A 56098-nucleotide genomic window follows, 5' to 3' on the forward strand; every position below is an offset into this window, starting at 1 on the left:
GGGCCCCTGCCGTACTGCTTCGCTTGACGTACGACAGGGGCCCCACCCGAGCCCTCACGGCGTGGGAAGTCGGACGTCGTGCCGGGGTGCCCCGTCAGTGCCGGTCTGTATCGCTCCGCCTTTCCTTCAACCCCTAGGTCTGGGACACCGTCATGTCTGTTGAAGCGCACGCCAACTGGATCGGTGGGCGGCATGTGTCGGCGCCGTCGCACTATTCCGTCGTCAACCCCGCCACCGAGGAGGCCGTCGGGTACGCGCCCGAGTCCCGTGACGGGGATGTGAGTGCTGCCGTGGGCGCCGCGCGGGAGGCGTACGGGAGCTGGGCGCGGGTCGAGCCGCGGCGGCGGGCCGCCGTGCTGGAGCGCATCGCCGATCTCATCGACGCGCACGCCAAGGACCTCGTGCCGCTCGTGCAGGCCGAGACCGGCGCGACGATGCGTGTCGCGTCGACGATGCAGGTGCCGACGGCCGCGGACCGGTTCCGCCGGTACGCGCGCGGGGCGTTGGAGCCGACGGTCGTGCCGCTCGGACCGCATCCCGTGGGGGCCAGTGCACTGGCCCCCGCCGGGCTCATCGGCGCTGCCGCCGTGCGCCGTCCTGCGGGTGTGGTCGCATGTATCACCTCCTACAACTTCCCGATCGTCAATCTCGCAGGCAAAGTCGCCCCCGCCCTCGCCATGGGCAACACCGTCGTCGCGAAGCCCGCCCCGCAGGACCCGCTCGGCTGCCTGGAGCTGGGACCCCTGTTCCAGGAGGCAGGCCTCCCCGACGGGGTCTACAACGTGATCACCGGCTCCGGAGCGGCGGCGGGCGAGGCACTCGTCGCGCATCCGGACGTCGACATGATCAGCTTCACCGGATCGACCGCGGTGGGAAAGCGCATAGCCGAGTCCGCCGGCAGGCGTATGGCGCGCACCCTGATGGAACTGGGCGGCAAGGGCGCGGCCGTCGTCCTGCCCGACGCCGACGACCGGGCCCTGAAGTCGGCGGTCATGGCGGTGGGCTCGACCTGGTCCTTCCACAGCGGCCAGATCTGCACGGCGCCGACCCGCGTACTCGTACACCGATCGCAGTACGAGCAGGTCGTCGCCGGTCTCAAACACTACGCCTCGGCGCTGACAATCGGTGATCCTGTGGATAACTCCACCGTGGTCGGCCCGCTGATCTCCGCGGCCCAGCGCGACCGCGTCGAGGCGTACGTCGCCGGAGCGGTGGAGCAGGGCGCCAGGCTCGTCGCCGGAGGCGAACGGCCTGCCATCAAGCCGGGGTTCTACGTCGCGCCCACGCTGCTCGCCGACGTCCGGCCCGACATGACCGTCGCGCAGGAGGAGATCTTCGGCCCGGTGGTCGTGGCCCTCGCGTACGACACCGAGGACGAGGCCGTCGCGATCGCCAACGGCACCCCGTACGGCCTCTACGACTACGTCTTCTCCGCCGACTCCGCCCGCGCCTGGTCGCTGGCCTCCCGGCTGCGCAGCGGCAACGTCGGCATCAACACCGCGCAGCGCCACCCCGAGACGCCCTTCGGCGGTTTCAAGGAATCCGGCGTCGGCCGGGACGGCGGCTCGTTCGGCCTGCACGCCTACAGCGAACTCCAGTCGGTCGTCTGGCCGTCGTAACCCTCCGGACGCCGCCGTAAACCAGCCGCCGCAAAACCAGCGGTCCCAGACAAGGAGCCCCCCATGCGAGGCGTCATCTTCGACGGCAAGTCCCCCCAGGTCGTGGACGATCTCGAGGTCCGACCACCGGAGCCCGGCGAGGTCCTGGTCGCCGTCCGGGCCGCCGGGATCTGCCACAGCGACCTCTCCGTCATCGACGGCACCATCCCCTTCCCGCCCCCCGTCGTCCTCGGCCACGAGGGCGCCGGTGTGGTCGAGGCCGTTGGTGCCGGTGTGAGCCATGTGGCGCCCGGTGACCATGTGGCGCTCTCCACCATCGCCAACTGCGGTGCCTGCCCCGAGTGCCACGGCGGCCGTCCCACCATGTGCCGGCGCTCCTTCGGCAACCTCACCCAGCCCTTCAGCCGCGCCGGCGAGCCGCTGTGGAACTTCGCCGCGCTCTCCGCCTTCGCCGAGCGGACCGTGGTCAAGGCCGCGCAGGTGGTGCGGATCGACCCGGGGATCCCGTTCGAGTCCGCGGCCCTGATCGGCTGCGCGGTGCTCACCGGCGCCGGCGCCGTGCTCAACCGGGCGAAGGTCCGCGCCGGCGACACCGTCGTGGTGATCGGCGCCGGCGGCATCGGGCTCAACGTCCTTCAGGGAGCCCGGATCGCGGCGGCGTCCACGGTCGTCGCGGTAGATGCGAATCCAGCCAAAGAAGCGGTCGCCCGGCGCTTCGGCGCGACCCATTTCGTCGACGCGTCCGCCGCCGAGGACACCGCGGCCGCCGTACGGGAGGTGCTGCCGGCGGGGGCCGACCACGTCTTCGAGTGCGTGGGCCGGCCCGGACTCTTCCGGCTCGCGGTCGAGCTGCTCGACTGGCACGGCCAGGCGGTACTGCTCGGCGTACCGCCGGCCGGGTCCGAGGCCGCCTTCCCTGCCGCTTCGCTCTTCCTCGACAAGGCGATCCTGGGCTGCCGTTACGGCTCGTCGCGACCGCAGCGCGACATCCCGTTGTACGCCGGGCTGTACCGGAGCGGGCTGTTGCTGCTGGACGAGCTGGTGAGCGAGAGGTACCCGGTGGAGGAGTTCGGCAAGGCGGCGGAGGTGGCCGAAAGTGGCAGAGCGGCTCGAGTTGTGCTCACGTTCTGAACAAGTCTGAAAGTTATTGGTGCAGTTGCCGCTCGACTATTCCAACTCTCCGTGTACTTGTGGCCAGAGCTTGACTACGCCACGATCGCCTCGACCGTCTCCCTGGCAACCGTGGAAGGTGACACATGGAGGAAACCCCGCTCTGGCTGCAAGGCCGCGCCGCAGTGGTGGCGGCGGCCGACCCGGAGGACTGGCGCGAATCGGCGCCCGGGTACGAGAAGTCCCTCGAGCTGATGCCCCACCAGCGCACCCATCAGTTCGAGGCCGGCTCTCTCGAGGCGATCGTCGAGAGCATCGTGCAGGTCTTCGAGATGGAGGTCTCGCACAAGAAGGATCCGGCCACCTGGGTGTCGATGGTCACGGAGCACTTCCGTACCAACGTCAACGGCGGCGGCTGGGCGAGCGCCCAGGACATCGCCGAGACCGGCAGCTACAACATCCTCATCGGCGACAGCGCGTTCTACCGCAAGGACGAGAGCTTCGAGTCGTCCCACGAGGTGTTCCACCAGGCGTTCCCGAAGGGCTTCTTCTGGGAGGTCCTCGAGGTGCTGTCGCCGCCGCCCGTCGTCGCGTTCAAGTGGCGGCACTGGGGCAGTTTCGAGGGTGAGTACAACGGCTACGAGCCGGACGGCAGCACGATCGAGATGTTCGGGATGAGCGTCGCCAAGGTCAGCGACGACCTGCGGCTGCTGGAGGTCGAGCACTATTACGACCCGAACGCCTTCCTCGGCAAGCTCACCGGGGGCTGCCCGATCGCGCACGACAGCTGACTCGACGCGGCCGCCGAGCCGCGGTTCGTCGCTTCCACGGGGGACAGGCCACGGGGGACAGGTACGGGGGACAGGCCATCGGCGACAGCCCATGGGGACAGCCGGCGTACGGCCCGCGCACCCGGATCACCTCCGGGCACGCGGGCCGTACCCGTGCACGCGTCCCGCACTGCGAAACCCCGTCGCCGTCCCGCCCCGGATTGGGCTATACCTTTCGCCCGTGACCGCATCCAGCACCGGCCGCCGGGCGTCCGGCTCCCCGCCCGACGAGATACCCGGCGGGATCTCGACCGGGACACCCCACGAGTTCGCACCCGAGGCGCCCGCCGCCCGCCTGTGGAACCGCGACTTCCGCTGTTTCTTCGCCGCCCGCACCGTCGCCCGCTTCGGCGACGGCATGGTGCCGGTGGCGCTCGCCGCCGGGCTGATCGCCGCCGGATACGGCGCCTCGGCCGTCTCCCTCGCCCTCGGTGCGTGGACCGCCTGCTTCGCCGGGTTCGCGCTCTTCGGCGGCGTCCTCGCCGACCGCTTCTCGCCGCGCCGCGTGATGATCGTCGCGGACCTGATGCGCATGGCCGGCGCCGCCGTCCTCGCCGCAGACTTCGCGACCGGCGATCCGCATCTGTGGCTGGTCTTCACCCTTGCCGCCCTCGGCGGCGTCGGGGCCGCGCTGTTCCAGCCGGGCGTCGCCAGCACCATCCCCGCGGTCGCCCAGGACGTACAGGGGGCCAACGCCGTCATCCGGGTCTCCGAGGCCCTGATGGCGATGGCGGGACCGGCCACCGCCGGTGTGCTGGTCGGCTTCGGCGGGGCGGGCACCCTCTTCTCCGTGAACGCGGGCACCTTCGCGCTGAGCGCGCTCGCCCTCTTCCTGATGCGGATGGAGCGTCCGCGGCGGGAGCACAGCCGGTCGATGGCCGCCGATCTGGTGGAGGGCTGGCAGGAGTTCCGCGCCCACACCTGGCTGTGGAGCGTCATCGCCATCTGGACGGGCTTCGGGCTGCTCGCCATGGGCCCCTCGCTGCCGCTGACGGCCGTCGTGGTGACCGGAGAGCACAGCCCCACGGTGTACGGCGTGATGATGGCCCTGCTCGGCGCGGGCGACGCGCTGGGCGCCGTGCTCGCGATGCGGATCCGGCCGCGCCGGCCGCTGTTCGCGGGGGCGCTCGCCCTGTCGGGCTTCGCGGTCCATCTGCTGGCGCTGGGGCTCGACGCCCCGCTGTGGCTGCTGGGGGCGAGTTTCGTGTCGGCCGGTACGGGGTTCGGCTTCTGGCTGGTGATGTGGTTCACCACCGTGCAGACGCGGGTGTCCGCCGCGTCGCTGAACCGGGTCCACGCGTACGACGTGATGGGCTCGGTGACCATGGTGGCGGTCGGCCAGCTGCTGGCGGGCCAGGCCGCGGAGGTCTTCGGCGCCCGCGAGGTGCTGCTGGCGGGGGCGGTGGTCACGGTCGTGGTGATGGCGGCGCTGCTGTCCGTACGGCCGGTCCGCGAGCTGCGGTCGACGGGCGCGGTGAACCGGCAGGTGTGATGAATACCGGAGGGCCGCCGGGCGAAACCCTCTGGCCCGTCACCGGCCCCCCGATTACCGTCGACGGGTGTCCTACCGCTCCCTCGCCACCCGCCCCGTCCTGATCTGGTCCCTGGTCGCCGTCGCCGCCCGGCTGCCGGTGGCCATGGCGCCCCTCGCCGTGGTCTTCCTGGTGCGCGAGCGGCCGGGGGGCTACGGGCTCGGCGCGGTGCTCGCCGCGCTGTACGTCTTCGGCGAGGTCGTCGGCTCCGCCTTCCTCGGGCCCCGGGTGACGCCCGCCCGCGCGCGGAAAGGGCTGGCGGCGGGGCTCGCCGGAGGGGCGGCGGCGTTCGCGGGGCTCGGCCTGCTGCCCGGTGCGCATCCGGTGCTCCTCGGCGTACTGGCGACCCTCGCGGGCGCCTTGCCGGCCGCGGCGGCGGGCAGTCTGCGGATGCTGCTGCAGACGCAGCTGGACGAGAAGCAGATCGCGCCCGCGCTCAGCTTCGAGACGATGCTCAACTCCGGCGTCTGGGCGCTCGCCCCCGCCCTCACCGCCGTACTGGCCCTGCAGCTCGCCGCCCAGGCGCCGCAGCTGCTGGCCGCCGCGCTGATGCTGGCGGCGGCCGCCGGGATGTGGGCGCTGCCGGCGGGATGGGAGACGGACGAGTCCGACCGTGACGGCGCGTCGATGGTGCGTACCCTGCTGCGCGCCTGGCCGGTGTATCTGACCGGCTGCGCGGCGATGACCCTCCTCGCGCTCGCGGAGCTCGTCCTGCCCGCCCTACTGGAGCAGCGGGACATCGCCGTCGGGTGGAGCGGCCCGGTGCTCGCCGCCTTCGCGGCCGCGTCCGGCGTCGGCGCCTTCGTGTACGGGCTGCGCACCTGGCCCGGACGGCCCCGCACCCAGGGGACGGTCCTGCTGCTGGGTGTCGTGGCCTGTGTGACGGCTGTCGCGCTCGTCCCGGGGCTGGCGGGGATCGCCGTGGCGCTGACCGTCGCGGGCGCCCTGCAGTCCGGCGTGCTGATCACGCGGAACCTGCGGCTGCGCGAAACCATGCCCGCCAGCGCGCTGGGCGCCGGGTACTCCGTGATGTACGCGGCCTCCGGCGTCGGTTACGGCACGAGCGCCGTGCTGTCCGGGGTGATGCTGTCCTTTGCCAGCCCGTCCGTGGCGGTGCTGGTGGGTGTGGTCCTCACGCTGCTGTTCGCGGTGGCCGCCGAGGTGGGCGAGCGACGTCCCTCCGCGGCGACGGACGGCGCCCCTGCGGTACTCCCCCGCCGCGTCGGACGGCGCGCGGTGCCGCGTCAGGCGGCGGCCCCCGTACGGAAGGTGCGGCGGTAGGCGCTGGGCGAGACGCCGAGCGCCGCCTGCAGGTGCTGGCGCAGGGACACCGCCGTACCGAAACCGGCGTCCTCCGCGACCTGGTCCACCGAACGGTCCGTGTCCTCCAGCAGCTGGCGGGCCAGCTCCACCCGCTGCCGGATCAGCCACTGCCCCGGGCTCATCCCGACCTCCTCGCGGAAGCGGCGGGTGAAGGTCCGTACCGACATCGACTCCTGCTCCGCCAGATCGCGCAGCGCGATCGGTTCGTGCAGCCGGGCCAGCGCCCAGGCGCGCGCTTTCATCGTCGTCGCGAGCTGCGGCTCGGGCACCGGACGGCGGATGAACTGGGCCTGTCCGCCGTCCCGGTGCGGCGGGACGACGGTGCGCCGCGCCACGTCGTTGGCCACCGCCGTGCCGTGGTCGCTGCGGACCATGTGCAGGCACAGGTCGATGCCGGAGGCGACGCCGGCGGAGGTGAGGATGTCGCCCTCGTCGACGTAAAGGACGTCGGCGTCGAGCGTGACCTGCGGGAAGAGGCGGGCGAAGCGCTCGCCGGAGACCCAGTGCGTGGTGGCGCGCCGCCCGTCCAGCAGGCCCGCGGCTGCCAGCACGAACGCGCCCGTGCAGATCGACGCGATCCGGGTGCCGGGACGGATGCGGGCCAGCGCGTCGGCGGTGCGCGGGTCGAGGACGCCGCGGGTCTCCAGCTGCTCCTGGTCGTGCGAGGCCGGGATGATCACGGTGTCCGCCTCGGCGAGGGCCTCGGGGCCGTGCTCGACGTTGACGGTGAAATCGGCGTCCGTTCGTACCGTGCCGGGGGCGTACGAGCACGTCACGACCTCGTACAGCGACTCGCCGGCGGCGTTGCGGGACATGCCGAAGATGCGGTGCACGCTGCCGAGTTCGATCGGCAGCAGCTCGTCGCGGACGAAGACGGCCACACGGTGGCGGCCGGGGTGGCGGAAGACGGGGCCTGTCCTGGTGTCCATGGCTCGATTCTTTCACATCGTGTCCTTCGGGCCACTCGTTCGCGTTGATCCCGTACGGGAGGCTCATGGGCATGGCAATGACTGAGGACACCGTCCCCGCCGACTACCAGCCGCCGACTCCGGTCGCCCCTCGCCGGCCCGGCCGCGTGCACCGCGCCTGGCTGGTGGCCGCCGTGGGCTTCGTCACGATCATCGCCGCGGCCGCGTTCAACTCGCTGCCCGGCCTGCTGATCGACCCGCTGCACGAGGAGTTCGACTGGTCGCGCGGCACCATCGGCATCGCCGTCGGCCTCACGGTCGCGCTGTCCGGTCTGGCCGGCCCCTTCGCCGCCGCCCTGCACGACCGCTTCGGCATCCGCAAGGTGTGCGCGGTGGCGCTCTCCGTCATCGCGGCGGGCTCGCTGCTCAGCGTCTGGATGGCGTCCGCCTGGCAGCTCGTCCTCTACTGGGGCGTCCTCGTCGGCCTCGGCACCGGTTCGATGGCGATGGCCTTCTCGGCGACGATCACGAACCGCTGGTTCGTCGCGCGGCGCGGCCTGGTCACCGGTGTCCTGACCGCGGCCGGGGCCTCCGGCCAGCTGGTCTTCCTGCCGCTGTGCTCCTGGATCGTGGAGAACCACGGCTGGCGCCCCGCCTCGGTGACCGTGGCGCTGGCGGCGCTGGTCGCGGTGCCCTTCGTCTGGCTGCTGATGCGCGACCACCCGGCGGACGTGGGGCTGGCCCCGTACGGCTCGGACGTGTACGTCGAGAAGCCCGCCCCGCAGACGGGCGCCGCCCGGCGGACGCTGCGGGTGCTGCGCGACGCGTCGAGGACGGGGCCGTTCTGGCTGCTCGCGGGTACCTTCGCGATCTGCGGCGCCTCGACGAACGGGCTCATCCGCACGCACTTCGTACCCTCCGCGCACGACCACGGCATGCCCGTGACGGCGGCGGCGTCCCTGCTCGCGGTCATCGGGGTCTTCGACATCATCGGCACGATCGCCTCCGGCTGGCTGACGGACCGCTTCGACTCCCGCCGGCTGCTCGCCGTCTACTACGGCCTGCGCGGGCTGTCCCTGATGTTCCTGCCGATGCTGCTGGCCCCCTCCGTCCACCCGCCGATGCTCTTCTTCATCGTCTTCTACGGCCTGGACTGGGTCGCCACCGTCCCGCCCACCCTCGCCCTGTGCCGCGAGCACTACGGCGCCGACAGCGCGATCGTCTTCGGCTGGGTCCTTGCCTCGCACCAGGTCGGCGCGGCCCTGGTCGCCTGGCTCGGCGGCGTGGCGCGCGACGTGACGGGCTCGTACGACATGGTCTGGCTGATGTCGGGCGGCCTGTGCGCCCTGGCGGCGATGATGGCGCTCGTCATCCGCCGGGGGCGGAAGGAGGAGGAGCTGACGGGGGTCGCGGTGGCGTGAGGGCGTGAGGGCGTGAGGGTGTGAGGGTGTGAGAAGCGCCAGGCCCGCGTCAGCAGTCCATCGTGCCGAACCGGCCGCGATGGAAGAGCAGGGGCTGCGGGGAGCCGCCCGCGGAGGTCCCCAGCGCCTCCACGCGGCCGACCACGATCAGATGGTCGCCGCCCGTGTGCACCGAGTGGATGCGGCAGTCGACCCACGCCGGGGCGCCGGCCAGCCGGGGGGAGCCGGTGGCCGGGGCCGGATCGTGGGGGACGCCGGCGAACTTGTCGCCGCCGGAGACGGCGAAGGCGCGGCACAGCGCGTCCTGGTCCGCGCCGAGGATGTTGACGCAGAACGCGCCCGCCGCGGCGATCCGCGGCCAGGTCGTCGACGTACGGCCGACCATGAAGACGACCAGCGGCGGGTCCAGGGACAGCGAGGCGAACGACTGGCAGGCGAAGCCCGCCGGTCCCCCCTCGTCGCGGGCCGTCACGACCGTGACGCCGGTCGCGAAGTGGCCGAGGACGCGGCGGAACTCCGTCGTGTCGGCCGGTGCCCGCTCGTCGTCCCGTACGGCCCGCAGTATCGGCGGCGGAGCGGCCACGGGCGGCGCGGCGGCGGCGCGGGCGGCCGGGCGCAGATAGCGCACGGCCGCGGCCGCCATCCCTGCATGTCCCATCATGGGATCCAGTGAATCTGATGGAGCGTCAGATTGGAAGTCCTGGCCGGGGTCGCTCCTTTTTCGACGTCCCTTACGCCGACGCGAAGGTCGCCGTGTCGATGACGAAGCGGTAGCGGACGTCGCTCGCCAGCACCCGCTCGTACGCCTCGTTGATCCGGTCGGCGGAGATCACCTCGATGTCCGCCCCCAGCCCGTGCACGGCGCAGAAGTCCAGCATCTCCTGCGTCTCCGCGATGCCGCCGATCATCGAACCGGCCAGCGTCTTGCGCCCGCCGATCAGGGAGAACATGTTCAGGCTGCTCGGGTCCGCCGGCGCGCCGACGTTCACCAGCGTGCCGCCCGTCTTCAGCAGCGAGAGGTACGCGTCCAGGTCCAGGTTCGCCGAGACGGTGTTGACGATCAGGTCGAAGCTGCCCGCGAGCTGCTCGAACGTCGCCGGGTCCGACGTCGCGTAGAAGTGGTCCGCGCCGAGGCGCTCGCCGTCCGCCTTCTTGCGCAGCGTCTGCGACAGCACGGTCACGTCCGCGCCCTTCGCGTGCGCGATCTTCACGCCCATGTGGCCGAGGCCGCCGAGTCCCACGATGGCGACCTTCTTGCCGGGGCCGGCGTTCCAGTGCGTGAGCGGCGAGTAGAGGGTGATGCCCGCGCACAGCAGCGGCGCGGCCTCGTCCAGGGCGATGCCCTCCGGGATGCTCAAGGTGTAGTTCTCGTCCACGACGATGTGCGTGGAGTAGCCGCCGTACGTCGGCTCGCCGTCGCGGCCGGTGCTGTTGTACGTACCGACCATCCCCTTCTCGCAGAACTGCTCCAGCCCGGCGCGGCAGTTCTCGCACTCACGGCACGAGTCGACGAAGCAGCCGACGCCCACCCGGTCGCCGACCTGGTGCCGGGTGACACCGGCGCCGACGGCCGTCACGATGCCGGCGATCTCGTGGCCGGGGACCATGGGGAAGGCCGCGCCGCCCCACTCGTCGCGGGCCTGGTGGATGTCGGAGTGGCAGATGCCGGCGTACTTGATCTCGATCAGCACGTCGTGCTCGCCCACCGCCCGGCGCGGGATGCTGGTGCGCTCCAGCGGGGCTCCGGCGGCGGGGGCCGCGTACGCGGTGACGTTCTGTGTCTGTGTGCTCATGGCTCTCATCGTGCGGCACCGCGGCGGGCGCTGCCAGGAGCGCGATGTGCCTGGGCACGGCGTGACCAGCCACCAGAGGGCGGACGTGGCGGATACTCGGGTGTATGGGAGTGAAGCGAAGCACCGCGCTGGGCGAGTTCCTGCGCTCGCGCAGAGCCCGGATCCAGCCCGCTGACGTGGGGCTGGGCGATTTCGGCGGGCTGCGCCGGGTGCCGGGACTGCGGCGCGAGGAGCTGGCCATGCTGGCCGGGGTGAGCGTCGACCACTACATCCGGCTCGAGCAGGGACGCAGCGTCAACTTCTCCGAGGCCGTGCTCGACGCCGTGGCCCGGGTGCTGCAGCTGGACGACACGGAGCGTGAGCATCTGTACAACCTCGCGCGCCCGTCGACGGGCCCGGGATCGGCGTCCGACGAGATCGCCGGCCCGTGCGGCGCCGACGCGTCGTGCGTCGTCGCGTACGACGGGGCGGTCCAGGAGGTGCGGCCAGGGCTGCGCAGGCTGCTGGACGCGGTGGGCGATGTGCCCGCGTATGTCGTGGGCCCGCGCTCCGAGGTACTGGCCTGGAACGCGGCCGCGGCGGCCGTCTTCACCGACTTCGGCGCGCTGCCGGTCGCGGAGCGGAACTGGGCCCGGCTGACCTTCCTCGACGAGGGCATGCGCGATCTCTTCGACGACTGGACCGGCAAGGCCGAGGACATGGTCGCCTTCCTGCGGCTGGAGGCGGGCCGCCGCCCCGGGGACGCGGAGCTGTGCTCGCTGGTGGGCGAGCTGTCGATACGCAGCCCCGAGTTCGTGGAGCTGTGGGCGCGGCACGAGGTGAAGGACAAGACGCACGGGTCGAAGGTGCTGCGGCATCCCTTGGTGGGGGAGTTCGAGCTGTCGTACGAGACGCTGCGGCTGCCCTCCGACCCGGACCAGATGCTGCTGACGTACACGGCGGAGCCGGGGCCCGCCCAGGACGCGCTGCGGCTGGTGCTGGCGGCCAGCAGTCTGCGGGTCTCCTGACGTTCGCGTGGCGGGCCGGGGCGCTCGCGGAGGGATCAGCGGCCCTCGTACCTCGGTGAGCGGCGTTCGACGAACGCCCGCACGCCCTCCTGCGCGTCCTGTGTGGTCATGGCGGCCTCCACCGCCAGCGCCTCCGCGGCGAAGGCCGCCTCACGGGTGCTCTCCAGGGACGCGTTGACGAGCTGCTTCGCCAGGGCCAGGGAGCGGGTGGGACCGGAGGCGAGGCGCTCCGCCCAGTCGCGGGCGGTCTTGGCCAGCTCGGCGTCCGGAACGACCTGGTTGACCAGGCCGATGTGCTCCGCCTCGGCGGCGGACAGGGCGTCGCCGAAGAACATCAGCTCCTTGGCGCGCTGCGGGCCGACCAGCCGGGGCAGCAGGTAGGCGCCGCCGCCGTCGGGGACGAGGCCGCGGCGGACGAAGACCTCGATGAAGCGGGCCGACTCGGCGGCGAGCACCAGGTCGCAGGCCAGGGCGAGATGGGCGCCGAGGCCGGCGGCGGTGCCGTTGACGGCGGCCAGTACGGGCTTCTCGCAGTCCATGACGGCGGCGATGAGGCGCTGGGCGCCGCGGCGGATAGTACGGGCGATGTCGCCGGTGACGGGCTCGGGGTTGTCCCCCCGTCCCTGTTCCGGGCCGCCGCTCCGGAGGTCGGCGCCCGAGCAGAAGCCCTTGCCGGTGCCGGTGACGACCACGGCCCGGACCGCCGGGTCCGCCGAGGCGTCCGCCAGCAGCGCGATGACGCGTTCGCGCTGGTCGGGGGTGAGGGCGTTGAGGGTCTCGGGCCGGTTCAGGGTGATGGTCAGGACGGCGTTGTCAGTGGTGTGGAGTATCAATGAGTCCATGGGAGCCACGGGGAATCACCTGCACACCGCGAGCGCGTCGAGCGCCACGGTCCCCTGCCCGTGCGGCAGCACGACCAGCGGGTTGATATCCAGCTCGGCGAGCGAGTCGCCGAGCTCCAGCGCCATGCGCTGAACGCGCAGCACCACCTCGACGAGTGCCTCCACGTCCGCCGCCGGGGCGCCCCGCACCCCGTCGAGAAGTGCCTTGCCGCGCAGCCGGCCGAGCATGGAGCGCGCGTGCCGTTCGTCGAACGGCGGGATCCCGACGGCCACATCGCGCAGCACCTCGACGAGGACGCCACCGATCCCGACGGTGACCGTCGGCCCGAAGAGGTCGTCGTGGGACAGGCCGACCACCATCTCCACCCCGCGCTCGATCATCTGGCAGACCAGCACGCCGTCCAGCTCGACCGACTCGTACCGGGCGATGTCGGTGAGCTCGCGGTACGCCTCGCGGACCTGACTGGCCGAGGTGAGCCCGACCTTGACCAGGCCCAGCTCGGTCTTGTGGGCGAGCCGGGGCGCGGACGCCTTCATCACGACGGGATAGCCGACGAGGCCGGCGGCCCGTACGGAGGCGGCGGCGCTGGTCACCAGCTGCTCGCGCGGTACGCGGATGCCGTAGGCGCGCAGCAGCTGCTTGGCGGCGTGCTCGCTGAGCTGCTCGCCGGGGCGCATGAGCGCCCGTGCCTTACGGGCCGAGGGGGAGGGGGTGCGCGGTGCGTCGTCGAAGGGGGAGGTGTAGTCGCGGGTGAAGCGGTGGTGGTCCAGCCAGGCCCTGACGGAGGTGATGCAGTTGCCGAAGGTGCGGAAGACCGCGAGCCGGGAGGAGCCGAGCAGCGTGTGCCGGTAGGCGTCCTCGGTGCCGACGGGGGAGCCCCAGATCACGCAGATCAGCTTGTCCGTACGGGCCGCGGCCTCGGCCAGGTCGGCGGCCAGCCGGTCGCTCATCGGCGGGAAGGGGCCGGTGATGGGCACGATCAGCGTGCCGATCGCCGGATCGGCCAGGATCGCGTCGATGATCTTCCGGCCGCGCCAGTCGCCCACGGGGTGGCCGCCGCAGTCGACGGGGTTGGAGACGTCGAGATAGCCGGGGATCCAGGTGTGCAGCTCGGCCTGCTTCGCCTCGTCGAGGGTCGGCAGGGTGAGCCCGGCGGCGCTGGCCAGGTCGGCGAAGTGGGCGCCGGTGCCGCCGGAGATGGAGTACACGGCGACGCCCTCGGCCTGCGGGGGCCGGGCGCGGGCCAGCAGGGCGGCGGTGTCCTGCAGCTCGTCCAGCCCGTCGACGCGGATCACGCCGTACTGGCGCATGGCGGCGTCCACCACGGCGTCGGCGCCGGTGAGTTTGCCGGTGTGGGAGGCGGCGGTGCGGGCGCCCTTCTCGGTGCGGCCGACCTTCACCGCGACGACGGGCACGCCCCGGCGCGCGGCCTGGTCGGCGGCGAGGAGGAAGCTGCGGCCGTCCTTGAACCCCTCGGCGTACAGGGCGATCGCTCCGACCTCGGGCCGGTTGGCGAAGTACGACAGGAAGTCGGCGGTCTCCAGATCGGCCTCGTTGCCGGTGGGCGCCCAGTGGGAGAGCCGGATGCCCAGCTCCTGCAGGGTGAACACGGGCCGTCCCTGGTGCCCGGACTGCGTGATGAGGGCGATGGCGGGTCCGTCGAGGTCGTCGCGGAAGGACTCGAAGGCGTTGAGGTTGGTGTTGGGCCCGAGCAGCCGCAGCCCGCCGGCGTCCCGCACGGCGTCGGCCAGCTTCCGCTGCGCCGCGGCGCCCTCCGCACCGGTCTCGGCGAAGCCCGAGGCGAAGGCGACGGCGAACTTCACCTTCGCCTCGGCGAGTTCGGACACGAGGGGAAGGGGGTCGGCGACGAGCAGCACGGCGAGGTCGATGTCGCGGGCGAGCTCGCCGACCGCGGTCACGCACGGGAGCCCGAAGACGGTCTCCCGGGTGGGGTGTACGGGGTGCACACTGGCGCCCATCCGCTCGGCCCATCGCATCACCTGGCGCGTGATCCCGGTGTTGGGCCGCCCCTCGACGTCGGAGGCGCCGATCACGGCGACGGCCTCGGGCCGGAAGAACCGCTCCAGATCGGGCACGCCGGCGTACAGCGGCCGGCCACTGACGTCGACGGCGCCGTCGTCGACCCCGTCGGCGCGCTCCCGCACGGCACCCGTACGGGGCTCGGCGCAGGCGACGACGCGGGGGCGGGTGGTGAGGGTGCCGTGCGTGGATCCGAGCATCGTGTTCCCCACTCCTGACGGTGGCCGGTCGTCGGTGAGTCGTAATCTGACGCACTGTCAGATTACTGGGGCGGCAAGTTGTGAGGAAGGGGGCGGGCACGGATAGAGGGAGTCGGTGTGGGTGGGTGTGCCGTCGCGGCCGTCCGTTGGTCGCTGCCCGCTGTCGTCGCGGCCGACAACGGGCAGCGACCAACGGGCGGCAGGCGTCGACAACCGGTGACGGGCGAACCGCGGGCGAGCGCCCCTACGCGCGTCGGGAGCGGGTTACCGTGCGGGCGATTCGCTCCGCGTCCAGGGCGATTTCGCGGAGCATGCCGCTGATCGGGTTCGTGTACCCCGTGAAGTGCAGCCCCGGCGCGTCCGGGAGCGTGCGTGCCCCATGTGCGCGCGGTGCGCCGTGGGCGTCGAGGGCGTCGAGGTGGCCGACCAGGGGCTCCAGCCCGCGGCGGTAGCCCGTCGCCGCGATCACCACGTCCGGGGTGATCTCCGTGCCGTCGCCCAGGATCACGCGGTCCTTCGCGAAGGAGTGCACCGACGGCACGGGCAGCACCCGGCGCGACTGGACCGCCCGGATGAAGCCCACGTCCTGCACCGGGATCGCCCCCTCGAGCACCCGGGTGTACAGGCCGCTCGCCGGCCGGGGCAGGCCGTACTCGCCCAGGTCCGGCGTGCTCATCCGGTCCAGCCGCGCCGCGACGCGGTCCACGAACCGCACCGGGAGGCGCCGGACCATGATCCCGTTGCGCTGCGCCGGCCAGCCCAGCGTCGTGCGCCGCACGATGTGCGGCAGCGTGCGGACGGCGATCCGCACCCGCTTCGCGTCGCCCTCCGTCAGGTCCACGGCTATCTCCGTGCCCGTGTTGCCCGTACCGACGACCAGGACGTCCTGGCCCGCGAACGGCGCCGCGTTGCGGTACTCCGAGGCGTGCAGCACCGTGCCGCCGTACGTGTCCAGGCCCGGCCACTGAGGGAGATGCGGCGTGTGGTTGTGGCCCGTGGCGATCACGACCGTGGGTGAGTTGAGGACCCGGCCGCCCGTGGCGCGCAGCACCCAGCCGCCCCCGTCGGGGGCCCGGTCGACGCGGGTGACCTCCACCCCGGTGACGATCTCCAGCTCGTGGTGCTCGGCGTACGCGCGCAGATAGCGCAGCACGTCGTCGCGGGCCACCCAGCGCCCGTACGAGCGCGGGATCGGCAGGCCCGGCAGGCCGGACAGGGCCCGGGTGGTGTGCAGGTGCAGCCGGTCGTAGTGGCCCTGCCACGAGGTGCCGGCCTCCGCGCCCTTCTCCAGGACGACGGACCGGATCCCTCTGGCACGCAGCGCGGCGGCGGTGGCGAGCCCGGCGGGGCCGGCGCCGACGATGTGGACGGGGGTGACGTGCGTGAGGTCACCGGGCATGGACATGGGCCGAGAGTAGAGCACGCGTCAACTTCCGGGCAGGGTCTTCCGGCCCCTGGTCAACTGACGTACCGTCAGTCGTCGTTCGGCCCGGCTGCCCCGGCCAGGGCGGCAGCGGAGGTGCCGGACGGTCATGGTGACGGCTGCTGTTACGGCTGCCTCTACGGCGGAGGGCGAAGACGACTATGCGCACGATATGGCTCAGCGGCGCCGAATGGCTCGCCGTCCTGCGTGTCGGCCTCGGCCTGTGGTGGCTGGAGAGCTGGCGGCACAAGGACAAGAAGGGCTGGTTCGAACGGGGCACCGGGATCGCCTGGGCTGCGGACGTCGCGGCCAAGCACCGCTGGAACGCGGTACGCAGCGGCTTCGACGTCGTCGTCAAGCCCCGGCCGCGGACCATGGCGTACGTCGTCGTCTACGCCGAACTGGCCCTGGGCCTGGGGCTGGTGCTCGGCGCGCTGACCCCCGTCGCCCTGATCGCCGGGCTGCTGCTCAACCTCCTCTACTTCACCCTGATGATCCACGACTGGGCCGAGCAGGGGCAGAACCTGATGATGTCGCTCGCGTCACTCGTCTGCTTCTTCGGGATGAGCTGGCAGACGTGGTCGCTGGACAGTGCGTGGGGACTGTTCTGATGCGGTACGACGTGCCCGAGGCGGACGACTTCAGCAGTACCTACTGGGAGGCGGCGGCGGACGGCCGGCTGCTCCTGCGACGCTGCCTCGGCTGCGGACGCGCGCACCACTACCCGCGCGAGACCTGCCCCCGCTGCTGGAGCGAGGACGTCGTCTGGGAGGAGGCGTCCGGCCACGCCACGCTCTACACCTGGTCGGTCGTGCACCGCAACGACCTGCCCCCGTTCGGGGCCCGCGTCCCGTACACGGCGGCGGTGGTCGAACTCGCCGAGGGCCCACGGATGATGACGGAGCTCGTCGGCTGCACGGAGGGCGAGCTGCGGGTGGGGATGCCGCTGCGGGCGGACTTCCGCTCCGCGGCCGCGGGGGACGGGGTCGCGGTGCCCGTGTTCCGCCCCGGGTAGAGCGGTTCGCGGCTCAGGGCTGCTGCCAGCCCTGGGGCAGGCGGGCCGGGCGGGCGCGGAACCAGCGGTGTTCGGCGTACGCCAGGATGGTCGCGTTCAGCAGCATTGCCAGGAGCAGCGCCGTGTACAGGGCCGGGGTCGACCACCAGGTGGGGCCGTCCGACGGCTCGGGGATCAGTGCGAGGAACAGCAGGCCCGTCGGCAGGGTCGTGAAGATCGGGTAGATGGCCGCGAAGGACGCGTCCGCGTGCTGGGCGAAGAGGTCGTCGTACGCCAGGACGCCCATGGAGGCGAGGGCGAGGGCGAGGTAGGCCAGGGTGAGGGGGTAGGCGCGGAGGGTCTTCAGCTTGGTCATGGCCGTAGCCTCGCAGTGGCGTGGCCCGTGGGCCTGAGTACCGGTACTCAGCCTCTCACCTGCGGGTACTCAAGGCGCGAGTCGTCCCGTAGCATCCGCAGCGGAGGTGTGGATCAATGGCGGAGAACGGCGGCCTCGCGTCGGCCGAACTGCACGCGGAGGGGCTGCTGCTGCGGCCGTGGACGGACGCGGACTACGAGCCGGCCCTGCGCGGTATGAGCGACCCGGACTTCCAGCGGTGGAACCTCGCCGGCGGGCCGGAGCCCACGGAGGAGGGGGCGCGGCAGTTCCTGAAGACCCGGGCGCTGGGCTGGGAGCGGGGCGACACCTTCTCGTTCGCGGTCGTCGACCGCGCCACGGGCGCGGTGCTCGGGAACGTGGGCATCGGCAAGATCAGCCATGTGCACCGCAGCGGGATCATTTCCTACTGGCTGCTCCCCGAGGCCCGTGGCCGCGGCGCCGCGACGCTCGGGCTCGGCGCGGTGACCCAGTGGGGCTTCACGACGCTGGCCCTGCACCGGCTGGAGCTCGGTCACCACGTGGACAACGCCCCGTCGTGCGCGGTCGCGCAGCGCTGCGCGTACGCCGCGGAGGGCGTGCTGCGCGGTTACCTCATGGGCCGCGACGGCTTCGCCACGGATGTCCACCTCCACGCGCGTTTGTCTTCGGATCGGGTCGGCTGAGTTCTCTTGTCCGGGGGCTCCGCCCCCGGCCCCGTTCAGGGGTGGGGTGCCCTCGTCGGACTGACCTCGGGGCTTCGCCCCCGGGGCGGTTGGGGGTGGGTTGCCTGTCGGGATGGCTGGGGCGCATCGCCCCCTGCATACGTCTCGTCAAGGAGGGGTCGGTCGAGCGACGGGCCCAGGGAGACCGTTCCGGGGGTTTGCCCTGGGTGCTTCACGCTGGCTCCACTCAGGGGAGGGGCAGGCGAGTTGGCCGTCGGGATCGCTTCGGCTTCGCGCTGGGCCCGTTGGGGGGCGAGCTGGCCGTCGGAACGCTCAGGGGCCTTGCCCCGGGCCCGGGTGGGCGAGTGGCCGCGTGTCGGGGTGGCCGAGACCCTGAGCCCCGTCCGGGAGGGGCTGGGTGAGCCGCTGGCCCACCGGGATCGCTCAGAGGGTCTAGCACTGGTGGCCCTCGGCTCCGGCCCCCTGGCCCTCGCCCCCAGGCCCCGGCCCTGAGCCCTCGGCCCTGGCCCTTCGGCCCCGGCAGCCCCGGGCCCCGACCTCCAGGCCCCAGCCTTCGGCCTCCAGGTCCCCATTCACCCAGCCCACGGGACCCCGGCTTCCCGGCCCGCGGCCTCAGAGCCCCCGGCCTTGGGCACGCCTTGGTGGTGTGGGTGTGGGTGCTAGGTCCGCCGCATCAATGGGCTGGGTGGAGCCTGGGGGGCGTTGCTGGTTGTGGGTGTCTGCCCAAGTGGCTGTCGCGGCGGCGTGCTGGGTGGAGTCTGGCGGTTGGTGGTGTGGGTGTCTGTCCAGGTCAGCCGCATCAATGCGCCGGGTGGGGCCCGCGGGGCGTTGCTGGGTGTGGGTGTCAGCCCAAGCGGTCGTCGTGGCGGCGTGCTGGGCGGCGCCTAGGGGTTGGTGGTGTGGGTGTCTGTCCAAGGTCCGCCGCATCAATGCGCCGGGTGGGGCCCGCGGGGCGTTGCTGGGTGTGGGTGTCAGCCCAAGCGGTCGTCATGGCGGCGTGCTGGGCGGCGCCTAGGGGTTGGTGGTGTGGGCGTCTGTCCAAGGTCCGCCGCGTCAATGCGCCGGGTGCAGCCCGGGGGGCTGGTGTGGGCGTCAGCCCAAGTGGGGCCGTCGCGGCCGGCGTGCCGGGCGGCGCCACGGTGGCCGTCGCGGCGGCCCGCCCGGCCGCGCCCCGAGGCAGGGCAGTGCTCAGTCGCGGGCCAGGATTACCGTGCCCGAGGAGCAGAACCAGCCGCCCGTTCCTGAGGCCACCGCCAGTTCCGGGAGCGTGCCGTCCGCGCGGCGGACCTGTGCGGTGTCCGCCTCGCCGCGGAGTTGGCGGGTTGCTTCCACCAGCAGGAACAGGCCCCGCATCCCCGGGTGGCAGGCCGACAGGCCGCCGCCGTCCGTGTTGACCGGGAGGGCGCCCGTCAGGGTCAGGCGGTCCTTGCCGACGAAGTCGCCGCCCTCGCCCTTCGCGCAGAAGCCCAGGTCCTCCAGCGTGACCAGCGTCATGTACGTGAAGGCGTCGTAGATCTGCGCGATGTCGACGTCCGCGGGCGTCACCCCCGCGCGCGCGAACGCGTCGCGGCCGGAGGCGGCCGCGGGGGAGACCGTGAAGTCCTCCCACTCCGACATCGTCGTGTGCGAGACCGCCGTACCCGAACCGAGGACCCACACCGGCGGCCGGCGGGTGTCCGTCACGTACTCCTCCGCCGCCAGCAGCACCGCGCAGCCGCCGTCGGACCGGATGCAGCAGTGCAGCTTGGTGAAGGGGTCCGCGATCACCGGCCCGGACTGCACGTCGTCGACCGTGATCGGGGTGCGGTACATCGCCAGGGGGTTCGCGGCGGCGTTCGCCCGCGCCTGGACGGCGACGGACGCGAGCTGCTCCGCCGTCGTGCCGTACTCGTGCATGTGACGGCGCGCCGCCATCGCGTACTTGGCGACGAGGGTGTGCCCGTACGGCACCTCGTACTGCAGCGGACCGCGCGCCCCGAAGGAGAGGTTCGCCGTGCGGCGGCCCGCCTTGAGGTCCGCGCGGGCGGTGGAGCCGTACACGAGCAGGACGGCGTTCGCGTGGCCCGCGGCGATCGCGTCCGCGGCGTGGGCCGCCATCACCTCCCAGGTGGCGCCGCCGACGGCCGTCGAGTCGACCCAGCGGGGCCGCAGCCCCAGGTACTCCGCGACCTCCGCCGGCGCCAGGGTGCCGAGCCCCGCCGACGCCAGGCCGTCGATCACCCCGCGGTCCAGCCCCGAGTCGGCGAGCGCGCGCCGGGCGGCCTGGGCGTGCAGGGCGTACGCCGTGGCCGAGTCGACCCGGCCGCAGCCGGCGAGGGCCACGCCCACGACGGCGACCCGGCGCCCGCCGGAACGCCCGCCCGTCCCCGCCCCCGTGCTGGATATCCGCGACATGAATCTGACGGTATATCAGATTCCCTCGGACCGGGAGCTAGGAAACTGGAGCCCGCGTCCCTACCATGACGGCGCGTCAGCCCAGCACGAACCGGGGACGGATCCGCGGAAGGAGCCCTCCATGGACCCTGCCTTCACCGAGGAGCAGGCGGAGATCCGCCGCACCCTGCGCACCGCCCTCGCCAAGGGCTGCGGCCCCGACGACGTACGCGCCGCGTGCCTGGCCCCCGCCGGCCACGACCGGCGCCTGTGGCACCGCCTGGCCGGCGACCTCGGCCTCGCCGGTCTCGCGGTCGCCGCCGCGGACGGCGGCGCGGGCTGCACGGTGACCGAGCTGGCACTCGCATGCGAGGAGGCCGGGCGGGTGCTGCTGCCCTCGCCGCTGCTGCCGACGGCCGCCCTCGCCGTACCGCTGGTCCAGGCCCTGGCCGCCGACGGGCAGCGGCATGAACTGCTGACCGCTCTGGCCGGCGGGCTGCCCACCGCCGTCGCCGTACCCGGCAGCCGTCTCACCGAGGCGCTCGCCCTCACCGGCCCCAACACCGGCCCCTGGGCGGGCGACGGCCGCGCCGGCGGCGTCCAGGCCCGCCGGCGTGACGGGCGGTGGCTGCTGTACGGGGAGGCGGAGCAGGTCCTCGGGGCGCCCGGCGCGGAGCTGCTGCTGGTCCCGGCGCACCACGGGGGCTTCGCGCGCAGCCACATTCTCGTCTTCGTGGTACGGGCAGGGGCGGCGGGTCTGACGGTGACGCGGACCCGGACCCTGGACGAGACCCGGGCCCAGGGCCGCGTACAACTCCGCGACACGGAAGCGGAGCTGCTGAGGGACGGCGCCAGCGACACCCCCACGCCCGTACCCGCCGCCTTCGCCGAGGCCGGCACCGTCGCCGCGGCGGCGCTCGCGGCCGAGGCGGTGGGCGCCGCGGCCGAGGCGCTGACGGCGACGGTGGAGTACGTGAAGGTGCGCGAGCAGTTCGGGCGGACCATCGGGTCCTTCCAGGCCGTGCAGCACCGGCTTGCGGATCTGTACGTCGAGGTGGAGGCGGCGCGTTCGGCCGCGTACTACGCGGCCTGGGCGGCGGCCACACCCGGCGCGGAGGACCGTACGGCCGCCGGCCCCCTCGCCCTGGCCCAGGCGCTGTCGGCCCAGCGGACCGTGGCGGGCGAGGCGATCCAGCTGCACGGGGGGATCGGCTTCACCTGGGAGCACCGGGTGCAGCTGTACTTCAAGCGGGCGGTGTCCGACGGCCTGCTCTTCGGCGCGCCGCACCGGCTGCGGGCGCACGCGGCGCGGCTGTCCGGCCTGTTCACAGCCGGTGAACCCCACGAGCGGAAGGCGGTGACGGTCTGATGGCAGCACGCAGCGGGCCCGGCGTACGGGTGGTGCAGAAGGTCTCGTCGAGCAGGACGTTCATGCGGGTCGGCCCGCGCGTCGTACCGCCGCTGGACCGCTTCCTGCACCGGATGACGGGCGGGCGGCTGATCCTCAGCGCCCTGATGCTGCCGAGCGTGGTCCTGACGGCGACGGGCGCGAAGTCCGGACTGCCGCGCGTGACGCCGCTGGCGTGCATGCCGGACCGGGAGTCCGGCACCTGGATCCTGATCGGCAGCAACTTCGGCCGCCCCGGCCACCCCGCCTGGACGGCGAACCTCCTGGCCCACCCGGAGGCGTCGATCAGCTGGAAGGCGGAGGACATCCCGGTCCGCGCGCGGCTCCTGCAGGGCCCGGAACGGGAGGAGGTGTGGGCGCGGATCCTGGAGTTCTGGCCCCCGTACGCCACGTACCAGGCCCGGATCGAGCGCCGGATCCGCGTGTTCCGCCTGGAACGCCGGTAGCCGGCCACGGTGCGGGCGCCATCACGGAGGAAGCCCTACTTGGGCGGCTTCCGCCCCGTCATCCCCAGATGTACGAGCAGCGAAAGGTTCGGCCTCAGCTCCGCCTGCTTGACGCCCCAGGTCTGGAACCCCTTCTGGTGCGCGGCGACCGCCGCCAGCATCGCGACCAGGGAGCCCGCCATCGCCGCCGGTGAGACCGACGCGTCGACCTTGCCCTTCGACTGGAGGTCCTCGATCGACTCCGTCAGGGAGTTCGTCACCGAGTTGAGGATCTTCATGCGGATCTTGTAGAAGCGCTTGTCGCCCTCGGCCGCGCCCAGGTCCACCACCCGCAGGATCGCCTCGTTCTGGCGCCAGAACGACAGGAATCCCTCGACGAGTTCGTCCGCGGCCTGCGCCCCCGACCTGCCGACCCAGGAGCGGCCGGAGACCAGCTCCGTCAGCGACGCGCCCTCGCGCGCCATCTGCTCGGCCAGTTCCAGCACCGCGCCCTCGACGTCGGGGAAGTACTGGTAGAACGTCGCCGGCGAGGTGCCCGCCTTCCGTGCGACGTCGATGACCTTGACGTCGCGGTACGGCGACGAGCTGAGCATCTCGCTCAGGCACTCCAGCAGTTTCGTGCGCGTGGCCTGGCCGCGGCGCCCCGCAACCCGGCCGTCGACCGTGCGGACTTGACCTGTCATGCCGTCAGCTTACCGAGCGGTGATCGGGGCGCGATCCGGCGGAGGGCAAAGGGGGAACGGACCGGCATCCCCGAGGAGTGCGGCAGCACCCCGGCAGCCGAGCGGCGGTCGAACAGAATTGACCATATGTTCGATCCGTTTCGCGAGCGAAGTCCTTGATCCACCGATAACTTGGGCACAGGAAATCGAGAAGGAGTCCTGATGGTCTCGTTCGCAGAGGGCGCACCCTGCTGGGCCGACGTGATGGTCGGCGACCTCGAAGCGGGCAAGCGCTTCTACGGCGAGCTCTTCGGCTGGACCTACGGCCCGCCCGCGCCGCCCGAGTTCCACGGCTACACCGAGGCGTATCTCGACGGCGAGAAGGTCGCCGCCCTGGCCGCCAAGCCGGACGGCCGGATGCCGACCGTCTGGAACATCTACTTCGCCGCACCCGACGCCGCGGCGGCGGTGCGGCGGATCACGGAGGCGGGCGGCCGGCTCGTGATGGGCCCCATGCGTATCGGCGAGTTCGGCACGATGGCCATGGCCGCCGACCCCGGCGGCTCCGTCTTCGGTATCTGGCAGCCCGCCGGGGACGTCGGCTTCGGCCGCCAGGACGAGCCCGGCGCGTACTGCTGGGTGGAGAACCACACGCGTGAGCCCGAGTCCGTCGACGCCTTCTACGAGGAGGTGTTCGGCTTCGTCGGTGCGCCGATGCCCGACGATCCGGAGGCCCGGCTGTGGTCGCTGCACGGCGAGGAGCCCGGTGTGAAGACCGCCGTGGCCGCCCGCGTCGTACTCGGTGAGCCCTTCCCCGTGGAGATGCCGCCGCACTTCCTGCTCTACTTCCGGGTGGCCGACGCCGACGCCGCCGCGGGCACCGCCCGCCGGCTCGGCGGCCGGGTGCATCTGGAGCCGCGGGACTCGCCGTACGGGCGGTGGGCCATCCTCGCGGACAACCAGGGCGCGCGCTTCGCCGTGCTCGCCCCACCCCGGAACCCCGAGGCGGCTAGTGGGGTATCCCCTGCTCGAGCGAAGTTCGAGAGCTTGGGGAAGGCCCCTGCCGCCGGTTGAGGGGCGCGCCGGCCGGGCCCCGGGCGGCGGGGCCCGGCCGGGCGTGACCCGCGGAACGCGCGCGTTGCGGACGCCGGACGGAGCGGACGTGACCACCGAACGGAACGGACGCACCCCCTCCGCCCACCCCCGCTTACGCACACAAAGCCCCCTTTCGATCACCTGTCCGAAAGTGCGAGTGAACTGTGACACCCCGAACGGCCCCCGGGTTCGCAACGAGGCCCCTCGCCGGGGAGAATCGGCAGGCGTACCCGGACTGACGGCTGTGCGCTCGCGGTGAGAGGCTGCACGGGGACTGTCGTATCCGACCGGTACGAAGAGGCCCCTACGGGGAGGTGGCAGGGAAGTGGTCGAGCAGCTGACGCAGCACGATCCGAGACGGATCGGCCCGTTCGAGGTGCTCGCCCGGCTGGGTGCCGGCGGCATGGGGCTGGTCTATCTCGCGCGTTCGGCGTCCGGCCGCCGGGTGGCGATCAAGACGGTGCGTACGGAGCTGGCCGAGGACCAGCTCTTCCGGGTGCGCTTCACGCGCGAGGTGGAGGCGGCGCGTTCGGTCAGCGGGTTCTACACGGCGGCCGTCGTGGACGCCGACCCCCGCGCCGCGGTGCCCTGGCTCGCGACCGCCTACGTGCCCGCGCCCTCCCTGGAGGAGATCATCACCGAGTGCGGGCCGCTGCCCCCGCAGGCCGTGCGCTGGCTGGCGGCCGGTATCGCGGAGGCGCTGCAGTCCATCCACGGGGCGGGGCTGGTCCACCGGGACCTCAAGCCCTCCAACGTCCTGGTCGTCGAGGACGGCCCGCGCGTCATCGACTTCGGCATCGCCTCGGGCGTCTCCAACACCCGGCTCACGATGACCAACGTGGCCGTCGGCACCCCGGCGTACATGTCACCGGAGCAGGCCCGCGACTCCCGCAGCGTGACGGGCGCCAGCGACATCTTCTCGCTCGGCTCCACGCTCGTCTTCGCTGGCACGGGCCACGCCCCCTTTCACGGGGCGAACCCGGTCGAGACCGTCTTCATGCTGCTGCGCGAGGGCCCGAACCTCGACGGGCTGCCGGACGAGCTGCGCCCGCTCATCGAGTCCTGCATGCAGATGTCGCCGGAGCACCGGCCGAGCCCCGCGGAGCTGCAGGCGCAGCTCGCCCCGCATCTGTTCAGCTCCGGGAACGACGACGACACCGGTACGGCCTCGGCCTGGCTGCCGGGCGTCGCGGTCGAGCTGATCGAGAAGCGCCGCGGCGTCCGTACGACGCACACCACCGAACCCCGTCCCGCCCCGCCCCGCCCCGTGGGCCCGCCGCCCAGGCCCGACCATCCGCCGGTCGCCGTACAGGTGCAGCAGCAGCCCGCGCCGGTCGCCGTGGAGGAGCCCGGCGGCGTGGTGCGCCTGGCGGGCGCCGCGGTGCCGATCGGGCCCGGTCCCCGGGTGAAGGACGCCACGGCGGCCCGGCTGCGGATGACGCCCGACGCGCATCCCGTGGCCGGCTGGGTCCGCCCGCCGGGAGCCGGCGCGCACAACGGCGTCCCGGCGGCGCGCCCCGCCCCGGCGGCCGTGGAGGAGCCCAGGCCCAAGGGCGGCTGGCGGCCGTGGCGCTTCCGGATGTCCAACGACGTCTGGGGCACCCCGGCGGTCGTGAACGACCTGCTGTACGTCACGTCCTTCGAGGTCCACGCGCTCGACGTGATGAGCGGGCGCCGCCAGTTCAAGACCCGTGAGGTCGCCTGGACGATGGCCGTCGCCGACGGCCGTATCCACGCCTCCGACGGGCCCAGCCTGTACGCCCTGGACGCCTCCGACGGCGGCGAGCGGTGGCGGCGCAGCGTGGACGGCTGGGTGTACGCGCTGCGGGTCGACGGCGGCGTCGTCGTCACCGGCACCCGCGGCGGCGGCGTGCAGGCCCGCGACGCCGTCACGGGCGAGCCCCTGTGGGAGCTGGCCGGGGCGCACACGGAGTTCGAGACGCCGGACGCCGGGCCCGTCATCAAGGGCGACACGGTGTTCGTCTGGGCCGAGGGCCGGCTGCGCGCCCTGCAGGCGCGCACGGGCGCCGAGCGCTGGTCGTACCCCGTCGGGGACGCGGCGGCGTGCGGCGGGGTGCCGGTGCGGCTGCTGTCCGCGCCGGACGGGTCGGTGTACGTCTCCGCGGGCAAGCGGGTGCTGGCGCTGGACGCGGCGTACGGGAGGCTGCGCTGGTCCTTCGAGGCGCCGGCCGTGCTGCTGTGCCCGCCGGCCTTCGCGCCCGGCGCGGCGGTGGGGGGCGGCGGGGTGTACCTCGCCGACTACCTCGGCACGGTGTACGCGCTGGACGCCACCGACGGGCGTGAGCGGTGGCGGATCGCCACGGAGGCGCGCAACTCCATCGAGCCCGTGCTCGTCGCCGACGGGGCGGTGCACGTGGGGTCCGGATCGGCGCTGTACACGCTGGACGCCGTCGCCGGGACGCCGAAGTGGCGCTTCGCGACCCGCGGCGAGCTGATCGGGACGCCGGTCGCGGCGGACGGCCGGGTGCACTTCGGCTCCGCCGACCACTGGCTGTACGCGGTGGACGCGATGGGCGGCCAGTTGCGGTGGAAGCTCGAGACCGGGGGCGAGATCACCGGGTCGCCCGTGGTGGCCCAGGGCGTCGTGTACGCGTGCAGCAAGGACCGCTGCGTGTACGCGCTGGACGCCGCCGAGGGCACGGGACGGTCGGGGCGGTAACCGCCGGGGTTACGCCGCGTCCCGGTGTTCCTGCGGGGGCGGGCTGCCGTCGGCCGTCTGGCGGAGGTCCTGCCCGCCGGTCGCGTCCGGGAAGCGGACCACGTTCTCCGGCTGGGACTCGTGGGCCCGTGCTGCCGGCTCCGCCGCGTAGGCCGGGGGTGCGGCCGGTTCCACCGCGCTGAGCCGCGCGGTCCTGCTCTGCCTGCCCAGCACCCCGGCGCCCAGCAGCATCAGCGCCGCCGCGCCGAAGGCGTACGCCACGCCCGCGCCCAGGCCGTCGCCGGTCGTCGTGATCGACAGACCGTCCGAGATCTGGCCCTGGCGGATCATCCACAGCAGCAGCGTGCCCAGCACGATCAGCCCGGCCACGCCGATCACGAGGCGCGATCTCCGCAGCACGCCGAGCACCGCGACGACCGCGGCGGCCAGCATGATCAGGAAGATCGACCCGATGAGGGAGGAGCGGGCATCGGTGATGCCGTCGAAGAGGTCGTCGACTGCGTAGTGCTGGCCGAGGCGGCCGTCGTACCACGGACGGAAGGGGCTGTAGACGGCGGCCGCCGCTCCTAGGAGCGCCAGGACGGACCCGACGAACAGACGCATGGTGGATACGGTTGCCCGCATGGTCCGCTCGCCTCCGGTCGGACTAGGCACACGGCCCGTGACGGGCCTCTCCCAGGACCGACGCTACGCCGGGTGGGGCGGGGCCGCATCCGCAGGCGCGCGCCCGCCGCACCCCGCGCCCCGTCACCGCACCCGGTACTCGCCCGCCCGCCGCGCGAACAGCTCCGCCTGGTCCCCCGGCGCCGCGCTGCCCAGCGAGATCAGCGCGTCCGCCTGCGCGAACGCCTGCTGCCGTGCCGCCAGCTTCGCCGTCCACAGCGCCCGTACCGTTCCCTGCACGGCCGTCGTCGGGGAGCCCGCGATCACCGTCGCCGCGCGCACGGCGGCCTCGACCGTCCGGCCGGGCGGGACCACCTCGGACACCAGCCCCGTCTCGTACGCCCGGCGCGCCCCGATCCGCTCGGCCGAGCCCATCAGGGCCAGGCGGGCCGCCTCGCCGGGCGGCATCCGCAGGGTGAGCGCGATGGCCTCGTACGCGTTGACCATGCCGTACGTCGTGTGCGGGTCGAAGAAGGTCGCGTTCTCGTCCGCGATCAGGAAGTCGCACTCGGTGAGGAGGTAGAACGCGCCGCCGCAGGCCATCCCGTTGACCGCGCCGACCACCGGCTTCCACAGGTCCTGCGACTTCGGGCCGACGTCCAGCAGCGGATCGTCCACGGAGTACGGCGACGAGGGCTGCGGTACGACCGCGTCGCGGTCCAGGCCCGTGCAGAAGGCGCGGTCGCCGGCGCCGGTGAGCACGATCGCCCGTACCCCGTCGTCCAGGCGCAGGGTGCGCCACAGGGTGCGCAGCGCGTCCGCCGTGGCGAGGTCGAGCGCGTTGTGGCGGTGCGGGCGGTCGAGGGTGACGACCGCGACGCCGTCCTCGGTCCGGGTCGTGACGCTCATGCGCGCTCCACCTGTCTCGTGACGCTCACGGCCGCTCCAGCTGCCACCGGGGCAGGGTGACGCCTTCCCCCGTGTCCCAGAACACCGCCCGTACCGCCGCCCCGATCCGCAGCCGCTCCGCCGGCACCGAGTCGAGCGCGGCGTCCGGCGCCGCGACCACGTTCCCCACCAGCCGGATCCGCGGATCGTCGGCCAGCTCCACCAGGACCACGTTGTACGGGGCGACGTCGGCGTACGACGGCAGCAGCGGCGGGTGCGGCACGACGTACGACCAGATCCGGCCGCGGCCCGACATGAGTCTCCAGTCCGTGTCGAACGAGCCGCAGTGCGGACAGCAAGGACGCGGCGGGAAGCGCGGCTCGCCGCAGCCGGCGCACGCCTGGACCCGCAGCTCGCCGCGGGCGGCGTAGGTCCAGAAGGGGGCGCCGTCGTCGTCCTGGACGGGTAGCAGCACGATGGCTCAGCTCCTCAGCAGCAGGGCGGAGGTGGGGACGCCCTCGCCGGCCGTGACCAGGCAGGTCTGCGCGCCGCGCACCTGGGCGGTGGAGGTGCCGCGCAGCTGGCGGACGCCCTCGGTGATCAGGTTGAAGCCGTGCACGTACGCCTCGGAGAGGCCGCCGCCGGAGGTGTTCAGCGGCAGCCGGCCGCGGGTCTCCAGTGCGCCGCCCTCGGTGAAGGCGGCGCCCTCGCCGCGTCCGCAGAAGCCGTAGCCCTCCAGGGAGAGCGGGATGAGCGCGGTGAACGCGTCGTAGATCTGGGCGACCGCGATGTCGTCCGGGCCGAAGTCGGCGTGCTTCCACAGCTGTCGGGCGGTGGCCCAGGAGGGGCCGGTCAGGGGGTCGTCGTTCCAGTAGTTGACCATGCCGTGGTGCTGGGCGGGCAGGCCCTGGGCGGCGGAGTGGACGTAGACGGGTCTGCGGCGGCAGTCGCGGGCGCGTTCGGCGGGGACGACGACGCAGGCGAGGGCGCCGTCGGTCTCCAGGCAGTTGTCGTAGAGGCAGAGGGGTTCGCTGATCCAGCGGGCGTTCATGTACATCTCGCGGGTCAGCGGGCGGTCGTACATCACCGCGGCGGGGTTCTGGTTGGCGCGGTTGCGGCAGGCCAGGGCGATGTTGAAGAGGTGGTCGCGGGTGGCGCCGTACTCGTGCATGTAGCGGCGGGTGAGCATGGCGATCTCGTCGGCGGGGCGCAGCAGTCCGTACGGGCGGGTCCACTGGGCCGGGGTGGGCAGCTGGGCGGCGGTGTTCGTCCAGGGGCGGGGGCCGCTGCCGCGCTTGCGGGAGCGCCAGGCGACGCCGACGTTCGCCTGGCCGGTGGCGATGGCGGCGGCGAGATGCGCGACGGTGGCGCACGAACCGCCGCCGCCGTAGCCGACCTTGGCGAAGAACGTGACGTCACCGGCGCCGATGGCCTTGGCCACCTCGACCTCGTCGGTCTCCTCCATCGTGTACGAGGCGAAGGCGTCGACCTCGTGCGGTTCGATGCCGGCGTCGTCGAGGGCCGCGAGGATCGCGCGGCAGGCCAGGGTCTTCTCGGACTCGGGGAGGTGCTTGGCGAAGGGCGTCTGCCCGATGCCGGCGATCGCGGTCGCGTCCTTGAGGGTCCCCATCAGCATCAGCCGCCTTCGCCTCGTCGTCGACCCCGGCACGCCGGGCCTTTCCGCGTCCGTGCGGCACGAAGGGTAGCGCGAATCTGACGGGTAGTCAGCTACGCACGCGGGAGATCCCGCGCCGTCGCCTCGGAGTCGTACGGCCCTGCTGACAGTGCGGTCAGGTTGACCTAACCTGACGGGTAGTCAGCTGCCGGGAGGGTGAGATGCGCGGAGACCTGAGGTACGGGAGTGTCCCCGGACTGGTGCGCGCGGCCGCGGAGCGGTACGCGGACCGGGAGGCGGTCGTCGAGGGCCGGACGCGGCTGACGTACGGCGAACTGGGCGCACGCGTCGAGCGCTCCGCTGCCGCGTGCGTCGCCGCCGGGGTGGAGCCGGGCGACCGGGTCGCCATCTGGGCGCCCAACACCCTGGAGTGGATCGTCGCGGCGCTGGGCGCGGTGTCCGCGGGCGCGGTGCTCGTACCGGTGAACACGCGCTTCAAGGGCGGCGAGGCGGCGTACGTGCTGCGGCGCTCGCGGGCGCGGCTGCTGTTCGTCACGGGGACCTTCCTCGGTACGTCGTACGTCGCGTCCCTGCGCCGGGCGGCGGGCACCGGCGCGGGCGGCGGACCGCTGCCCGGGCTGCCGGACCTGCGCGAGGTGGTGGTCCTGTCGGACGACGCGCCCGTCGGCTTCAGCTCCTTCGGCGACTTCCTCCGGCGGGGCGCCGCGGTGGACGCGGACGTCGTACGGGCCCGGGGGGACGCCGTACGGGGCGACGACCCGTCCGACATCATCTTCACCTCCGGCACCACCGGTCACCCCAAGGGCGCCGTCATCACGCACGCGCAGACGCTGCGCGCGTACGACACCTGGGCCGAGCTGGCCGGGCTGGAGGAGGGGGACCGCTATCTGATCGTGAACCCCTTCTTCCACACCTTCGGCTACAAGGCCGGCATCATCGCCTGCCTGACCCGCGGCGCCGTGATGATCCCGCAGCCCGTCTTCGACGTGGACACCGTGCTCGCGAACATCGCCGCCGAGCGCGTCTCCGTCCTGCCCGGCCCGCCCACCCTGCACCAGCAGCTCCTCGACCACCCCGCCCGCGACCGGCACGACCTGTCGGCCCTGCGCCTGGTGGTGACGGGCGCGGCCGTCATCCCGCTGCGGCTGGTGGAACGCCTGCGCGCGGAGCTGAAGATCGCCACGGTCCTCACGGCGTACGGGCTGTCCGAGGCGTCCGGCGTGGTCACCATGTGCCGGCGCGGCGATCCGGCGGAGGTCGTGGCGTACACCTCGGGCCGCGCGATCCCCGGCACGGAGGTGGCGGTGGCCGGTCCGGACGGCTCGCGGCTCGCCCCGGGGGAGCAGGGCGAGGTGCTGGCCCGCGGCTACAACGTGATGCGCGGCTACGACGGCGACCCGGAGGCCACGGCTGCCGCGGTCTCGCCGGACGGCTGGCTGCGCACGGGGGACGTGGGCGTCATGGACGCCGACGGCAACCTCCGGATCACCGACCGGATCAAGGACATGTTCATCGTCGGCGGCTTCAACGCCTACCCGGCGGAGATCGAACAGGCCCTCGGCCTGCACCCCGCGGTCGCGGACGTCGCGGTGATCGGCGTACCGGACGCGCGCCTCGGCGAGGTCGGCAAGGCGTTCGTGGTGCGGCATGCGGGGTCGACGGCGACGGAGGACGACCTGATCGCGTGGTCGCGGCGGGAGATGGCGAACTACAAGGTGCCGCGGGCGGTGGAGTTCGTGGCGGAGCTGCCGCGCAACGCGTCGGGGAAGGTCCTCAAGACGCGGTTGCGGGAGGTGGGCGCCTGAGGCGGCTCCCCGGCGCGCCTGTTCAGCGGGAGGGGCACCCCTGGGAGCCGGTGGAGAGGAAGCCCCGGGAGGTCTCGGTCTCGTCGGGCTGGTACGGACCCGACCTGCCGGTGAGGTCGAAGACCCAGGCGGGCTCCAGCGCCCACGTGCTCGGATAGGCGCACCGGTACGGCTTCAGGCCGAGCCGGACGCCCGTCACCGTGTAGTGGATGTCGGGCGGCTGCGGGCAGCCGGGTGCGCCCTGTCCCGGCTGGTCCAGCGTGCGCAGGGCCTGCCGCGCCGTCGGTCCCTCCACGGACCGGACCTTCTCGGGGAACAGCAGGAACCCCGTCCCCTGGATCAGCCGCCCCGACCCGTCGATGTGCAGCACGGTCCGCTCCAGCGGCCGCACGCCGCCGATCACCGGGGTCACGGTCACGATCCGGACGTCGTCCTGGCCGTGTCCGAGGATCTGCGAGGCGTCCACGTCGGCGTGCTCGATGCCCAGCGTCCGCTGCAGCGGCTGTGCGATGCGCTTGGCTGCGGCCTCGCTCACCGGGGTCGCCCGCTCCGGGACGGTGCCCCGGTCGAACCGCCAGATCCGACGGCCGGTGTCCACGTACAGGCGGCCCTTGACGTAGTCGCTCCGCTCGTAGACGCGGTCACCCGGCTGGTCCCCGGCGCTCTCGTCCACCCCGTCGAGGCCGACGGCGCGGGCCAGTTGCCCGACGGCGCCGCGGGTGACCGGCCTCAGGCGGTACGCCGGGCTGGACACGGTGCCCTCGGGCAGCTTGCCGGCGTAGTGGTAGTGCTCGGCGGACCTCGGCTGCGGAGTGCTGTTCGGGCACGGCAGGGCGGGCGTGCTGCTCCGGGCCGCGCTCGGTGACGGGGTGCCGGACGAGCGGCGCGGTGCCGGTCCAGGTGCGCAGGAGGCCAGCGCCAGCGCCGCGATCAGGGCCAGGGCTCCGGCCCTTCCCGCGCCGGTCACTCGCTGAAGCCCAGCCGCAGGGCGAGGCCGCCGATCACCGTGGCCGTGATCCGGTCCAGGATCCTTCGGGCCCTCGGGCGGCGCAGCCAGCGGCCGAAGGCGGATGCGGAGAGGAGCAGCACCGTCGACCAGAGCAGGCCCTCGGTGATGTGGACGGACGTCAGCAGCAGGCCCATCGGGAAGTGCGGGGCGCCCTCCGGGATGAACTGCGGCAGGACCGCGACGTAGAAGACGCCCACCTTGGGGTTGAGCAGATTGGTCAGCGTGCCCTGGCGCCAGCCGCCGGCCAGGGAGTCCGCGCCGGAGAGCGCCTCGGCCGAGGGCGCGGTCTCGGCGCCGCCGCGGAACGTGTCGTACAGCATGCGGCCGGCCATCCACAGCAGGTAGCAGACGCCGGCCCAGCGGAGCACCTCGTACGCCAGACGCGAGGCGGTCAGCAGGGCGGTGACGCCCGCCGAGGTCAGCGCGCCCCAGACCAGGGTTCCGGTCTGGATGCCGAGGACGACACCCCAGGCGCGGGTGCGGCGGCCGAGGGCGGCGGTACGCAGGATGAGGGCCGTGTCGAGGCCCGGGGTGAGGGTGAGGAGCCCCACGACGAGGGCGAAGGACCAGAGCGCGGTGTCTATTGCCACGGATGGTCATCGTACGGGGCCGCGGCCCGCGCCGGCTCGCGCACGAGGTAGACGTCGATCGGATCCTCGGATACGAAGGTGAAGCCGTGGCGTTCGTAGAGGCGTCTTGCGGGGCTGCCCTGGAGGACGTTGAGGCGGACGCGGACGGAGTCCTCGTCGCATCGCCGCAGCAGTCGGCTGAGGACGGCGGAGCCGATGCCGCGGCCCTGGAGGCGGGGATCGAGGAAGAAGTGCTCGAGCCAGTGCGCGTCCCCGTCCGGACGCAGCGCCACGGAGCCGGCGAAGGCGCCGCCGTCCGCCTCGATGACCCAGGCGTGCTCCGGCACGAACGCGTCCCGGAACCGCTGCCGCACGCGCACCGCGTCGTAGCGCCCCAGCCGCTCGAGGTCCGGCCGCATCACGACGGCCCGCAGCTCGGCGATGGACTCGGTGTCGGCGGCGGAGGCGGGGCGTATGTCCCAGTCGTTCATGATCGCGATCGTAACCGCCACCGCGCTCCGCACACGCCGCGGGCCCGGCGCGGTGGCCGTCGGACGGCCGCCGTTGCCGGGCCCTGCGGGGTGCGTGTGCGGTGCGGTGGGTCAGTTGACGGGGGCGACGGGCGTGTGACTGTCGGCAAGGGTGACGGTGCCGTCGTTGCCGGGGGCGACCGGCATGTGGTGGTCGGCGCGCACGGTGCTGCCGCTGTCCGGGGCGATCGGCATGTGGTGGTCGGCCAGGATCGCCGAGGACGAGCTGCCGCCGAGCAGGGCGGTGGCGAAGAGGGCGGCGACGGTGACGAGGGTCTTCTTCGAGCGGTTCATTGCGGTCTCCCGTCAATTGAGGCTTGTGTGCCTGGAGTTGATGTGGAGACGCTAGCGCCGAAGGAACATCAGTTCTAGGCGGCTGGCTGGAAATAGCCGTCAATAGACTGGAATCAAGTGATTCGACGGACAGTGGGCGCCCTGAAGGGCAGCAAAAAGGGCCGGCCGCGGCGACCCCCCTCTCGTCGTCGCGGCCGGCCCGCCTCCCCCGAGGCTGCCGCCTGTCAGTTCTCCGGCGGCGCCGGCCAGTGGCCGTCCAGCGGCTGCACGGCCTCGGTGGTGCTGGTGCCGTCCGTGGTCTCCGCGTCGGTCGCCGTGCCGTCCTCCGGCGGGGTCGGCCAGTGACCGTCGCCGAGCGGCTCGACCTTCGACTTCTTCTCATCCGCCATGTCGTCAACTCCCCTGAAACGTGGGACTCGTGAAGCGTGAGTGCCCGCCCGGCAACTCCCCCGCGGATTGCCGGACGGGCGACTACTCGGGCCGCTCACCTTAGCGGTGCGTCGTCGCGGCCCGACTGTCGGGCGACGCTCCCCCCCGGTGCGCCCGCCCAGAAATGAGCATGCCGGAAGGCGATAAACGACCGATGAACGGCCACGTCCATCCCGTAGCGGCTGCTGTTCAGAGCGCTGCGGGCGTCGCCAGCAGGGAACGGATGTCGTCCGCGCGGGACGAGCCGAGCTGGTCGTACAGGGCGACGGACTCGGTCCAGCAGGCCCGGGCCCGGCCCGGCTGGCCGACCCCTTCCAGCGCATGGCCGAGGACTGCCATGACCTGCGCCCGGTGCCAGTCGCCGCCGACCCCCTTCAGGCACGCCAGCGCGTTCTCGGCGTGCGCCGCGGCCACGGCGGGCTGCTCCAGGGCGAGGTGCACCTCCGCGAGCCGCAGCAGGCTCATGCCGTCCCACAGCTGCATCCGGTTGTCCCGGAAGACCTCCAGCGCCTCCGAGAGCTGGGGGAGCGCCTCGGCGGGACGTCCGGCGCTCGTGAGGGCGACCCCGAGGGCATAACGGGCATTGGCCATACGGAGGTTCCCGCCCAGGCCGAGATAGATGTCCAGCGCCTCGCGGGCGAAGCGCACCGCGTGGTCCTTGTCCCCCGTCTCGACGTGCAGCCGTGACAGATTGCTGAGGGCGCTCGCCTCGCCCGCCCGGTTGCCGTCCGCCCGGAAGGCCCGCAGCGCCTGCTCGAAGCAGTCGCCGGCGTCCCCGTAACGTCCGAGCAGCCCGCTGACGATGCCGCGCTCGTTCGGCGCGTATCCGCTGACCCACGGGTCCTCGCAGGCGGTGCCCAGCAGCATGGCCCGCAGGGCGTGTTCGTCGGCGGCCTCGAAGCGGCCGGCGAAGGTGTGCGAGTACGTGATGACGATGTGCGCCCGTGCCTGACCGCGCAGGTCGTCCGCCTCCTGGGCGGCCTGCACGGCGGCCTCGGCGGCCTGGAGGCACTGCAGCGAGTGGGTGCCCGACTCGGCGAGGTTGCGGGCCATGAGGAGCAGTTCGATGGCGCGGCTGAGCGTGGCGCCGGCCGCGAACTGGCGGATGGCGGCGAGGAGGCAGTCCGCCTCCGCGTACATCCAGTCCAGCGCCTCGTGCCGGTCGCCGAACGGCAGCCCCTCGCTGTGCCGCGGCGCGAGATGCGCCGTGAGCCGGTCGCCGGGCCGCCCCAGTTCGTACACGCGGGCGCCCGTGGCGAGATAGAAGTCCAGGAGCCGCGCGAGCGCCGACTCGCGCTCCTGCGGCGGCTGCTCGTCCCGCTCCGCGCACCCCCGCGCGTACAGCCGTACGAGGTCGTGGTAGCGGTAACGCCCCGGTGCCGCCGACTCGATGAGTGAGGTGTCGACCAGCCGCTCCAGCAGGTCCTCCGCGTCGTCCGCCGCCATGTCCAGCATCGCGGCCGCCGCGTGGACCGAGATGTCCGGGCCGTCCGCGAGGCTCAGGAGGCGGAACGCGCGGGCCTGGTCGGCGGGGAGCTGGCCGTAGCCGAGTTCGAACGACGCCTTCACCGCCAGGTCGCCGACCTGGAGTTCGTCGAGCCGCCGGTGCTCGTCCGCGAGCTTGCGCGCCAGGGTCGACACCGTCCACGTGCGCCGCGCGGACAGGCGCGAGGCCGCGATGCGGATCGCCAGGGGCAGATAGCCGCAGCGGCCCACGACGTCCATCGCCGCGTCCCGCTCGGGGGCGACGCGGTCCTCGCCGACGATGCGCGTGAACAGCTCCAGCGCCTCCGCCGGGCTCATCACGTCGAGGTCCACGTGCTGCGCCCCGACCAGGTCCATCATCTTGCCCCGGCCGGTGACCAGCGCCGCGCAGCCCTCCGTGCCGGGGAGCAGCGGCCGCACCTGGGCCGCGTCGCGGGCGTTGTCCAGCAGGGCCAGGAGCCGGCGGCCGGCCAGCCGCGAGCGGTAGAGGGCCGAGCGCTCCGCGACGCCGTCGGGTATCTCCGCGTCCGTGGAGCCCAGCGCCCGCAGGAACGCGCCGAGCACCGCCTCCGGCTCCGCCGGCGCCGGGCCCGAGCCCTGCAGGTCGACGTACAGCTGCCCGTCCGGGAAGTGCTCGCGCGCCGCGTGCGCCACCTGCACCGCCAGGGTCGTCTTGCCGACGCCGCCGATGCCGGACACCGACGACACCGCCATCACGCTGCCCTCGGAGGTGGCGAGCTGCTTGGACAGCTCGTCCACGTAGTCCGCGCGGCCGGTGAAGTCCGCGACCGAGGCCGGAAGTTGAGCGGGGCGCAGGAAGCGGGGGCCGGCGAGGGCCGCGGCGGCCGGCTCGGGCGCGGCGAGGGAGTCGTCCGCGCGCAGGATCCGGGCCTGCAGCTCGGCCAGTTCGGGCCGCGGGTCCACGCCCAGCTCGCGCTTAAGCAGCCGGCGGGTGTCGGCGTACACGGCGAGCGCCTCGCCCTGCCGGCCGCTGCGGTACAGCGCCAGCATCAGCAGCTCCCGCAGCCGCTCGCGCAGCGGGTGCGCGGCGGTCAGCGCGGTCAGCTCCGAGACGACGTCGGCGTGGCAGCCGGCCTTCAGGTCCAGGCAGACGCGGTGCTCCAGCAGCGACAGCCGCCATTCGTCCAGCCGTACGCGCTGGGTCTCGGCGTACGGGCCGGGTACCCCGGCCAGCGCCCCGCCGTCCCAGACGGCGAGGGCCTCGGCGTACAGGGCGCGGCCCCGGGCCGTGTCGCCCCCGGCCTGGGCGCGCTCCGCCTCGGCGGCGAGCCGCTCGGCCCGCTCGGTGTCCAGGCTGTCCGGCGCGCGTACGACGGCGTAGCCGCCGGCCCGGGAGACCAGCGTCTGCGCTCCCAGCGCCTTGCGCAGCCGGAAGGCGTACGTGCGGATCGTCGCGGTCGCCGTCTCCGGCGGCTCCTCGCCCCACAGCGCGTCGATCAGGTCCTGCGCGGTGGCCGTGCGTCCGCTGCGCAGCAGCAGGGCGGCCAGCATGGCGCGCTGCTGTGGCGAGCCCGCGGCGAGCTCCGCGCCGGCCCGCCGGGCCTGGACGGGGCCGAGGACGGAGAACGTCAGATCGGCGTCGTACCGCCCCGTCGTGGCCGTCGCGCCCGGGCGGCCGTCTCCGCTGGCGCCGTCGATGGTCTCGCTCATGGCCGTCCCCCTCCCCGAGGCGTATCCCGCATCGGATCAGTCTGCCTTGAGGACGGTGCATTCGTCAGCAGCGGTTCCGGACGTTGGCGGTCCCGATATGGCCTTGTTGTGGAGAGAGTTGGAGCGTTTACGGACAGGGGTGCCCGGATTGCCCGCCGGGACGTCCGCTGCACGCTAGCTGACGGACCGTCAGATCGGCGCTACCGTGGAGCGCATGGAGACCACCTTCCCGAAGATAATCTCGGTGGACGACCACACGGTCGAGCCGCCCGGCGTCTGGCGGGACCGGCTCCCGTCGAAGTACCACGAGGTGGGGCCGCGGATCGTGCGCGCCCCGCTGAAGGAGATGACCTTCCTGGGCGGCCGGTTCGCGCCGAAGATGGGCGCGCCCGGCGACGAGGGGCCGATCGCCGACTGGTGGGTCTACGAGGACCTGCACCGGCCCCTCACCCGGCTGGACACCGCCGTCGGCTACTCCCGGGACGAGATCCGGCTCGAGGCGATCACGTACGAGCAGATGCGGCCGGGATCCTTCAGCGTGCCGGAGCGACTCGCGGACATGGACGTCAACCACGTCCAGTCGGCGCTCTGCTTCCCCACCTTCCCCCGTTTCTGCGGCCAGACCTTCACCGAGGCGAAGGACCGCGAGCTGGGCCTGCTGTGCGTGCGGGCGTACAACGACTGGATGGTCGAGGAGTGGTGCGGGCCCGAGGCGCAGGGCCGGCTGATCCCGCTGCCGATCATCCCGCTGTGGGACGCGGAGCTCGCCGCCGCCGAGGTGCGGCGGAACGCGGCGCGCGGCGTCCGGGCGGTGTGCTTCTCGGAGATCCCGCCGAACCTCGGGCTGCCGTCGGTCCACACGGACGACTGGGACCCGCTGTTCGCGGCGTGCGCCGAGACGGGGACGGTGATCGCGATGCACATCGGGTCGTCGTCGCGGATGCCGTCGACGTCGAAGGACGCACCGCCGGCGGTGGGGTCGACGATCACCTTCGCCAACTGCTGCTTCTCGATGGTCGACTGGCTGATGTCGGGGAAGTTCGAGCGCTTCCCCGGGCTGAGGATCATGTACGCGGAGGGCCAGATCGGCTGGATCCCGTACATCCTGGAGCGGGCGGACGTGGTCTGGGAGGAGAACCGGGCCTGGGGCGGCGTCGCGGACAAGGTGCACCGCCCGCCGTCGGAGCTCTTCGCCGACCACGTCTACGGCTGCTTCTTCGACGACGCCTTCGGCCTGCGCAACCTCGACGCGATCGGCGTCGGCAACGTCCTGTACGAGACGGACTACCCGCACTCGGACTCGACGTGGCCGAAGTCGCGGGAGGTGGGGGAGTCACAGATGGGGCATCTGCCGGCGGACCAGGTGGAGCGGATCGTCCGGGGCAACGCGATCGAACTGCTGGGGCTCACGCCGCAGGGCTTGTGGGCGGGATAGCGGGGCCTGACCGAGCGCTCACGCCGCAGGGCTTGTGGGCGGGATGGCGGGGGCCTGACCGAGCGCCCTCGCCGCAGGCCCGATGGCGCGCGCCTCACCGGACGCCCTCGGCGCGAGGCCGGTGGGCCCGATGGCGCGCGCCTGACCGAGCGCCCTCGCCGCGGCCGCCCGGGCGAAGCGCGGTGCCGCCTTGCGCAGGTACTCCACCCGGCCGGGGCCCTTCCGGCGCGGGCGGTCCCGGTCCGCCAGCTCCGTGAAGAGGGCCGAATAGCGTGCCGCGACCGCGGCCGGCTCGTACCGGCGGGCGCTCCGCAGCGCCGCCGCCCCCATGGCGCGGCGGCGCGGCTCGTCCTCGATCAGCTCCAGCAGCGCGCCCGCGAGCGCGTCGGCGTCGCCGACCGGCACCAGCCGTCCGTCGTGCCCGTCGCGGATGATCTCGCCCGGGCCGACCGGGCAGTCCGTGCTGACCACGGGCACCCCCACACCCATCGCCTCCACGATCGTCATGCCGAACGACTCGATGTCCGAGGTGACCGTCACCAGGGACGCCTCGGCGAACGCCGGCTCGATGGGGCTGCGCACGCCCGCGAGGCGGACCCGCCCGGCCAGTTCGAGCTCGGCCGCCAGCGCCTCCAGCCGGCGCCGCTCCTGGCCGCCCCCGTAGATCCGCAGCTCCCAGTCGGGATGCCGGTGTGCCACCTGGGCGAACGCGTGCAGCAGCAGGTCATGGCGCTTGACCCGGACCAGTCGGCCGGCCGCGGCGATCACCTTGGCGGTGCCCTGCGCCGGCGCCGCGCGCGGAGCGGGGACGATGTTCGGGATCGCGGTGACCCGGGTGCCGGCCAGCGGCATGCCCGCCCGGTACGCCGCCGCGTCGGCCTCGGTGGTGGTGACCACGGCGTCCAGCGCCGCGTAGCTGCGGGCCATCCGGGACCAGAGCCGGTAGCCGTAGCCGTCGTGGTGCAGATGCTCCTGCCCGATCAGCACGGCCGACTCCGGTCCGTACCGGGCCAGATGGATGTTGATCCCGGCCCTGGTGCCGAGCACCACGTCCGCGCCGCAGCCCGCCAGATACTCCGCGGCGCGCGCGTCGTGCAGGGCGGTGTACCGCCGGCACGGCCCGTCGGCGCCGGTGAACCGGCGGGAGGGCGCCGCGTACCGCTCGTCGGCCCGGTCGGCGCTGCCCTTCCGGTCGTCGACCAGCGGGCGCAGCCGTACCCGGGGGTCGAGGGCGAACGTCGGCTTGGCGCGGAGCCGGCGCATGGACGCGATCTCCACCTCGTGTAGGTCGGCCAGCGCGGCGGCGAGATGGAAGACGGCTTTGACCGTGCCGCCCAGCGCGTAGGCGTTGTTGAGCAGGAACGAGACCTTCACCACGTACCCCCTGTGTGTCCAGGCAGCCCGTGGCCTGTGGACCGGACGGGCGGGTACCCGATCAGGACGCCGCGGGCAGCGGAGCCGTTCCGTCCGGTGGGGAGGCGGCGCACGCCACCCCTCCTCGGGCACGCTCTGGGCGCACGGCTCTTGTCTGATGCACCGTCAGATACCACCATGGCCCCCACACCGCCCCGCGGAGGAGAAGCCATGCCCCCGATCGCCCGTCCGGCCTACGGGATGCAGCTGCCCGTCCAGTCGCAGAGCACGATGTACGCCGAGTCCTGGGAGGCCGGGGCCGGCCCCGAGGACCTGGCCGAGATCGCCCGGACCGCCGACGCGGGCGGCTTCGCGTACATCGCCTGCTGCGACCACGTCGCCATCCCGCGGCGGCTGGCGGACGCGATGGGGACGACCTGGTACGACCCCGTGGCCACGCTCGCCTACCTCGCGGCCGTCACCACGCGCACCCGGCTGCTGACGCATGTCGCCGTCGCCGCCCTGCGGCATCCGCTGCTCGCCGCCAAGCAGTACGCCACGCTCGACCACCTCTCCGGGGGGCGGCTCGTCCTCGGCGTCGGCGCCGGGCATGTGCGGGAGGAGTTCGAGGTCCTCGGCGTGGACTTCGACGCGCGCGGCCGCATCCTCGACGAGGCCGTCGACGGGCTGAAGGCCGCGCTGGGGCCGGAGGAGTTCCCCGTGCACGAGGGGGAGCTGTTCGCCTTCCGGGACCTCGGCCAGCGCCCGCGTCCCGTCCAGACGCCCGGCCCGCCCGTCTGGGTCGGCGGTTCGTCACCGGCCGCCACGCGCCGGGCCGCCCTGCGCGGCGACGGCTGGCTGCCGCAGGGCGACCCCCGCGACCAGCTCCCCGCGCAGATCGACCGGATCCGCCGGCTCCGGGAGGAGGCCGGCCTCGACGGCCCCTTCGAGTACGGCGCGATCGCCGAGCCGCTCTATGTCGGCGAGCCCGGCTGGCACACGGGCCGCCGGACCCTCACCGGCAAGCCCGAGGCGCTGGCGGAGTCCCTCCGGGCGTACGCGGCGATGGGCGTCGGCCAGATCCAGGTCCGCTTCCGCAGCCGCTCGCGCACGGAGCTCACCGACCAGATGACCGCCTTCGCCACGGATGTCGCGCCGCTCCTCGGCGACTGACCTGCCCTGCCCCCGGACCTCGTGGGGTCAGGGTCGCCGCCTTCCGTAAGACAAGCCCGACGACACAGAGAGGCCCCCGCATGGGAAAGCTGGACGGACGCGTCGTTCTCATCTCCGGTGCCGCCCGCGGCCAGGGCGAGGCCGAGGCCCGGCTCTTCGCCGCCGAAGGCGCCCGGGTCGTCCTCGGCGACGTGCTCGACGACCAGGGCGAGGCCGTCGCCAAGGACCTCGGCCCCGACCGGGCGCGCTACGTCCACCTCGACGTGACGCGGGAGGCGGACTGGGAGCAGGCCGTCGCCGCCGCCCGGCAGGCGTACGGCAAGCTCGACGGCCTGGTCAACAACGCCGGGATCCTGCGCTTCAACGCCCTCACCCACACCCCGCTGGACGAGTACCAGCAGGTCGTCGCCGTCAACCAGGTCGGCGCGTTCCTCGGCATGAAGTCCGCCGCCCCCGCCATCGCGGAGGCCGGCGGCGGCACGATCGTCAACACCGCCTCGTACACCGGCCTGTCCGGCATGGCGGGCCTGACCTCGTACGCCGCGACCAAGGGCGCCGTGGTGGCGATGACCCGGGTCGCCGCGCTGGAGCTGGCCCGCAAGTCGATCCGGGTCAACGCGATGTGCCCGGGCGCGGTCGACACCGCGATGACCAATCCGGAGCGGGCGGGCGGCGAGCCGTTGGGCGGGATCGACGAGTTCTACGCGAAGGCCGTCCCGCTCGGCCGGATGGGCCGGGCGGAGGAGGTCGCCCGGCTGGCCCTGTTCCTGAGCTGCGACGACTCGTCGTACATCAGCGGCCAGCCGGTCGTGATCGACGGGGGCTGGCTGGCGGGGATCAGCCTGACCTGATCTGCCGTCAGCTCTTGACCCCGCCGGACGCCGGTGCCAGAGTCGAAGCGAATCTGACGGTGCGTCAGAAATGCGTTCCGGGAACCAGCGACGAGGGAGTGAGCAGCCTTGGAATTCGGGCTCTTCGTACAGGGATACGTGCCCGCGAAGCGGGCCAAGGCCGATCCCGAGGCCGAGCACAAAGCGCTGATGGAGGAGACGGAGTACGTCATCCAGGCGGACCGGTCCGGCTTCAAGTACGCGTGGGCCTCCGAGCATCACTTCCTGGAGGAGTACTCCCACCTCTCCGCCAACGACGTCTTCCTCGGCTATCTCGCCCACGCCACCGACCGCATCCACCTCGGCTCCGGCATCTTCAACCCGCTCGCCCCCGTCAACCACCCGGTCAAGGTGGCCGAGAAGGTCGCCATGCTGGACCACCTCTCCGGCGGCCGGTTCGAGTTCGGCTCCGGCCGCGGCGCCGGCAGCCACGAGATCCTCGGCTTCCTCCCCGGCATCACGGACATGAACGCCACCAAGGAGATCTGGGAGGAGACGATCGCCGAGTTCCCCAAGATGTGGCTGCAGGACACCTACGAGGGCTTCAGCGGCAAGCACTGGTCGCTCCCGCCGCGCAAGGTCCTGCCGAAGCCGTACGGGAAGTCCCATCCGCCCATGTGGTACGCGGCCGGCTCGCCGCCCTCGTACGCCATGGCCGCGCGCAAGGGGCTCGGCGTGCTGGGGTTCAGCGTGCAGAAAGTCTCCGACATGGAGTGGGTGCTCGACTCGTACAAGACCGCGATCCGCGACGCCGAGCCGGTCGGCGGCTACGTCAACGACAACGTGATGGTGACGTCCACCGCCATCTGCGCCGAGACCAGCGAGAAGGCGCGCGAGATCGCCGTCAACGGCGGGCTCAACTACCTGCAGTCGCTGCTGTTCCGCTACCACGACACCTTCCCGCGGCCCGCCGGGATCCCCGAGTGGCCGGAGCTGATCCCGGACTACACCCCGGAGCTCGTCGACTACCTCATCTCCGAGGAGCTGATGATCTGCGGCGACCCCAGCGAGGTGCTCACCCAGTGCAAGCGGTGGGAGGCCGCGGGGGCCGACCAGCTGTCGTTCGGGCTGCCGATCGGGATCGGCTACGAGGACACCCTGAACACCATCCGGCTGATCGGCGAGCACGTCATCCCCGAGATCGACACGGACCCCGTGCACCGCACCACGCGGTACCGCCAGGCGTCGTAAGGGGGATGGCGGATGCTCGACCTTGTGATCAGGGGCGCGACGGTCGTCGACGGCACCGGTGCGCCGGCCCGTACCGCCGACGTGGGGCTGCGCGACGGCCGGATCGCCGTCGTCGGGGCGGTCACCGAGGACGCGGCGGCGGCCGTGGACGCGCACGGCCTCGTGCTGGCGCCCGGTTTCGTCGACCCGCACACGCACTACGACGCCCAGCTGTTCTGGGACCCGTACGCCACGCCGTCCATGAACCACGGCGTGACCACCATCGCCGCCGGCAACTGCGGTTTCACACTGGCCCCCCTCAACCCGGCCCGGCCCGGCGACGCCGACTACACCCGGCGGATGATGTCGAAGGTCGAGGGCATGTCGCTGGTCGCCCTGGAGGAGGGCGCGCCCTGGACCTGGCACAGCTTCGCCGAGTACCTCGACGCGCTGGAGGGGCGGATCGCCGTCAACGCCGGTTTCATGGCGGGGCACTGCGCGATCCGGCGGCACGTGATGGGGCCGGACGCGGTCGGCGGGCAGCCGGACGAGGAGCAGCTCGCCGCGATGGTCGCGCTGCTGAAGGAGGCGATGGAGGCGGGCGCGTGGGGGTTGTCCACCACGCAGTCCTCGACGCACTCCGACGGCGACGGCAGGCCGGTCGCCTCCCGGCACGCGCGGCCCGCGGAGCTGATCGCCCTGTGCCGGGCGGTCGGCGAGCACGAGGGCACGCAGATCGAGGCGATCGTCGCCGGCTGCCTCGACAAGTTCGCCGACGAGGAGATCGACCTGCTGGTGGAGATGTCCGCCGCGGCGGGCCGCCCGCTGAACTGGAACGTCCTCACCGTCGACGCCGCCGTCCCCGACCGCGTCCCGCGCCAGCTCCTCGCCTCGGAGCGGGCCCGCAAGGCGGGCGGCCGGATCGTCGCGCTCACCATGCCGATCCTCGCGCCGATGAACATGTCGCTGGGCACGTTCTGCGCGCTGAACCTCATCCCCGGCTGGGGCGAGATCCTCGGCCTGCCCGTACCCGAGCGGATCGCCCGGCTGCGGGACGCCGACGTACGGGCGGAGTTGCTGCGGCGCGCGGACAGCCCGGAGGCGGGCGTGTTCCGGCGGCTGGCGAACTTCGGGCGGTACGTCATCGGGGACACGTACTCGGCGGCCAACGAGGGCCTGTCCGGGCGGGTGGTGCGGGACATCGCGGCCGAGCGGGGCCTGGACCCCTTCCACACCCTGGTGGAGATCTGCGCCGCGGACGAACTGCGCACCGTGCTGTGGCCGATGCCCACCGACAACGACCCGGCGAGCTGGGAGCTGCGCAGGCAGACCTGGACGCACGAGGACGTCATGCTCGGCGGCTCCGACGCCGGCGCCCACCTCGACCGGATGTGCGGCGCCCCGTACACCACGCGCTTCCTCGGCGACTGCCTGCGCCGCCGCAAGCTGGTCGGGCTGGAGGAGGCGGTGAAGATGCTCACCGACGACCCCGCACAGCTCTTCGGCCTGCGCGACCGCGGCCGGATCGCCGAGGGCTACCACGCGGACCTGGTCCTCTTCGACCCGGAGCGGATCGACGCGGGCCCCGCCACCCTGGTCCACGACCTCCCCGGCGACAGCCCGCGGCTGCACTCGGAGGCGGTCGGCATCACGGGCGTGTGGGTCAACGGCGTCCGCACGGTCGAGGACGACCGGGTCACGGGGGAGATCCCGGGCAAGGTGCTGCGGTCGGGCCGGGACACGCGGTCGGTGCCCACCGCGGCGCCGTCGTGAGCCGGAGCCGGGCGGCGTACGGGCCGCCCGGCCGGTTCAGCCGCGCCGTGGGGTGGTGATCAGCCGCGCCGCAGGACGGTGAAGAGCACGCCGGGTCCGTCGGCGGGCGGGGAGAACACACCCGCCTCGCCCAGCGACAGGACCGGCGGCTGCACGCCGTCCGCCAGCGGCTCGGCCCGCCCCGTCCCCAGCGGGACCGCGACGGTGGCCCCGGCGGTGCCGTCGTCGGTCTCGACGAGGCCGTACGCGGTGCCGTCGTCGCCCACGGACAGCAGGGTGACGCCGCGCTGGTCGTCGGACTCGGCGAAGCAGTGGCCGGTGCCCTTCTCCAGGTCGAACGCGAGCGGGCCCGCGGTGAGATAGCGGCCGTCCGGGGACAGGGCGGCCGGGGAGTCGTCGGTCGGGCCCTCCTCGCACCGCACCGACGCCTCCACCTCGCCGGTCGCGGCGGCGTGCACGGACCAGACCGTGCCGGGCGACACCTCGTCGGCGCCGAGCTCGGCGGTCCAGGAGGCGACCAGATGCCCGGACACGGAGGTCTGTGCCCGGGCCTTGTACTTCTCGAACCCCTCGGTGTCGGCGCCCGGCGGGGCGAACCGGCTGCTCTCCCAGCCGCCCGGGATCCCGAAACCACCGGTGGACTGGGCGATCACCGGCCCTTCCGGCGCCAGCGCGCGGACCGTGGAGTCGACGCAGCCGATCTGCTCGCAGGTGTCCGCCAGTTCCAGCGTGGTGGGGTACGCCGTGACGGCCCCGGTCGCCACGTCGAGGGAGGCGCTGTCGCCCTTGGCCGTGGTGACCAGCAGACCGTCACCGCCGTCCCGTACCCGCGCCTCGCTGCTGCCGCTGTCCACGGGGACGTCGGCCTCGCGTGCGGGGGCTGCGGACTCGCCGGTGGTGTCGGCCGGGTAGAGGGCCACCGCGACGACCTCCTTGCCCTTGCTCAGGCCGTCCTCGCCGCGGACGCCGTGGGCCCACAGCGCGAAGTACTCCTTGCCGCCCCGCACCACGGTCTCCACGCCCGGGGTCTCGGCGCCGCCGCTGTACAGGTCGAGCGGCTTCGGCGGCCGCCAGGGCGCGCCGCTGAACAGCAGTGCCCCGCCGGCCACGTCGCGCGCCTGGAGGACGTAGGCGTCGCCCTGCTTCTTCAGCAGCGCGAGGACCTCGCCGTGTGCGGCGGCGGCGAACGGCCGCGAGGTGGCGTCGTCGGGCAGCCAGGTGACCGCGTCCTGCCAGCCCCGGTCCCGGTCGAAACCCTCCGGCACGGGGACCCGCACGGTGAGCGCCGGACCGGCCGACGCGGTCGTCCGCGGCTCCTTCGCCGCCTCGCCCGCGGTCCCGCCGCCGTCGGAGTCCCCGCCGCAGCCGGTGAGCGCCAGCAGCGCCCCCAGCGTGAGCGCCGCCGTCCATGCGCGTGCCATCGCCCGCCCCGCCTCCCCGTCCCACGGAGCGGCAGACCAACTCCCCGCCCCGTACGCCCAGATGATTACGCGGTGACCCTACCGCCCGACCCGGGCGGCACCGCCCGCGAGATCACCGACGGCGCACGGCGCACGGGAACACGGCGTCCCGGGCATGGCAATCCGCGGCGCGGCCGGGCACAGTGGGCCCACGGCGCAGCGGCCAACAGGAGGCTTCCGGTATGCGGATCGGCGTGACCATCTTCCTCACCGACGAGACGATCCGCCCCGTCCCCCTCGCCCAGGAGCTGGAGCAGCGCGGATACGCGTCCCTGTACGTCCCCGAGCACACCCACATCCCCGTCAGCCGCGACACCCCCGCGCCGATGGGCGAGCCGCTGCCGCGCGAGTACGGGCGCACGCTCGACGCCCTCACCGCGCTGGCCCAGGCGGCGGCCGTCACCGACACCCTGCGCCTCGGCACCGGCATCACGCTCATCGCCCAGCACGACCCGGTGGTGCTGGCCAAGCAGGTGGCGTCGCTGGACTTCCTCTCCGGCGGCCGGCTCACCTTCGGCATCGGCTTCGGCTGGAACGTGGAGGAGGCCGCCGACCACGGCGTCGACTGGTCCTCGCGGCGGGAGCTCGGCCGGGACCGGATGCGCCTGATGCGGGCGCTGTGGGCTCCCGAACCCACGGCGTACGACGGCCCGTTCGGCGCGGTCCGCGCCAGCGAGGCGCACCCGAAGCCCGTGCAGGCGCCGCGGGAGCTGCCGGAGGGTCCGCTGTACGGCCCGCGCACCCTGATCGGGGGAGCGGCGGGCCCGAAGCTCTTCGCGCACATCGCCGAGTACGCCGACGGGTGGCTGCCCATCGGCGGACGCGGCCTCACCGAGTCCCTGCCGGTCCTGCGCCGGGTCTGGGAGGACGCGGGCCGGGACCCGAAGGACCTGCTCGTCGTCCCGTACGCGACGAGGCCGACCGCCGGCAAGCTCGCGCACTTCGCGGACCTCGGCGTCGAGGAGGTCGTCGTCCAGCTGCCGTCGGCGGGCCACGGAGAGGTGCTGCGGACGCTGGACGCGTACGCGGAGTTCCTGTGACACGGACCCGGCGTCCGGCTCCCGCGCTTCCCCGCCGGTCCGCGCTGCTGCTGCCCTTCGCGCCCCTGGCGGCGGGCTGCCGGCGGATCGGCGGGGAGACGCCGGGCCCGCCCGATCCGCCCGGTGGACTCGACGGCGCCTGGCGGACCGACTACACCGACCCGCGGCGGCCGTCGTACCTGTCGGACCTCGTCGGCGTCTCCGCCGACGAGGCGTGGGGCGTCGTCCTCGCCCGCCCCGAGCACCCCTCGGGTCTGCTGCACCTCTCCGCGGGCCGCTGGCGCCGGGAGCCGCTGCCGGGACGCTACGACGACGCCGCCATGCTCCGGCTGGCGGCGTCCGGCCCGGACGACGTCTGGCTGTACGCCGTCGCCCAGCCCGTCCCCTGGCTGGAACAGCCGGTCGACAAGCCCCGGCCCGTACTGCGCCGGCACGGCGGGCGCTGGCACACCGTGCCCGTGGACTTCGGCGTCCTCTCCCTTGCCACCGCCGGCCCCGGCCAGACGTGGGCGGCCGACGAACGCGGCATCCTGCGGCACTGGGACGGGCGACGGTGGCGGAAGACCGACCTGCCCGGGCGGCATCTGGCGCAGGGCACCACCGTCGTCCGGGCCCTGGCCGTCGACGCGCGGACAGCGGACGACATCTGGGTCGCCGGTACCCAGATCACGTGGTCGGGCCCCGAACAGCCGGCCGTGCTGCACGGTGACGGCCGCACCTGGCGGACGGTGGGGACACCGACGTACCGCTTCGACGACGACAGCGTCCTGCGGGAGGAGACCGCCGTACTCACCGCGATCCGCGCCCTCGGGCCCGGGGAGGTCTGGGCGTCCGGAACCCACACCCGCCACCACGAGGACGAGGAGCACGGCGGCCCGCAGGACGAGTATTTCCGGCTGCGCTGGGACGGCGCCCGCTTCGTCCCCGCCCCCAGCCTCCCCCGTTCGCCGGACGTGAGCGGCGCGCTCCCCCTCCCCGTCCCGGACGGCGCGGGCGGGCAGGTGCACGGGGGCTGGCTGCGACGCCGGGCCGACGGCACGTTCCGCGGCATCGGCGCACCCGCGGGCACCGGCGGCTGGGCCGGATCGCCGACCGGCCCCACCCGACTGCAGGTGTACCTCCCCACCCCGCTCCCGGGGACGCGCACGGTGCTCGGCGCGGGCAGGCTCAGCACGGGCGAGAGCGCGCAGGCGGTGGTCGTGCGGTACGACGCGCCCTGAACCGCGGACGGCATCCCTGAACAGCCATGTCCTTCCTTGTGCGTGACCGCGACCGCGCCGAACGTATCCTCGGACAATGACGCCGACACCGCCCACCGCCAACGCCATGCGCCGCGCCCTGAAGCGCGCCCGCGACGGGGTCGCCCTGGACGTCACCGAGGCCGCCGTGCTGCTCCAGGCCCGCGGGGACGACCTCACCGACCTGTGCGCCTCCGCGGCCCGGGTCCGGGACGCGGGGCTGGAGGCCGCGGGGCGGCCGGGAGTCATCACGTACTCCAAGAGCGTCTTCATCCCGCTCACCCGGCTGTGCCGCGACAAGTGCCACTACTGCACGTTCGTCACCGTCCCGGGCAAGCTCCGCCGCGCCGGGCACGGGATGTTCATGTCGCCGGACGAGGTGCTCGACGTGGCCCGCCGCGGTGCGGAACTCGGCTGCAAGGAAGCCCTCATCACCCTAGGCGACAAACCCGAGGACCGCTGGCCGGAGGCCCGCGAGTGGCTGGAGGCGCACGGTTACGACGACACCATCGCGTACGTCCGGGCCGTCTCGATCCGCGTCCTGGAGGAGACGGGCCTGCTGCCCCACCTCAACCCGGGCGTGCTGACCTGGCAGGACTTCCAGCGGCTGAAGCCGGTCGCCCCGTCGATGGGCATGATGCTGGAGACCACCGCCGAGCGCCTGTGGAGCGAGCCGGGCGGCCCGCACTTCGGCTCGCCCGACAAGGAACCGGCCGTCCGGCTGCGGGTCCTCGAGGACGCGGGACGCTCCTCCGTCCCCTTCACCTCCGGCCTGCTCATCGGCATCGGCGAGACGCACGAGGAGCGCGCCGACTCCCTCTTCGCGCTGCGCCGCGTCTCCCGTGCGTACCACGGCATCCAGGAGCTGATCATCCAGAACTTCCGCGCCAAGCCGGACACGGCGATGCGCGGCATGCCGGACGCGGAGCTGGACGACCTGGTCGCCACGGTCGCGGTGGCCCGCCACATCATGGGCCCGGCGGGCTGCATCCAGGCCCCGCCGAACCTGGTCGACGCGGAGTACGCCCGCCTGATCGCGGCCGGCATCGACGACTGGGGCGGGGTATCCCCCCTCACCATCGACCACGTCAACCCGGAGCGCCCCTGGCCGCAGATCGACGAACTCGCCGCCCGCTCGGCGGAGTCCGGCTTCGAGCTGCGCGAACGCCTCTGCGTCTACCCGGAGTTCGTCCAGCGCGGCGAACCCTGGCTGGACCCGCGGCTGCTCCCGCACGTCACGGCGCTGGCCGACCCGGCGACGGGCCTCGCCCTCGCGGACGCCCCGGTACGCGGCCTGCCCTGGCAGGAGCCCGACGGCGGCTTCGCATCAGCGGGTCGTACCGACCTGCACCGCACGATCGACACCGAGGGCCGCACGAAGGACCGCCGCGACGACTTCGACGCGGTGTACGGCGACTGGGACGCGCTGCGCGAGGCGGCGGCGCCCGGCATGGCACCGTCCCGGCTGGACGCGGACGTCCGCTCGGCGCTGTCGCAGGCGGCGGACGACCCGACCCGCCTCACGGACGCCCAGGCGCTGGCCCTGCTCCACGCGGACGGGGACGCCCTCGACGCCCTGTGCGGCATCGCGGACACCCTCCGCCGGGACGTGGTCGGTGACGACGTCACGTACGTCGTCACCCGGAACATCAACTTCACCAACGTCTGCTACACGGGCTGCCGTTTCTGCGCGTTCGCACAGCGCCGCACGGACGCGGACGCGTACACGCTCTCCCTCTCGCAGGTCGCCGACCGCGCCGAGCAGGCGTGGGACGTCGGCGCCGTCGAGGTCTGCATGCAGGGCGGCATCCACCCGGACCTCCCCGGCACGGCGTACTTCGACATCGCCCGCGCCGTGAAGGAGCGCGTCCCCGGCATCCACGTCCACGCCTTCTCCCCGATGGAGGTCGTCAACGGCGCCTCCCGCACGGGCATGTCCATCCGCGACTGGCTGACCGCCGCCAAGGAGGCGGGGCTGGACTCCATCCCCGGCACGGCGGCCGAGATCCTCGACGACGAGGTCCGCTGGATCCTCACGAAGGGCAAACTCCCGACCGCGACCTGGATCGAGGTCGTCACGACGGCCCACTCCCTGGGCCTCCGCTCCTCCTCCACGATGATGTACGGCCACGTCGACCAGCCCCGCCACTGGCTCGGCCACCTCCGCCTGCTCGCCTCCCTCCAGCAGGAGACGGGCGGCTTCACGGAGTTCGTCACGCTCCCGTTCATCCACACGAACGCCCCGGTGTACCTCGCGGGCATCGCCCGCCCGGGCCCCACCCTCCGCGACAACCGCGCGGTGACGGCGATGGCCCGTCTGCTGCTGCACCCGCACATCACCAACATCCAGACAAGCTGGGTGAAACTGGGCGCGGAGGGCGCGGCGGAGATGCTCCGCTCCGGGGCGAACGACCTCGGCGGCACGCTCATGGAGGAGACGATCTCGCGGATGGCGGGTTCGTCGTACGGCTCATACCGCTCGGTCCGCGACCTCGAGTCGATCGCGTCGTCCGCGGGCCGCCCGTCCCGCCCCCGCACGACGCTGTACGGCGAGGTCCCCCCAGACCGCGTGACAACAGCCCGCCACCACGACGGCCACCTCCCGGAACTGCTACCGGTGGTGGAGGGGTGACCGCGCGGGAAGCGTTGATCCGCACGGGTCGTGGCATCGGGGCGAGCGGCAATCCCAGCCCGTCCGGCGTTTGAGGACTCCGGCCGAAGGCCGGATGCGCGTCAGCCGGCGAAAGGCGACATGAAGCCCGGCCGGCGTTTGAGGCTGAGGCGCGCAGCGCCGATACGCCGGCGCCCAGGCATCAGGGCGAAGGACCCAAACCAGCCCGGCCGGCGCTTGAGGCCGAGCGCCGTCCAGGCGCGAAACGGGGGCCCGGGGGCGGAGCCCCCGGCAGCGGTAGGCGACCGACCGCAATCCGTCACCCCAGCCGGAGGCGTTATCGTGCGCCCATGACCAACACCGCGTGGGGGCGCACAGAACAGCAGGACTACCGCAGCCGCGTCAGGGGCTGCCTGCTGGGCGGGGCGATAGGCGACGCCCTGGGCGCCGGCATCGAGTTCGACTCACTGGACGCGATCCGCGAGAAGCACGGACCCCAGGGCGTCACCGACTACGTGCCGGCCTACGGCCGGCGAGGCGCCGTCACGGACGACACCCAGATGACCCTCTTCACGGTAGACGGCCTGATAAGAGCCCAGGTCAGAAGAGACCTGGGCGCATGGCACCCACCCACGGACATCCACGCCGCGTACCGCCGCTGGTACGCGACGCAGCACGACTGGGGCCCCGACGAGCGCAAGCCCGACGCCGGCTGGCTGGCCCGCGAGGAGTGGCTGTACGCCCAGCGCGCCCCCGGCAACGCGTGCCTCTCCGGTCTCTCCGACGACCGCATGGGCACCCTGGCGGAGCCGAAGAACCCGGACTCGAAGGGCTGCGGCGCGGTGATGCGCTCGGCGCCGTTCGGGCTGCTGGTGGGCTGGGAGCCGCAGCTGGTGTTCCAGCTGGCGGCGGAGTGCGGCGCGCAGACGCACGGGCATCCCACGGGCTATCTGTCGGCCGCCGCGCTCGCGGTGATCGTGCACGGGGTCGTACGCGGTGAGGGCCTGCCCGCGGCGACGCAGCGTGCGCTGCAGCTGCTCGCGGGGCGGCCGGGCCACGAGGAGACGACGCAGGCGCTGCAGCGGGCGCTCACCCAGGTACGGGTGGGGGTGCCGAGCGCGGAGCGGGTCGCGGAGCTGGGCGAGGGGTGGGTGGCGGAGGAGGCCCTGGCGATGGGGCTGTACTGCGCGCTCGTCGCGGAGGACGTCACGCACGGGCTGCTGCTCGCCGTGAACCACGGCGGTGACTCGGACTCGACGGGGTCGGTCTGCGGGAACCTCCTCGGTGCGCTGCACGGGGAGACGGCGCTGCCGCCGGCGTGGCTCGTGGAGTTGGAGGGGCGGGGTACGGTGCTGCAGCTCGCGGATGACTTCGCGTTGGAGATGACGCACGGGGCCGTGCTCCATACTGCGGAGCACGGGGCGCCGGCGTGGCTCGCGCGGTACCCCCGCGACTGAGGTCGCCTTGTACTGCCGGGGGCTCCGCCCCCGGACCCCCGTTCGCGCCTGGACGGCGCTCGGCCTCAAACGCCGGCCGGGCTGGGATTGCCGCTCGCCCCGGTGCCAGGTCACTGGCATGCCAATGCCGCGCACCCCGCGCCCCGGAACCCCCACCGCCCCGGAACCCCACCGCTCCGGAGCTACCCCGCCCTGGAACCCCCCGCCCCGGAGCCCCCGCCCCGGAGCCCCGTGCCCCCGTGGCAACCCCCCGCCCCCGGCCCACCGCCCCGAGGTGAATCGGCGCCGCCATCCGTGTGAACGGGTGCGTGCCTGTGCGGTGTTCCGGTGTGGGGCGCCGCACCGTGGGCGCATGGATTACAGGAGCAAGTTGATGACCTGGGGCGCCGCCCCCGTCGCGTTCGTGGCCGTCCTCGGTGGGGCCGGGGCGGCGTACGCCGATCACGGGGAGCCCGGGGAGGGTGCCGGGACCGCGAGCGTCCCGGACGTGCCGCCCGCGCCCGTCGCCGACATCGCGGGGCTGCCCGTGCCCAACCTGCAGCCGCCGGGCATCGGCAGCCTGGGCTCACCGCAGCCCGCGGCCGTCAACCTCTCCGGCCTGCTGCCCATGGGCTGAGCGGGCAGCACGGCAGAGATGAGGCCCGAGCACGGCAAGCGAGGGCCTCACCGCATCAGTTCGCCCGCGTTCACCAGCAGCGACTGGCCCGTGATCGAACGGGCGCGGTCGGAGGCGAGGAACACCGCCGCGTCCGCCACGTCGCCGTCCGTCGCCAGGTCCGGGAGTGCCATGCGGCGGGTGAGCCGGGCCAGGACGTCGGACTCCGGCACCCCCTGCCCCTGCGCCGCCATCGCGACGTACGACTGCACCGGCGGCCCCCACATCCAGCCGGGCTGCACCGTGTTGACCCGGATCCGGTACGGGCCCAGCTCGCGGGCCAGCGAGTACATCGCCGAGACCAGGGCGCCCTTGGACGCCGCGTACGCGGCCTGCCGTACCTGCGAGGGCGCGGCGACCGACGACTGCGTGCCGATCAGCACCACCGAGCCTCCCCGCGCCTTGAGCGCGGGGAGGCACGCGCGCGTCATCCGCAGCGTGCCGAGCAGATTGACGTCGAGGACGTTCGACCACTGGGCGAAGTCCGCGTCCTCCAGACCGCCGAAGTGCGTGTCCAGGGCCGCCACGTTGACGACCGCGTCGATGCCGCCGAAGCGTTCGACGGCGAGCGCGGCGAGTGCCGCGCACTGCTCCTCGGACGCGATGTCCGTGGCCTGCCAGGCCGTAGCCGACCCGGCCGGGTCGATCTCCGCCGCCGACTTGGCCAGCCGCTCCGCGGTCCGCGCGCCCAGCACGACCCGCGCCCCGTCGCGTACACACGCGGCGGCCACCTGGTGGCCGAGCCCCGCGCCGACGCCGGACACCACGACGGTCTTCCCCTCCAGCAGCATCCGCGTCTCCCACCTCTGGCCAACTATCTGACGGTCCGTCAGAGTAGGGGCGGGCAGCCGAAGGAGGAAGAGCCATGAGTGCCGAAACCTATGCCGAACTCGCCGCCACCGGACCGTACGGGGTCAGGCCCGGCCACGCCCTGATCACGATGGTCGAGCCGCACGAGGGCCATGAGTACGCGTACAACCGCTGGTACGAGGACGACCACTTCATCGCCGGCGCGATGGCCATGCCGTGGATCTACGCGGGACGGCGCTGGGTGGCCACCCGTGAACTGCAGCTGCTGCGCTTTCCGGAGAAGTCCGCGATCGCCCAGCCGGTCACCGCCGGCTGCTACCTCTCCGTCTACTGGATCACCGAGGGCCGCTACGCCGAGCACATGCGCTGGACGGTCGGCATCAACAAGCGGCTCAACCGCGACGCCCGCGTCTACAACGAACGCACGCACGTCTTCACGGCGTTCCAGGACCACGAGGCCACGGTCTACCGCGACGGCGCGGCCGGGCCGCGCGACTTCCACGCGCTGGACCACCCGTACCAGGGGCTCATCGTGCACGTCGTGGACTCCGAGAGCCCCGAGCAGCGCGCCGAACTGCTGGAACGGCTGCGCGCCAGGCTGCTGCCCCGCCGGCTCGCGGGCTCGCCCGCGGCGATGGTGACGGTCTTCCGCCCGACCCCGCTGCCGGGGGACCGGATGTCGTACGTCAAGCAGGTCGAGGGCGTCGACACCCGGCTGACCCTGCTGTGGTTCCTGCAGGCGGACCCGCGCGAGGTGTGGGAGGAGCACTACGCGGGGCTGGGCGAGTACGTCGACGCGGCGGGCCTGGGCCGGACGGAGCTGGTGGCGCCCTTCATCCCGACGGTGCCGGGCACCGACCGGTATGTGGACGAGCTGCGTTGAGCGTTCCGTGTGCGGACATGGCCGAGCCCCCTCGGCCAGGACGGCGAACCAGACGAGAGGGCTCTTCAGTGGTGCCATGAACGATGGTGCCAGGATCAGTCGTGCCGGGTGCTGCCGGACGGATCAGACGGTGCCGAACTCGCCGCCGTTCACCGCGGTGACGAAGGCGGCCCACGACTCCGGCCCGAAGTCGAGGGCCGGACCGTCCGGGTCCTTGGAGTCACGGACCGAGACGAGGCTCGTGAGCGGCGACTTGACCTCGACGCATGCTCCATTGCCGGCGGAGTAGGACGACTTGACCCACTCCCGGGTGTCCCCTTGCTGGATACTCATGTTTGCTCCGGTCGTTGCCTGTTGAGAAACTGTGTGTCGGTGGATCTTGCGCTGATGTGTTCTTCAGCGCGCTTCCGACGCTACCGCCCAACATCACGGCCCAAAGCTGACTTTCACTCGACTGGATGGCAT

General features: G+C 73.3%; 49 protein-coding genes. 26 read left to right on the forward strand and 23 right to left on the reverse strand.

The genetic code is table 11. From position 1 onward, the window contains the following. Positions 1-152: 152 nt before the first annotated feature. The 5 genes from AB0M28_RS04880 (at position 153) to AB0M28_RS04900 (ending at position 6372) form a co-directional block, all read left to right on the forward strand. Positions 153-1619 (forward strand): aldehyde dehydrogenase family protein, encoded by a 1467-nt coding sequence (locus AB0M28_RS04880; protein WP_365397809.1) that lies wholly within the window; start codon positions 153-155, stop codon positions 1617-1619. Positions 1620-1682: 63 nt separating this feature from the next. Beyond that, the gene (locus AB0M28_RS04885) at positions 1683-2750 is read left to right on the forward strand and encodes a Zn-dependent alcohol dehydrogenase (protein WP_365397811.1); all 1068 of its coding nucleotides are present in this window, start codon (positions 1683-1685) and stop codon (positions 2748-2750) included. Positions 2751-2875: 125 nt separating this feature from the next. Next, positions 2876-3520 carry a SnoaL-like polyketide cyclase gene (locus AB0M28_RS04890; RefSeq protein WP_365397814.1) on the forward strand — a complete coding sequence of 215 codons (645 nt, stop codon included), beginning with the start codon at positions 2876-2878 and terminating at the stop codon, positions 3518-3520. Between the two features lie 220 nt (positions 3521-3740). Then, positions 3741-5051 (forward strand): MFS transporter, encoded by a 1311-nt coding sequence (locus tag AB0M28_RS04895; protein ID WP_365397817.1) that lies wholly within the window; start codon positions 3741-3743, stop codon positions 5049-5051. 67 nt (positions 5052-5118) lie between these two features. Then, entirely contained in the window at positions 5119-6372 is a 1254-nt protein-coding gene (locus tag AB0M28_RS04900) for an MFS transporter (protein WP_365397820.1), read from the forward strand. On the opposite strand, the gene AB0M28_RS04905 is transcribed toward AB0M28_RS04900, so the two are convergent. Beyond that, positions 6336-7343 carry a helix-turn-helix domain-containing protein gene (locus AB0M28_RS04905; protein ID WP_365397822.1) on the reverse strand — a complete coding sequence of 336 codons (1008 nt, stop codon included), beginning with the start codon at positions 7341-7343 and terminating at the stop codon, positions 6336-6338. The genes AB0M28_RS04900 and AB0M28_RS04905 overlap by 37 nt on opposite strands. Before the next feature lie 71 nt (positions 7344-7414). On the opposite strand from AB0M28_RS04905, the gene AB0M28_RS04910 reads away from it, so the two are divergent. Further along, positions 7415-8743 carry an MFS transporter gene (locus AB0M28_RS04910; RefSeq protein WP_365397825.1) on the forward strand — a complete coding sequence of 443 codons (1329 nt, stop codon included), beginning with the start codon at positions 7415-7417 and terminating at the stop codon, positions 8741-8743. 49 nt (positions 8744-8792) lie between these two features. Here AB0M28_RS04910 and AB0M28_RS04915 read toward each other — a convergent pair whose 3' ends face one another. Together AB0M28_RS04915 and AB0M28_RS04920 are read right to left on the reverse strand one after the other, a co-directional pair. After that, a complete protein-coding gene (locus AB0M28_RS04915) occupies positions 8793-9404 on the reverse strand; it encodes a flavin reductase family protein (RefSeq protein WP_365397828.1) in 612 nt (203 codons plus the stop codon). 70 nt (positions 9405-9474) lie between these two features. Beyond that, on the reverse strand, positions 9475-10536 hold the full coding sequence (locus tag AB0M28_RS04920) for an NAD(P)-dependent alcohol dehydrogenase (RefSeq protein ID WP_365397831.1): 1062 nt from the start codon (positions 10534-10536) through the stop codon (positions 9475-9477). A 104-nt stretch (positions 10537-10640) separates the two neighbouring features. Between AB0M28_RS04920 and AB0M28_RS04925 the strand changes: the two genes are divergently transcribed. Then, positions 10641-11543 carry a helix-turn-helix transcriptional regulator gene (locus tag AB0M28_RS04925; RefSeq protein ID WP_365397835.1) on the forward strand — a complete coding sequence of 301 codons (903 nt, stop codon included), beginning with the start codon at positions 10641-10643 and terminating at the stop codon, positions 11541-11543. A 35-nt stretch (positions 11544-11578) separates the two neighbouring features. Here AB0M28_RS04925 and AB0M28_RS04930 read toward each other — a convergent pair whose 3' ends face one another. The 3 genes from AB0M28_RS04930 to AB0M28_RS04940 form a co-directional block, all read right to left on the reverse strand. Beyond that, positions 11579-12385: an enoyl-CoA hydratase-related protein gene (locus tag AB0M28_RS04930; protein WP_365397838.1), complete on the reverse strand. Its 807-nt coding sequence runs from the start codon at positions 12383-12385 to the stop codon at positions 11579-11581. A gap of 15 nt (positions 12386-12400) precedes the next feature. Beyond that, the gene (locus AB0M28_RS04935; protein ID WP_365397840.1) at positions 12401-14626 is read right to left on the reverse strand and encodes an acetate--CoA ligase family protein; all 2226 of its coding nucleotides are present in this window, start codon (positions 14624-14626) and stop codon (positions 12401-12403) included. Between the two features lie 244 nt (positions 14627-14870). Then, positions 14871-16025 carry an NAD(P)/FAD-dependent oxidoreductase gene (locus tag AB0M28_RS04940; protein WP_365398160.1) on the reverse strand — a complete coding sequence of 385 codons (1155 nt, stop codon included), beginning with the start codon at positions 16023-16025 and terminating at the stop codon, positions 14871-14873. 185 nt (positions 16026-16210) lie between these two features. Between AB0M28_RS04940 and AB0M28_RS04945 the strand changes: the two genes are divergently transcribed. Beyond that, positions 16211-16660, forward strand: coding sequence for a DoxX family protein (locus AB0M28_RS04945; RefSeq protein ID WP_365397843.1), 450 nt, complete (start codon positions 16211-16213; stop codon positions 16658-16660). Further along, the gene (locus AB0M28_RS04950) at positions 16660-17064 is read left to right on the forward strand and encodes a Zn-ribbon domain-containing OB-fold protein (protein ID WP_365397846.1); all 405 of its coding nucleotides are present in this window, start codon (positions 16660-16662) and stop codon (positions 17062-17064) included. Before AB0M28_RS04945 ends, AB0M28_RS04950 begins: the two co-directional genes overlap by 1 nt. 13 nt (positions 17065-17077) lie before the next feature. Here the strand turns inward: AB0M28_RS04950 and AB0M28_RS04955 are convergent, their stop codons facing one another. Next, positions 17078-17419: a hypothetical protein gene (locus AB0M28_RS04955; RefSeq protein WP_365397849.1), complete on the reverse strand. Its 342-nt coding sequence runs from the start codon at positions 17417-17419 to the stop codon at positions 17078-17080. 116 nt (positions 17420-17535) lie between these two features. On the opposite strand from AB0M28_RS04955, the gene AB0M28_RS04960 reads away from it, so the two are divergent. Then, entirely contained in the window at positions 17536-18102 is a 567-nt protein-coding gene (locus AB0M28_RS04960; protein ID WP_365397851.1) for a GNAT family N-acetyltransferase, read from the forward strand. A 1188-nt stretch (positions 18103-19290) separates the two neighbouring features. Here AB0M28_RS04960 and AB0M28_RS04965 read toward each other — a convergent pair. Continuing rightward, on the reverse strand, positions 19291-20496 hold the full coding sequence (locus tag AB0M28_RS04965; RefSeq protein ID WP_365397854.1) for an acetyl-CoA acetyltransferase: 1206 nt from the start codon (positions 20494-20496) through the stop codon (positions 19291-19293). Between the two features lie 121 nt (positions 20497-20617). Here AB0M28_RS04965 and AB0M28_RS04970 point away from each other — a divergent pair, with 121 nt between their 5' ends. Both AB0M28_RS04970 and AB0M28_RS04975 read left to right on the forward strand, forming a co-directional pair. Further along, positions 20618-21844 carry an acyl-CoA dehydrogenase family protein gene (locus tag AB0M28_RS04970; protein ID WP_365397857.1) on the forward strand — a complete coding sequence of 409 codons (1227 nt, stop codon included), beginning with the start codon at positions 20618-20620 and terminating at the stop codon, positions 21842-21844. Beyond that, entirely contained in the window at positions 21844-22329 is a 486-nt protein-coding gene (locus AB0M28_RS04975; protein WP_365397860.1) for a nitroreductase family deazaflavin-dependent oxidoreductase, read from the forward strand. Before AB0M28_RS04970 ends, AB0M28_RS04975 begins: the two co-directional genes overlap by 1 nt. Positions 22330-22364: 35 nt before the next feature. Here the strand turns inward: AB0M28_RS04975 and AB0M28_RS04980 are convergent, their stop codons facing one another. Then, positions 22365-23012 carry a TetR family transcriptional regulator gene (locus AB0M28_RS04980; protein ID WP_365397863.1) on the reverse strand — a complete coding sequence of 216 codons (648 nt, stop codon included), beginning with the start codon at positions 23010-23012 and terminating at the stop codon, positions 22365-22367. Positions 23013-23213: 201 nt separating this feature from the next. Here AB0M28_RS04980 and AB0M28_RS04985 point away from each other — a divergent pair, with 201 nt between their 5' ends. Both AB0M28_RS04985 and AB0M28_RS04990 read left to right on the forward strand, forming a co-directional pair. Then, the gene (locus AB0M28_RS04985; protein ID WP_365397866.1) at positions 23214-24065 is read left to right on the forward strand and encodes a VOC family protein; all 852 of its coding nucleotides are present in this window, start codon (positions 23214-23216) and stop codon (positions 24063-24065) included. Between the two features lie 346 nt (positions 24066-24411). Beyond that, on the forward strand, positions 24412-26766 hold the full coding sequence (locus AB0M28_RS04990) for a PQQ-binding-like beta-propeller repeat protein (RefSeq protein ID WP_365397868.1): 2355 nt from the start codon (positions 24412-24414) through the stop codon (positions 26764-26766). A 9-nt stretch (positions 26767-26775) separates the two neighbouring features. On the opposite strand, the gene AB0M28_RS04995 is transcribed toward AB0M28_RS04990, so the two are convergent. The 4 genes from AB0M28_RS04995 to AB0M28_RS05010 all read right to left on the reverse strand — a co-directional run bounded on the left by AB0M28_RS04995 (position 26776) and on the right by AB0M28_RS05010 (position 29887). Beyond that, positions 26776-27369, reverse strand: a complete 594-nt coding sequence (locus AB0M28_RS04995; protein ID WP_365397871.1) for a hypothetical protein — start codon at positions 27367-27369, stop codon at positions 26776-26778. Between the two features lie 144 nt (positions 27370-27513). Beyond that, positions 27514-28278: an enoyl-CoA hydratase/isomerase family protein gene (locus AB0M28_RS05000; RefSeq protein WP_365397874.1), complete on the reverse strand. Its 765-nt coding sequence runs from the start codon at positions 28276-28278 to the stop codon at positions 27514-27516. A gap of 25 nt (positions 28279-28303) precedes the next feature. Beyond that, the gene (locus AB0M28_RS05005) at positions 28304-28732 is read right to left on the reverse strand and encodes an OB-fold domain-containing protein (RefSeq protein ID WP_365397877.1); all 429 of its coding nucleotides are present in this window, start codon (positions 28730-28732) and stop codon (positions 28304-28306) included. A 6-nt stretch (positions 28733-28738) separates the two neighbouring features. Then, the gene (locus AB0M28_RS05010; protein ID WP_365398163.1) at positions 28739-29887 is read right to left on the reverse strand and encodes a lipid-transfer protein; all 1149 of its coding nucleotides are present in this window, start codon (positions 29885-29887) and stop codon (positions 28739-28741) included. A gap of 206 nt (positions 29888-30093) precedes the next feature. On the opposite strand from AB0M28_RS05010, the gene AB0M28_RS05015 reads away from it, so the two are divergent. Next, positions 30094-31698, forward strand: a complete 1605-nt coding sequence (locus tag AB0M28_RS05015; protein WP_365397880.1) for a FadD3 family acyl-CoA ligase — start codon at positions 30094-30096, stop codon at positions 31696-31698. A 22-nt stretch (positions 31699-31720) separates the two neighbouring features. On the opposite strand, the gene AB0M28_RS05020 is transcribed toward AB0M28_RS05015, so the two are convergent. From AB0M28_RS05020 to AB0M28_RS05045, 6 genes are all read right to left on the reverse strand, one after another. Beyond that, positions 31721-32665 carry a hypothetical protein gene (locus tag AB0M28_RS05020; protein ID WP_365397883.1) on the reverse strand — a complete coding sequence of 315 codons (945 nt, stop codon included), beginning with the start codon at positions 32663-32665 and terminating at the stop codon, positions 31721-31723. Continuing rightward, positions 32662-33297 (reverse strand): LysE family translocator, encoded by a 636-nt coding sequence (locus AB0M28_RS05025; RefSeq protein ID WP_365397886.1) that lies wholly within the window; start codon positions 33295-33297, stop codon positions 32662-32664. The genes AB0M28_RS05020 and AB0M28_RS05025 overlap by 4 nt, the downstream gene beginning before the upstream one ends. Beyond that, complete coding sequence (locus AB0M28_RS05030; protein WP_365397889.1) at positions 33288-33767, reverse strand: GNAT family N-acetyltransferase; 480 nt, start codon at positions 33765-33767, stop codon at positions 33288-33290. Before AB0M28_RS05030 ends, AB0M28_RS05025 begins: the two co-directional genes overlap by 10 nt. Positions 33768-33878: 111 nt before the next feature. Continuing rightward, positions 33879-34100 carry a hypothetical protein gene (locus tag AB0M28_RS05035; RefSeq protein ID WP_365397892.1) on the reverse strand — a complete coding sequence of 74 codons (222 nt, stop codon included), beginning with the start codon at positions 34098-34100 and terminating at the stop codon, positions 33879-33881. A gap of 224 nt (positions 34101-34324) precedes the next feature. Continuing rightward, positions 34325-34489 (reverse strand): hypothetical protein, encoded by a 165-nt coding sequence (locus tag AB0M28_RS05040; RefSeq protein WP_365397895.1) that lies wholly within the window; start codon positions 34487-34489, stop codon positions 34325-34327. A 229-nt stretch (positions 34490-34718) separates the two neighbouring features. After that, positions 34719-37685 carry a BTAD domain-containing putative transcriptional regulator gene (locus AB0M28_RS05045; protein WP_365397898.1) on the reverse strand — a complete coding sequence of 989 codons (2967 nt, stop codon included), beginning with the start codon at positions 37683-37685 and terminating at the stop codon, positions 34719-34721. Between the two features lie 214 nt (positions 37686-37899). Between AB0M28_RS05045 and AB0M28_RS05050 the strand changes: the two genes are divergently transcribed. After that, a complete protein-coding gene (locus AB0M28_RS05050; protein ID WP_365397901.1) occupies positions 37900-39120 on the forward strand; it encodes an amidohydrolase family protein in 1221 nt (406 codons plus the stop codon). An 18-nt stretch (positions 39121-39138) separates the two neighbouring features. Here the strand turns inward: AB0M28_RS05050 and AB0M28_RS05055 are convergent, their stop codons facing one another. Beyond that, on the reverse strand, positions 39139-40494 hold the full coding sequence (locus tag AB0M28_RS05055) for a glycosyltransferase (protein WP_365397904.1): 1356 nt from the start codon (positions 40492-40494) through the stop codon (positions 39139-39141). A gap of 210 nt (positions 40495-40704) precedes the next feature. Here AB0M28_RS05055 and AB0M28_RS05060 point away from each other — a divergent pair, with 210 nt between their 5' ends. The 4 genes from AB0M28_RS05060 to AB0M28_RS05075 all read left to right on the forward strand — a co-directional run bounded on the left by AB0M28_RS05060 (position 40705) and on the right by AB0M28_RS05075 (position 45479). After that, entirely contained in the window at positions 40705-41646 is a 942-nt protein-coding gene (locus tag AB0M28_RS05060) for an LLM class F420-dependent oxidoreductase (RefSeq protein WP_365397907.1), read from the forward strand. Positions 41647-41726: 80 nt separating this feature from the next. Beyond that, complete coding sequence (locus tag AB0M28_RS05065; protein ID WP_365397909.1) at positions 41727-42497, forward strand: glucose 1-dehydrogenase; 771 nt, start codon at positions 41727-41729, stop codon at positions 42495-42497. 108 nt (positions 42498-42605) lie between these two features. Next, positions 42606-43727, forward strand: a complete 1122-nt coding sequence (locus AB0M28_RS05070; protein WP_365397912.1) for an LLM class flavin-dependent oxidoreductase — start codon at positions 42606-42608, stop codon at positions 43725-43727. A gap of 12 nt (positions 43728-43739) precedes the next feature. Further along, the gene (locus AB0M28_RS05075) at positions 43740-45479 is read left to right on the forward strand and encodes a D-aminoacylase (RefSeq protein ID WP_365397915.1); all 1740 of its coding nucleotides are present in this window, start codon (positions 43740-43742) and stop codon (positions 45477-45479) included. A 59-nt stretch (positions 45480-45538) separates the two neighbouring features. Here the strand turns inward: AB0M28_RS05075 and AB0M28_RS05080 are convergent, their stop codons facing one another. Next, positions 45539-46900, reverse strand: coding sequence for a hypothetical protein (locus AB0M28_RS05080; protein ID WP_365397918.1), 1362 nt, complete (start codon positions 46898-46900; stop codon positions 45539-45541). Positions 46901-47121: 221 nt separating this feature from the next. Here AB0M28_RS05080 and AB0M28_RS05085 point away from each other — a divergent pair, with 221 nt between their 5' ends. The 5 genes from AB0M28_RS05085 (at position 47122) to AB0M28_RS05105 (ending at position 53901) form a co-directional block, all read left to right on the forward strand. Then, on the forward strand, positions 47122-47979 hold the full coding sequence (locus tag AB0M28_RS05085; RefSeq protein WP_365397921.1) for a TIGR03619 family F420-dependent LLM class oxidoreductase: 858 nt from the start codon (positions 47122-47124) through the stop codon (positions 47977-47979). After that, positions 47976-49199: a hypothetical protein gene (locus AB0M28_RS05090; protein ID WP_365397924.1), complete on the forward strand. Its 1224-nt coding sequence runs from the start codon at positions 47976-47978 to the stop codon at positions 49197-49199. Before AB0M28_RS05085 ends, AB0M28_RS05090 begins: the two co-directional genes overlap by 4 nt. Positions 49200-49275: 76 nt before the next feature. After that, entirely contained in the window at positions 49276-51849 is a 2574-nt protein-coding gene (locus AB0M28_RS05095; protein ID WP_365397927.1) for a bifunctional FO biosynthesis protein CofGH, read from the forward strand. A gap of 329 nt (positions 51850-52178) precedes the next feature. Then, entirely contained in the window at positions 52179-53285 is a 1107-nt protein-coding gene (locus tag AB0M28_RS05100) for an ADP-ribosylglycohydrolase family protein (RefSeq protein ID WP_365397930.1), read from the forward strand. Positions 53286-53637: 352 nt separating this feature from the next. Beyond that, the gene (locus AB0M28_RS05105) at positions 53638-53901 is read left to right on the forward strand and encodes a hypothetical protein (protein ID WP_365397933.1); all 264 of its coding nucleotides are present in this window, start codon (positions 53638-53640) and stop codon (positions 53899-53901) included. 47 nt (positions 53902-53948) lie between these two features. On the opposite strand, the gene AB0M28_RS05110 is transcribed toward AB0M28_RS05105, so the two are convergent. Further along, on the reverse strand, positions 53949-54731 hold the full coding sequence (locus AB0M28_RS05110; RefSeq protein WP_365397936.1) for an SDR family oxidoreductase: 783 nt from the start codon (positions 54729-54731) through the stop codon (positions 53949-53951). Between the two features lie 74 nt (positions 54732-54805). On the opposite strand from AB0M28_RS05110, the gene AB0M28_RS05115 reads away from it, so the two are divergent. After that, positions 54806-55633: a hypothetical protein gene (locus tag AB0M28_RS05115; protein WP_365397939.1), complete on the forward strand. Its 828-nt coding sequence runs from the start codon at positions 54806-54808 to the stop codon at positions 55631-55633. Positions 55634-55756: 123 nt separating this feature from the next. Here the strand turns inward: AB0M28_RS05115 and AB0M28_RS05120 are convergent, their stop codons facing one another. Then, positions 55757-55966: a DUF397 domain-containing protein gene (locus AB0M28_RS05120; RefSeq protein WP_365397941.1), complete on the reverse strand. Its 210-nt coding sequence runs from the start codon at positions 55964-55966 to the stop codon at positions 55757-55759. Positions 55967-56098: the final 132 nt, after the last annotated feature.

The sequence above is a fragment of the Streptomyces sp. NPDC051940 genome (assembly GCF_040680895.1).
In the GTDB taxonomy this organism is placed as follows: domain Bacteria; phylum Actinomycetota; class Actinomycetes; order Streptomycetales; family Streptomycetaceae; genus Streptomyces.

Excerpts from the sequence above, each read along its gene's own strand:
- AB0M28_RS05040 (WP_365397895.1), bottom strand. The coding sequence starts at position 34,489 with ATGGCGGATGAGAAGAAGTCGAAGGTCGAGCCGCTCGGCGACGGTCAC.
- AB0M28_RS04955 (WP_365397849.1), bottom strand. The coding sequence starts at position 17,419 with ATGACCAAGCTGAAGACCCTCCGCGCCTACCCCCTCACCCTGGCCTAC.
- AB0M28_RS04920 (WP_365397831.1), bottom strand. The coding sequence starts at position 10,536 with ATGAGCACACAGACACAGAACGTCACCGCGTACGCGGCCCCCGCCGCC.
- AB0M28_RS04960 (WP_365397851.1), top strand. The coding sequence starts at position 17,536 with ATGGCGGAGAACGGCGGCCTCGCGTCGGCCGAACTGCACGCGGAGGGG.
- AB0M28_RS04905 (WP_365397822.1), bottom strand. The coding sequence starts at position 7,343 with ATGGACACCAGGACAGGCCCCGTCTTCCGCCACCCCGGCCGCCACCGT.
- AB0M28_RS05035 (WP_365397892.1), bottom strand. The coding sequence starts at position 34,100 with ATGAACCGCTCGAAGAAGACCCTCGTCACCGTCGCCGCCCTCTTCGCC.
- AB0M28_RS05085 (WP_365397921.1), top strand. The coding sequence starts at position 47,122 with ATGCGGATCGGCGTGACCATCTTCCTCACCGACGAGACGATCCGCCCC.
- AB0M28_RS05115 (WP_365397939.1), top strand. The coding sequence starts at position 54,806 with ATGAGTGCCGAAACCTATGCCGAACTCGCCGCCACCGGACCGTACGGG.
- AB0M28_RS04915 (WP_365397828.1), bottom strand. The coding sequence starts at position 9,404 with ATGATGGGACATGCAGGGATGGCGGCCGCGGCCGTGCGCTATCTGCGC.
- AB0M28_RS05065 (WP_365397909.1), top strand. The coding sequence starts at position 41,727 with ATGGGAAAGCTGGACGGACGCGTCGTTCTCATCTCCGGTGCCGCCCGC.
- AB0M28_RS05015 (WP_365397880.1), top strand. The coding sequence starts at position 30,094 with ATGCGCGGAGACCTGAGGTACGGGAGTGTCCCCGGACTGGTGCGCGCG.
- AB0M28_RS04910 (WP_365397825.1), top strand. The coding sequence starts at position 7,415 with ATGGCAATGACTGAGGACACCGTCCCCGCCGACTACCAGCCGCCGACT.
- AB0M28_RS05105 (WP_365397933.1), top strand. The coding sequence starts at position 53,638 with ATGGATTACAGGAGCAAGTTGATGACCTGGGGCGCCGCCCCCGTCGCG.
- AB0M28_RS05045 (WP_365397898.1), bottom strand. The coding sequence starts at position 37,685 with ATGAGCGAGACCATCGACGGCGCCAGCGGAGACGGCCGCCCGGGCGCG.
- AB0M28_RS04995 (WP_365397871.1), bottom strand. The coding sequence starts at position 27,369 with ATGCGTCTGTTCGTCGGGTCCGTCCTGGCGCTCCTAGGAGCGGCGGCC.
- AB0M28_RS05095 (WP_365397927.1), top strand. The coding sequence starts at position 49,276 with ATGACGCCGACACCGCCCACCGCCAACGCCATGCGCCGCGCCCTGAAG.
- AB0M28_RS05075 (WP_365397915.1), top strand. The coding sequence starts at position 43,740 with ATGCTCGACCTTGTGATCAGGGGCGCGACGGTCGTCGACGGCACCGGT.
- AB0M28_RS04935 (WP_365397840.1), bottom strand. The coding sequence starts at position 14,626 with ATGCTCGGATCCACGCACGGCACCCTCACCACCCGCCCCCGCGTCGTC.
- AB0M28_RS04945 (WP_365397843.1), top strand. The coding sequence starts at position 16,211 with ATGCGCACGATATGGCTCAGCGGCGCCGAATGGCTCGCCGTCCTGCGT.
- AB0M28_RS04885 (WP_365397811.1), top strand. The coding sequence starts at position 1,683 with ATGCGAGGCGTCATCTTCGACGGCAAGTCCCCCCAGGTCGTGGACGAT.
- AB0M28_RS04985 (WP_365397866.1), top strand. The coding sequence starts at position 23,214 with ATGGTCTCGTTCGCAGAGGGCGCACCCTGCTGGGCCGACGTGATGGTC.
- AB0M28_RS04930 (WP_365397838.1), bottom strand. The coding sequence starts at position 12,385 with ATGGACTCATTGATACTCCACACCACTGACAACGCCGTCCTGACCATC.
- AB0M28_RS05080 (WP_365397918.1), bottom strand. The coding sequence starts at position 46,900 with ATGGCACGCGCATGGACGGCGGCGCTCACGCTGGGGGCGCTGCTGGCG.
- AB0M28_RS04880 (WP_365397809.1), top strand. The coding sequence starts at position 153 with ATGTCTGTTGAAGCGCACGCCAACTGGATCGGTGGGCGGCATGTGTCG.
- AB0M28_RS04975 (WP_365397860.1), top strand. The coding sequence starts at position 21,844 with ATGGCAGCACGCAGCGGGCCCGGCGTACGGGTGGTGCAGAAGGTCTCG.
- AB0M28_RS05120 (WP_365397941.1), bottom strand. The coding sequence starts at position 55,966 with ATGAGTATCCAGCAAGGGGACACCCGGGAGTGGGTCAAGTCGTCCTAC.
- AB0M28_RS04970 (WP_365397857.1), top strand. The coding sequence starts at position 20,618 with ATGGACCCTGCCTTCACCGAGGAGCAGGCGGAGATCCGCCGCACCCTG.
- AB0M28_RS04980 (WP_365397863.1), bottom strand. The coding sequence starts at position 23,012 with ATGACAGGTCAAGTCCGCACGGTCGACGGCCGGGTTGCGGGGCGCCGC.
- AB0M28_RS04890 (WP_365397814.1), top strand. The coding sequence starts at position 2,876 with ATGGAGGAAACCCCGCTCTGGCTGCAAGGCCGCGCCGCAGTGGTGGCG.
- AB0M28_RS05110 (WP_365397936.1), bottom strand. The coding sequence starts at position 54,731 with ATGCTGCTGGAGGGGAAGACCGTCGTGGTGTCCGGCGTCGGCGCGGGG.
- AB0M28_RS05030 (WP_365397889.1), bottom strand. The coding sequence starts at position 33,767 with ATGAACGACTGGGACATACGCCCCGCCTCCGCCGCCGACACCGAGTCC.
- AB0M28_RS05000 (WP_365397874.1), bottom strand. The coding sequence starts at position 28,278 with ATGAGCGTCACGACCCGGACCGAGGACGGCGTCGCGGTCGTCACCCTC.
- AB0M28_RS05060 (WP_365397907.1), top strand. The coding sequence starts at position 40,705 with ATGCCCCCGATCGCCCGTCCGGCCTACGGGATGCAGCTGCCCGTCCAG.
- AB0M28_RS05100 (WP_365397930.1), top strand. The coding sequence starts at position 52,179 with ATGACCAACACCGCGTGGGGGCGCACAGAACAGCAGGACTACCGCAGC.
- AB0M28_RS04940 (WP_365398160.1), bottom strand. The coding sequence starts at position 16,025 with ATGCCCGGTGACCTCACGCACGTCACCCCCGTCCACATCGTCGGCGCC.
- AB0M28_RS04925 (WP_365397835.1), top strand. The coding sequence starts at position 10,641 with ATGGGAGTGAAGCGAAGCACCGCGCTGGGCGAGTTCCTGCGCTCGCGC.
- AB0M28_RS04965 (WP_365397854.1), bottom strand. The coding sequence starts at position 20,496 with ATGTCGCGGATATCCAGCACGGGGGCGGGGACGGGCGGGCGTTCCGGC.
- AB0M28_RS05010 (WP_365398163.1), bottom strand. The coding sequence starts at position 29,887 with ATGGGGACCCTCAAGGACGCGACCGCGATCGCCGGCATCGGGCAGACG.
- AB0M28_RS04950 (WP_365397846.1), top strand. The coding sequence starts at position 16,660 with ATGCGGTACGACGTGCCCGAGGCGGACGACTTCAGCAGTACCTACTGG.
- AB0M28_RS05050 (WP_365397901.1), top strand. The coding sequence starts at position 37,900 with ATGGAGACCACCTTCCCGAAGATAATCTCGGTGGACGACCACACGGTC.